Genomic DNA, 57,671 nt, shown 5'->3' on the forward strand with positions numbered 1-57,671 from the left:
AAACTTCCCGGCCGGTCGCTGATACCGGCGGCCAGCTCGCCGCAAAGGCCGTAAAAACCGAATGCTGCGGCCGTGGCCGTCAATCGGTCGACATCCCCGGCCACGGCGCAAAAGGCACCCACCACAGCCGACAAGCCGCAACCCAGACCGGTCACCCGGGTCATCAGGGGCACACCATTGCCGGCCCACAGCGACCGCTCGCCGTCGGTGATCAGATCCTTCTCACCGGAAATGGCCACAACGCAGCCGTGCTGCCGGGCAATGGCCCCGGCCGCATCAACCGCCCCCCCGGACAGGGATAATGAGGAATCCACGCCCTTGGTTTTTACCTTTTCATCGGCCAGGCTGAGCACTTCCGAAGCATTGCCCCGAATAACGGCAACGTCCGCTTCCCGGAGAATTCTCAGGGCCGTACGGGTCCGGTAGGCCGTCGCACCGGAACCGACCGGATCCAGGATTACGGGGATGCCGCGTCCGTTGGCAGCCTGGGCGGCCAGCAGCATGGCCTCGATCCAGGCCTCGGACAAGGTGCCGATATTGATCACCAGGGTATGGGCCAGTCCGGCCATGTCCGCCACCTCCTGGCGGCTGTGAGCCATCACCGGGGATGCGCCCAGGGCAAGCAGGATATTGGCCGTGGGGTTCATGACCACAAAATTGGTGATATTGTGCACCAACGGCGCATCCTGTCTGATCTTACCGAGCAGCGTGATTGTCGTGGATTTCATGTTCATCCGTGCTGCCCTTCATCGGTCTCGGCATCCGCTTCTGCATCCGTTGCTTCGGGCAGTGCCTTGTCCAACTGCTCGGCCACGAATTCCCAGTTGGCCAGATTGTCCAGCACCCCCTGGACAAAATCCGTGCGCCGGTTCTGATAATCCAGGTAATAGGCGTGTTCCCACACATCCACGGTAAACAGCGGGGTCAGGCCGTGCGCCAGCGGGGTATCGGCATTGGCCGTGGCCACCACCGCCAGTTTGTCCCCATCTTTGACCAGCCACACCCAACCGCTGCCGAACTGGTCCTTGGCCGCCGTCAGAAAAACGATTTTGAAATCGTTGAACCCACCAAAGCTGGCATCGATCATCTCCGCCAGACGGCCCTGGGGCACCCCACCGCCCTCCGGCTTCAGGCATTTGAAGAAAAAGGCGTGATTCCAGGCCTGGGCGGCGTTGTTGAAAATGGCTGCTTTAGACGGATCATCGGCGGTCATCTTGATCACCGCCTCGGGGGTCTTGCCGCGAAATGCCCCGCCGCCGGTCAGCGCATTGGCATTTTTCACATACCCGGCATAATGCTTGTCATAATGAAACCCCATGGTCTCGGCACTGATAACAGGCGCAAGGGCGTCCTTTGCATAAGGCAGGGCCGCTTTGGTAAAAATCGATGACCCGCCGTCTTTGCCACACTGCACCAGAAACAGTGCAGCTACCGCGCAAGCCACCAGAACGGTTACGCCAAACACAGATTGTTTGTGGATCAACGCATGCTTTGCCATGGATTTTCTCCTCTTTTAAAAGTTTTCCTGAGTCGTTGGTTTTTTATTTTATATGGTCATTCCTGTTTATCGATCCTGGATCAAATCCGTATAAAAAGGTGTCATCATAACAGGGCGTCAACCCCGCGTTTCATGCCGGCGGCACCGGCCGCAGGCTCTCATACAGGGCAATCCCGGCCGCCGTGGACAGGTTCAAGGATCGAATCTCACCGGTGATGGGAATTCGAAAGCGGGCATCCGGGTAGCGGGAAAGAATATCTTCCGGCAGCCCGCCGGTCTCGGAACCAAAAATCAAAAACATTCGCGGCTGAACCGGCATTTCCCAGAAAATCCGGGACCCTTTTTTGGTAAACAGGGCCACTTCGCCTGCCGACGGATTGAATGCTTTTGCAAACGCCTCAAAACTGTCCCACAGGTCAAGGGAAACCCGATCCCAGTAATCCAGGCCGGCGCGTTTGACCTGGCGGCTGTCCAGGGAAAAGCCCAACGGGCGAATCAAATGCAGCCGGGCACCGGCCCCCAGGCAGGTGCGGCCGATATTACCGGTATTCCAGTGTATTTCTGGGGCCACCAACACCACGTGGCGTTCTTGTCGGTCATGGGAAAATGGATCGCTTGGCATTGGATTCTGTTATCGTCTACTTGGTGTAGCCCCACTCCTTGAGCCGCTTGGCCGCATACTGTGCCTGCTGTCCCTGGTTGACATGTTTCAGATAGGCACTGTATGCCTTGGCCGCATCCTGAATTTTCTGCATGCCCTCCAAAGACATCCCCTGGTAAAACGTCGTATTGGGATCACCGGGCAGGCGCTTCTCGTAAGTGGAAAAATCCTCAAAGGCTTCCTCGTATTGCTCGTTGCTGAACTTTGCAAACCCGCTGATGTGGTATGCCTGGGCTTCCGCCGGATAAACCTGCTTGGCCTTTTCCGCGTAGCGCTGGGCATCTTTGTTTTTCTTTTGCATCAACAAGCACTTGGACATGAGCAGCAAGCCCACATAGTCGTTGGGAGCCTCAGTTAAGGCCTGTTTGAAAAGGCCTTCGGCGTCCGTGTACTTTTCCTGACCCAGGGCCGCCTCGCCCTCCTGCATTTTTTTGACCGCGCCTTGTATTTTTCTCAAACCGGCTGTGTGATCCATGTAACGCTCCCGATGCAGGGGCTGCCCATCGAACTTCTGGTAGTCGTTTTTTGCCTCGGCGACGGCAGTCTTGTATCGTTCCGAGCTCATGGGGTGGGTGGCAAATAGCAGTTCCGTGGCACTGGCCTTGTGCTGGCTCATGCTGTTTAACATATCCATAAGCCCCACCATGCCCTGGGGGCCATAACCGGTGCGGGTCATGTATTCCATCCCCAGATGATCGGCCTGGCGTTCGTTGTCCCGGCTGTAGGACGCCAAAAGGGCCCCGGACCCCAGCTGCCCCAACTGCCCGGCAATATTGCCGGCACTGGACCCCACGGCCACACTGGTCAGGATGGTCAGGCCGCCCACGGCCGCATTGGCCACCTTGGCCTTGGACATACTGGCCGCCGTGTGGCGGGCGTTGACATGGCCCAGTTCGTGTCCAAGCAAAGCCGCCAATTCGGCTTCGTTCTCCAGATCAAGCAAAATCCCCCGCGTACAGGCAATGCTGCCCCCGGGAAAAGCATAGGCATTGACATAGTTGGCATTGACGCAGTGGAAATCATAGGGCATCTGGGGACGATGGGTCTTGGCGGCCATGGCTTTACCGGTGGTCTGGATATAATCCTGCAGCCGTTGATCCTGGACGGTTCCATAATCGGTGGAAAACTGCTGGGGAGAATACTGTTTATCGATGGCAATCTCCTCTTGTTCGTCCATGAGCATAAACTGGGATTTACCCGTCACCGGATTGGTGGCACACCCCAATGCCAGGTTGGTGGCGGCTATGGACGTCATGATCAGAAATTGTCGTCGGCTCAGGCCATTGACGGCTCTTTTGGAAACACGCATATTCACCTCGATATACAGTATTTATGCCCGCTGCCCGCAGTGGGGGCAATACTTGAATGAACTGTCAAAGGTTCGTTTGCAGGCCACGCATACGGTTTCCTCCCCGGATGGAGGCACCACCGGTCCTGCAGCGTCCTCAAAATCATCCACCGGCCGCTGGCAATGCTCACAAAGCAAAAAAGGTTCCCCCCGTTTGACCGGAATCAAAGGAATAAAAAACAGACTCAGATAGTGGTCCACCCGTGTGGCATACGCCTGCGTCAACCCGCATACCGGGCAGCGCTGCGGGTTCTCGTCCAGTCGTCTGGTTTTGGGTTGAATGCCGGCAATCAAAAACATGACAAAATAACTTTTTCTGAACGGTTGTAAGCGTGGACTGTATTGTATAAGAAAACAACACAGAGTCAACCTATAGTGTTTAAGATAATGTTTTTGGCAAGGCCTTAAGGGAGGAAGCTGTATAATCCATATCGCTTTCGACCGATAACACAGCCCAAAAACATTATCTTGAATGCTATACAAACCAAACCTAAGCCAAAACATCCTAAAAAGGAGCAACGGCATGATTATCGATTTTCACGTGCACACCTTTCCAGCTGAAATAAGAGATCACCGGGATCGCTTTTTCGATGACGAGCCCGAATTCAAACTGTTGTACGAATCGCCCAAATCCAAACTGGTGTCCGCCGCCGACATCGTCGCCATGATGGATGAGCAACAGGTGGACATGTCGGTGGTGTTTGGCTTTCCCTGGCGCAACCCCGAGACCTGCAAGCTCAACAATGATTATGTGATCGATGTGGTCAGCCGTTACCCGGATCGCCTGCGGGGCATGTGCTGTGTGGACAGCCTTAATCCCGAGGCCGCCCAGGAGGTCGAACGCTGCCTGGAGGCCGGCCTGTCCGGCGTGGGAGAGCTGGCCTTTTACGGCTGCGGCATCGACGGCGAATGCCAGATGAGCCTGGATCCCATCATGGATCTGTGCCGAGAGCGCGATGTGCCCGTACTGCTGCACACCAATGAGGAGGTCGGCCATCTGTATCCGGGCAAAACCCCCAACACCATGATCCAGATCTACGAAACCGTTTCCCGCTTTCCAGACAACACCATTGTCCTGGCGCACTGGGGGGGCGGCATCTTCTTCTATCATCTGCTGAAAAAAGCCGTTAAAGAGACGCTCAAAAATGTCTATTACGACACCGCGGCCTCACCGTTTCTCTATGACAGCCGCATCTACCAATACGCCAAGGATCTGGTGGGCATCGACAAGGTACTGCTGGGCACGGACTACCCGTTGCTCAAACCAGCCCGCTATTTCAAGGAAATGACCGAGGGGGGACTGGATGAGGCCGACCGGCAGATCGTGTGTGGGGACAATGCCGCCCGTCTGCTCAAACTGAAATAGGCGGTGATAGGGGCGACCGGCCGGTCGCCCCTTAGAGCCTTTTTCATACTAGCTAAATGACCATTGCCCAGCTGTATTTGCAAAACCGTCTTGACCTGAAAAGGAAATCCAATGCCGATCGTTACCATCAAACTGGCCAAAGGCCGCGACCTTGAGACAAAACGCAAACTCGTCGACGCCCTGACCGACGTCGTGGTCAACACCCTGGATGTCAAGCCGGAGTGGGTGACGGTATTGATCGATGAGTTTGACCGGGAAAATTGGTCCACCGCCGGGCAACTGCATAGTGATCGGTTTGGCGATGGGCACGGCAAACAAGGCAGCTCTTGATCAAATTGACTAGTGAACATACATAGTAGCAGGCAAATAGCGCCGCGATATCGAAAAACGGAATGATGCAATGTGCCTTCGTCTTTTAAGAAAAAAAACACCCCAGTGCAGACACCGTTTCATGCGCCGAGATGCTTCATGCCAATGGCATCAAGTGGGCAGGCCTCGATACAGTCCCAGCATCCCATGCACATGTCCTGAAAAACCATCGGGGCTTCAAATGGGCCGTCCAATTGCTTGATCACCTTGTGTTCACACGCCGGCACGGCCGGGCAAAGGCCCTTGTCAGGGTCGCAGGTTTTCGGATCGCATCGTTCATAGTCTATGGTGGCAAATGATTTTTTGGACTGCAGGCTCATGTTTATCCTTTATTTATAGTTTTGACAAATCCACCGTTACCAGATAATCGTATCCTTGTTTTCAATCCAGCTCGCGTTTGTCCTTCACGTTGATTTATCTTGAAACAGGGCCTTGCCCCCATGAAAAAATGGAGACGGACACAAAAAATGACAGCCCTGCAAAGCCATAAGCATCTTGTAATAGCGGCGTTGATGATCGCCTCGGTCGTCCTGGCAATTGTATATCGGGTTTACATGAATCCGGAACAAAAAGAAACGCCCCCAACCTATTCCATCGACCGGTTTATCGCCCCAGATACCTGTGGCGGCTGCCACTCGGATATTTTCGCCCAGTGGGAGCGGTCAACCCACCACCTTTCGCATACGGACACGGTTTATCTGGGTGTTTCGGATTTCCTGCGCGAAAGCCTGAATGATCCGGACGAAATCAAGGAAGCCGAGGCCTGTGTGAAATGCCATACGCCGGTTGGCGTGATTACCGGCTATCCGACCAAGTCTTCAGATGACAGAAGCAAAATCCCGGAGCTTGCCCAAATGGGCATTCAATGCGATTACTGCCACAGCGCCACTGGGGCCCGTAAAATATACAACAACGGCCTTACCGTCGAGCCAGGGCATGGCGAAGACGACCCGGGGGTCAAGAGAGGCCCCTTCAAGGACTCGGAATCGGATTACCACGAAACCGCCTACTCCGCATTCCACACCAATGCAGAAATATGCGGGACGTGCCACAATGTCAAGCATGTGGTCTTCGAAACGGACCTGGAAACCACCTACACCGAATGGAAAAACGGCCCATATTACTCGGATGATCCTAAAAAACGCGTTACCTGCCAGGGCTGTCATATGGTTCAACGGCCCGGTGTGCCGGCAACGGGAAACACCCAAAGACCGGCCAACCCCGGACAGGCCGTCGATGACGGCCCGCAACGGGAGCACATCTTCACGCACTATTTTGTCGGCGCCAATGCCTATCTGCCCATGCTCAATGGTGATGCGGAAAAATCGCAAATGGCCATCGAGCGCCTTGAGAACACGGCAACGCTTGGCATCGACAAGACCCAGCTGGATGATCACAAACTGACCATCGAGGTGAGAAATACCGGCGCCGGCCATTATCTGCCCACGGGCATGACCGAAATGCGCCAGATGTGGCTTGAAATTGTCGTCAAGGATAAAAAAGGAAAGACCGTTTATGCTTCCGGCGTCAGGGATAAAAATAACTATCTGCCGGCGGATACGATCATTTTCAATACCGTATTCGGTGACGGCAAGGGAAATCCTGTGGAAAATATTGCCAAGGCCCGCGAGATTCTCAAGGACAAACGGGTTCCCCCTCGGCAGTCCCTGTTTGAAACCATCCCATTGCCTACGGGAAAGCTAAAAGGCGGCAAGGTCAAGGCAACCCTGTTTTACCGCAGCGCCGCTCAAGCGTTGCTGGACAAGGCCACAGGCAAAGGCAAGCATCAGCTGCCAATTATAAAGATGGCCGAGGTTCAGGCCAGACTTTAGAGCCTGTTTGATAAATCCGTCTAAGGCCCGCTAACGGCGTTGGAACGTGTCTCAAAATGCTCACATATTACATATATGCTCCGCTTTTGAGGCACTTTTCGCCTTGTTATCAGGCCTGATCCAGACTTCTCAAACATGCTCTTAATTTTTTAACGCGAACGGTACGTGTGAGGAAGCGATAAAGAAAAGGCGCTAAATAAGTATCATAGCGCCTTTTGAAACTGAATGTTTTGGAGAAATCGTGGATAATGGCCGGGGGCATGATCGCTTGCGTTTATTGTTTATATCCTTTTAAAGATAACCGACTGGAACCGCCGAACAAAATAGCAATCAACGTATCATTGTCTTTAATCTCCGCCAAGCCACTGTATTGCCCCGCCGCATCGCATTGGGATAAATCTAATTCCAGGCCATAGAGACTGTGTTCAGAATCAAGGATGGAAAAAGTGCCCGAGACTTGACACTCGTCACAAAATGTTCCGGTTAGGCTGCCGAGCTTGTCAATGGAATAAGTACTCTGATCAGAAACATACTCTCCTGATAAAAGTTCAAATGACGAAGACCTGTTATAACGAACACTGTCGAACGCCAGTGTTATATCTCCCGTATTACCATCAGAAGTCGTAAAGGTTGCACTGATCTGATTTTGTTCTGATGCGCTACCAGTAATCTCAATATCTATACCAACACCTTGAATACTTGCCGAGAAGTTATCATCCACATTAGACAAAGAGTAATCCCCTGAATAAAGGTCACTATTTTCGTCAACACCGTAAATTTCGCCATCATTCATAAAAAACATTATTTTTGTGTCGCTCTGTCCATAACTGCCGGACCAAATACCATCAAGACTCACGTTGTTTGTTTCTGGCTCCCCCCCTTCGTCATCGTCTCCCCCGCATGCAAAAAACGTCATCGAAATGATAAGAAACAGAAAAAGCCCTTTCCCAAGAAACCGCCTGCTCATTTTAATCATTTTCCACCTTTCTGAGTCGCCAAATTAACCATCACTGAACAGTTAGCAAAGCCAATGCAATATCAATAAATTGATACACGCCGGCCATCATCCAGAAATCATGAGATCACCATGACCGCCTGAAAGATCATGCTTTTATTTGGTAAGTTTGATTTGCATGAGAAATAGCGACAGACTTTTGCGACCAGAGCAGCAACAATATCAGAAGGAGTACAGGCCAGACAAACGACATAAAACAACAACTCGACTCGAAGCGAATTTCTCTTTTAGAAATCATCGGATTCAACATCCGCCTATTTTCTATTTTGATCATCATGCAAAATTCAGGCGTTAAGCGAGAATCAAAGCCAACCTTCAAGCAGAAAACAAGCCAATTCCAAAAAAAGAAAAGCGGGATGAGACAAATATAATATAAAAATAATTGCCTATACGTTGATAAAAGTCGGCGGGTCTTGACAAGAAGCCATAAATCAGGACAAAATTTTCCCTCCGATTGTGCAACATTTAACACGATGAGAAATAAATGTAACAATTTATCCACATCAAGCACTAGCGTGACTGAAACGTTGAAGGCATCCACCCCCAATTGGGGTGGATGCCGGCGAAGCGATCCTTACTGTTACTTAATCGAAATCAGTTCGACGTCGAAAATGAGTGTCGCATTGGGACCGATTGTCTGTCCCGCACCACGCTCGCCGTAGGCCAGTTCCCCCGGAATGAAGAGTTGCCATTTGGCCCCCGCCTTCATCAGCTGCAATGCCTCGGTCCAACCGGGAATCACACCGTTGACGGAAAAAGTCGCCGGCTGACCGCGCTTGTACGAGCTGTCGAACTCCCGCCCGTCGATCAGGGTACCGCGGTAATTGACGGTAACGGTATCCGTCGGAGTCGGATTTTTGCCCTTACCCTTGGTCAAAATTTTGTACTGCAGGCCGCTGGGCAGGGTAACGACACCATCCTTCTTGGCATTCTCGGCCAGAAACGCCGCACCTTCTTTCGCGTTCTTTTCGCCGATGACTTTCATTTGCGCCTGTTGGGCGGCCATTTGCTCCTGCTGGAATTTTCTTAGGACATCTTGGATTTGCGCTTCGGTCATCAACATCTCATCGCCAGCCATCGCGTCCTTGATCCCCTGAATGAGTATATCCGGGTTGATATCAAGTTGCTGACGGGAAAAATCATTGCCGATTCGGGTACCGATCGAATAACTGATCTTATCCCGGGTGCTTGTCAGATCAATCTTTTTTTCCTCGGCCATGCCGTCAACGGTTATGAGAAATAATACCAAAACGGCACCGATCATCTTTTTCATCAAGGGTTCCTTTCATTCATAAAATTGGATTAAAACCTTACTGTAAAGCCATAATCCTAAAAGAGGCCACAGACTTCTTTTCTACGTATTCGGCAACAGGCAAGCGATGGTTCCGCCCCATCCCAACTGTTTCCTTATTATTGATCAAGGATTGGCAAATTGAGCGAGGGTTCACACAAAAAAGCAAGCCGGCTATCGCTGGGCAGCCGCCATCGGCGAGGCGTTTATCAGATGATCAGCCAGATCCGTTGCTTCTTCGCGCACGGCGCGGTCCAACCGCCGAAGCCAGCGCCGGGGCAGGCTCTGGATGCCGTAAAAAGCCCCGGCGATCATGCCGGCGATGGCGCCGGTGGTGTCGGCATCGCCGCCCTGGTTGACCACGCCGATCAGACAGTCCTCGAAGCTGCTGGTGTTGAAAAAATAATGAAAAACCGTCTGCATGGTGTCCACTACATAGGCGGTGCTGTTTCCCAGGTAAGGACGATAGCGAAACGTGCGGTGGGTCGCCACCAGATTGCCGGCAATGGTTTTCAATGCCTCCCGCGATGCCCCAGTCATGGCCTGCTGGACCATCCGGCCAACGGCGATGCAGGCCGCATCGGAAAGCGGGTGATTGTGAGTCAGACGGGCCTGCTCTACCGCCCAGGTTTCAAGCAGCCGGTCATCTCCCACCGTTCCCAGGGCCACCGGCACCATGCGCATGACGCCGCCGTTGCCGGCATCCCATTCGTTATACGGCACTTCCAGGATGCCTTTGTGCATGAAATCGCCAATCCCACGGGCGCAGGTGGCGCCGATATCCACCGGCCGGCTCTTCATCCAGGCCACAAAATTCTCGGCAATGGCGGTCAGGTTCCATCCCCCTGAATCCCGCATGGCCCGGGCGATACAAAGCGACATTTGGGTATCGTCGGTCACCTGGCCGGGTTTCAAATGCAGCCAACCGCCACCGACAATCTTTTTGAGCGTCCCGTATTTGGCCCGAATTTCCATGGGGGTCATGAACTCCGTGGTGGCGCCCAGGGCATCGCCGAGGGCCACGCCCAGAAAGGCCGCCCTGGCACGCTGCGCGATCTCCGGCCACGGCAACGGGTTCTCATTTTCTTCTTCAGGTAAGATGGAATCGCTCATCCAGTTCCTCAATACAAGCGCAGCACGACATCGTATTCACCACCGATCACCAGCACCTCCTCTTCCCCCTGGAGAATACCGGCATGCAGGAATGCGCCGTCAAAAAAAATCTTGGGAATCGGCACCTGCACTTCGATGACCATGGTACCGAACTCCCATGCTCGCTCGAAATCACGGGTAAAAGAGTTCAGGTTGTTGAGCTGCAACGTGGCGTGGTGTTTGTCCGCCTGCTCGATGATCGTGTGTTCGGCAAAATCGTACACCCCCCGGTAAAGCGTCATATGGGTGCGCTCCGGATCACGGCGCGAAAGCTCATACTGCACGAATTCGTACAAAAGGTCCAGCTGGGAAAAAATGGCGTTGGTACGGGCGGCTGCATTCAATCGGTCACGCATGTAATCCAGGTAGGCGTCGCTCTTGCGGTCCATGATCCGTGTGCGGTGAAAGGTGGGGGGGATGCCAAGGCGGCTTTCCACCCAGCCCTTCATTACCGCACCTTCGACTGAGTTGGAATCGTATAGCCATCCCCGTAGAAAACGCAGGTAACTGTTCTTGAGACTGAGCTGTCCACTGGGGTCTTTTTCCCGCCGCCACTGATGGAGATGAAAGGCCACCTCCATGTAATCCTCGTAGCTCCGGGCACGCTCCGCCCAGGTGTCCAGGCGATCCAGTATGGCGAAAAAGTGATGGTGGGTGGCACGGATTCCCTGGATGGACAGGGGCGTGGGGGCTTCATTGTACGCCCGGGAGGCGATCTCCCATGGCGGCAGGTTGCACATATTGGTTGACGGACGCATGTTAGGCAAACAACCGGGTAATCTCATCCACATCAAACCGGGGCCACGGCACCGACTGCCCATTTTCCAGGGCCTCGATTCCCGCGTCAGCGCTGGTGACCTCACCGATATCGGTAACAGCGATATTTGCCTTGTCCAGGTCGGCCATCAATTGCCGGGCGTGATGCGGACGGCAGCAGATCAACAGGCTGCCTGAACCGATGAGCCCCAGGGGATCGAGTCCCAGGATCTGGGCCATTCGCCGGGTCCGGGGATAGACCGGTATCCGTTCGCAAAGGATACGGATGCCCCTTCCGCCCGCCAGACTAAGTTCCATCAGCGCCGTGGCGATGCCGCCCTCGGTGACGTCGTGCAGTGCGGACACCCCGCCGTTGTCCCAGGCAATGCGGGCCTCGGGCAGGATGCTCAAAAGGGTTTGCAACGTCCGGCAGGCGTCGATCTCTTGTTCATCCATGCCTTTTTCCAGGAGCAGGTCTTTGAACTCCGTGGCAATGATGGCTGTCCCCTCCACGGCGACCCCCTTGGTCAACAGAACCCGGTCCCCGGGTGTCATGCGCTGTTTCTGAATCAGGTCATCGCGGGCAATGGTGCCGGTCAACATCCCGGTCACCACCGGCCGGCAGACCGCATCGGTAATTTCCGTGTGCCCGCCGCACAGGGTGATGTTCTGTGACTGGCAGGCCTCATGCAAATCGACAAAAATCAGCCGCACCTGAGACCTTGAAAAACCGCAGGGCAACAAAATCGTGGCCAGCATCCAGTGGGCCTCGGCACCGGCCGTAGCCAGGTCGTTGGCATTGATCAGGACGGCATAGCGGCCAATGGATTCAGTGGCAAAGGTGATGGGGTCGGTTTTGAGCACCAGCACCGTGTCCCCACCAATGGTCACCGCAGCCGTATCCTCACCCACCGACGGCCCCACAATCACCGAAGGATCGGTAATCCGATAGCGGGCCAACAGTTCAGCCAGGAAATCATTGGGCAGTTTTCCGGCCGGCAGGGGCGCGCCATCGGTAAGGAAAGGCTCCAGTTCCGCAAGCGTTTGGACGACGACGTGGGCCTCCAGATCCTTGGGAGACGGCCTTCCGTTGGTCAGATAAGCGGTCAGGGCGCCGGCCCGGCGGCCCGCCTGAATGTCGAAGAGAAAATCACCCACCATCAGGACGTGGGCCGGATCAACATTCAATCGACTGGCTGCCAGGCGCACCCCCTCCCCCGAAGGCTTGATCTTCACCGGATCTTCACGGGTGACCAGTACATCAATGTCGGCGATGGTGCATTCACTGAAATTTTCCAGGGCCCGCTCAACCGAGGCACGGCTGTTGCGGGTCAGAATCCCAATCGGCAGGCCGAGCTGCCGGATGCGGGCCAGGATCATTTCCGCACCGGTATTGGGCCGGGAGATGGCGGCCCCGGCCATTTCAAAGCGGTCCAGCTCCCGGGCCATATCCGCCCGGCGGACCGGGTCTGTCACCTGGGCCATGAACTCCAGCACAGGCGTATGGTCAGGACAGCCGATCGCCATCTTGATCACCGAGAAATCCAGTGCCCCGGGTTCTGTCAAGGTGCCGTCAAAATCAAACACAACGGCATCAATTCGGTAAGCGCCGACCATCATGGGATCAAGCACCGGATTCAGGAAAGTATTCCATGGAATTCTCTTGAAGCTTATACTTCTGGACCTTGCCGCTGGCGGTCAAAGGGAATTGGTCCACAAAAGCAACCCACTTGGGAATTTTGTAGCGGGCGATCTGGCCCCGACAAAAATCCTTCACGTCTTCGGCGGTGATATCGCTACCGGCCTTGCGGATGATAAAAGCGCCGACCTCTTCACCGTATTTCTGGCTGGGAATCCCCACCACCTGAACATCCGAGATCTCGTCCATGCGGTACAGAAACTCCTCAATCTCACGCGGGTAGATATTCTCGCCGCCGCGGATGATCATATCCTTGTGCCGGCCGGTAATGGCCAGGTAGCCGTCTTCATCCAACACGCCCAGGTCGCCGGAATGCAGCCAACCTTGATCATCAATGGCCTTGGCCGTGGCTTCGGGCATTTTATAGTAGCCCTTCATCACACTGTAGCCCCGGCAGCAGACCTCGCCCTGCTCGCCGGGCGGCAGGAGTTCGCCGGTGTCCGGATTGACAACCTTGACCTCGATCTGAGGCATGGCCCGGCCCACGGTCTCGGTGCGCCGCCGGATGTCGTCATCGGGCAGGGTCTGGGTCATGACCGGAGAATTTTCGGTCAGGCCGTAGCAGATGGTGACTTCGCTCATGTTCAAACGGTCGATGACCTGGCGCATCACCTGCACCGGGCATGGCGAGCCGGCCATGATGCCGGTGCGCAGCGAAGAAAAATCAAATTTGTCGAACAACTTGTGCTCCAGCACGGCAATGAACATGGTGGGCACGCCGTAAAGGGCGGTGCAGTGCTCCTGCTCCACCGAGGCCATGACCTGCACCGGATCGAATTTTTCAAGGATCACCATGGCCGCACCGTGGGTCACGATGGCCAGCACCCCCAGCACACACCCAAAACAGTGAAACAACGGCACCGGCAGGCACACCCGGTCCTTTTCGGTAAAACGCTGATTTTCACCGATCCAGAATCCGTTGTTGCCGATGTTGTAGTGCGACAGCATGACCCCCTTGGGAAATCCGGTGGTGCCGGAGGTGTACTGCATGTTGACCACGTCATGGGGATCGAGCTCGGCCTGGCGGCCCAGGTACTGATCGTCGCTGATCATGGATTCCAGGGCCATAATCTCGGGAATGCTGTACATGCCGCGATGTTTTTCCTGGCCCAGAAAACAGACCCGCTTGAGGTGCGGGAAGCGATCGGTTTGCAGGCGACCGCGCTCCTGGGTCTTGAGCTCCGGCACCAGATCATAAACAGTCTGGATGTAATCGGTATCCTGGTATCCGTCGATGATAAAAAGCGTCTGTGTGTCGGACTGTTCCAACAGGTAGGCCAGCTCAGCGGTTTTATAGTTGGTGTTGACCGTCAGCAAAACCGCACCGATCTTGGCCGTGGCAAACTGCAGGGCCACCCAGTAGGGGATATTGGTGGCCCACACGGCCACTTTTTCGTCTTTTTGAACGCCCAGTGCCATCAACCCCTTGGCCAGCTGGTCGACTACACGCGCAAATTCGTTGTAGGTCAGCCTGAAATCCCGGTCCACATAAACCAATGCATCGCGGTCGCCATGGGCGGCCACGATCCGATCCAGAATCTGCCCCAGCGTCAGGGACTGCAAATGCTCCGTTGCCATGGTGCCTCCTTAACTGGGAATGTACAGCACGGCGTAAATGGATGCCGCCTGGGCCCCCTTGCAGCTCACATAGTGGGGCACGATGGAATTGTAATAAATGCTGTCGCCGGCTTCGAGGACATAGCTTTCCGTGCCATAGGTCACTTCCACCTGGCCGGAATAGACCACGATAAACTCTTCGCCCTCGTGGCTGGACAAGTCCTTGGACTTTTCCGATTCAGGTAACAGCTCCACATAAAACGGCTCCATGTGGCGATCGCTTTTTCCGCTGCCCAGGCTGTAAAATTTCAGGGCCACGGGTTTATCCTTGCCGCGCAACATGCTCAGTTCTTCTTTGCGTTCCTCACGCCGGACCACCAGGGGATCCTTGCTGATCTGATCGTCAAGAAAGGTGCCCAAACGGACGTCCAGGGCCTTTGCGATCTTGAGCAACGGCCCCAGGGACGGATAAACGTCATCTTCAACGACATTGTTGATAAAACCGACATCGAGACCTGTCCGCTCGGAAAGAACGTCCACCGACATCTCCTGCTTTTCCATAAATGTCCGGATACGCTGACCAACTTTTTCTGTTTTCATGGAATTCATTCTCTTTTGTCTTTGCCGTGTCATGGATCATGGAATGCGGCGACCGGCTGTTTTTTTGGTTTGGCCTATGCTAATCTGCCCCAACAAAGCAAACTGTCCCTATAACCCAAACGGCTGTGTAGTCAAAGGATTTTTTGTTTCGGAGGACATGGAATGAATGGCGCTCGAAAAATGGATCGGGTTGAAACGGTGTTTCACCGTATGGCAGACGCGATCTGCCGACGATGGCCGCAGTCTGTTCCCCGAGCTGATCACCTGAACACCTGCCGGATCATCTCCCACCGTGGTGAACACGACAACCAGGCCTGTTTCGAAAACACCCTGGCGGCCTTTGACCAGGCCGCCGCCGCAGGCGTGTGGGGCCTTGAGCTGGACGTCCGCTGGACCCGGGACCTGGTTCCGGTGGTGTTCCACGACGCGGACACCGGGCGCCTTTTCAATGCCCCCATTCAAATCCGCCACCTGACGGCAGATGCGCTTAACGCCCGCTTTCCGCTGATCCCCACCCTGGCCGAAGTGGTGGATCGTTACGGCGGCAGGCAACACCTGATGATCGAAATCAAAACGGAAATCTACCCGCGGCCGGCCACCCAACGCCGGCACATGCAACGGCTGCTGGGACACCTTACAGCGGGCAGGGACTTTCATTTGATGGGGCTTAATCCATCCCTATTCGCTCTGTTTGATTTCCTTCCAGCCAAAGCGTTCATTCCCATTGCCCGTCTTCGCATCGATCGTTTCAGCAGGCTGGCCAGAGCCAAGCAATGGGGAGGAATCGCCGGCCACCATCTTTTTATGTCCCGCAGCCTGATCCATTACCATCATGGGTTGGGCCAAGGGATCGGCACCGGCTTTGCCGATTCCCGCAACTGCCTGTACCGGAGCGTTGCCCGCCGTGTGGATTGGGTTTTTTCCAACCGGGCAGCAGCCATGCAGGCGATTTGCCAGCGGGTCTAAATCAGCGTCCATCAAATGCTAAGTCTCCTTCCAGCGCTGGCCTGCAAATAACCCGGCTCTTCTAATCGATCTTGTTTATCCAGACTAATTTCTTTAATAAAGGCAATGATCGCTGAAGCCAAACTGTCTGCCGCCTCAATGCAGGGTAGATGCCCGGCGCCATCCACGAGCCGAAAGCTCGATTCAGCGATCAGATCGGCCATGGATTGCACCAGGTCAGGCGGTGTGGCAACATCCTCTGAACCACACAGGCAGTCTACGGGCAGTCTCAAACTCTTGGCAGCCACTGTCAGATCGGCGTCTCGCAGTGCCGCACAGGCGCCGATGTATCCCTCGACGGGGGTACGGACCAACATATTGCGCCAACCGGCTACCGCCTCCGGAACGGTATGACGAAAAGATTTGGAAAACCATCGCTCAAGAATGGAATCAGCGACACGTTCAATCCCATATCGCCGAATCTGTTCGATACGCTGGTTCCACATCTCATCCGATCCGATCCTATGGGCCGTGTCACAAAGAACCAACCCACGAACCATACCGGGACGACGCGCCGCGAGTCCCAGCGCGATCATGCCGCCCATTGCAACGCCACAAAATATCGCTCTCTTGATGCGTAGATGGTCAAGAAGGCCGAGCAAATCGTCGATGTGGTTGTCCAAGGTATAGGGAGCCGGGGGCGCATCGGAAAGGCCATGTCCCCTTGTGTCGTAGCAGATGCTCTGAATTCTGCCGCCCAGGTGGCTAAGCACACCATTCCAAATTCTCAGGTCCATCCCTAAAGAGTTGGCGAAAACCACCAGTGGTGCACCGGCATATCCTCTTCGTCGGTAGTGAATGTGCAGTCCGCCGATTAAATCAACCTGCATGACTATATCCTCCGAACGGCATCCGCATTACCCATAAAGACGGCACCGCCAATCCATATTACGTAATTTAAGCTGCGACCGCATAGTAAATAGTGCTTTTTTTCCCCATCCTGATTTTCATGTGCCACAAGAAAAAATGGGCCATCATGCATGTGAGTATATGATGATGCCATCCTGAAAACTTACGAACTTCATAGTGGTCCATGCCCAGTTCGGTATTGGCTTCATCGAAACACTGCTCAATCGCCCAGCGCAGCCCGCTAAGCCAGACGAGGGTTTCCAGGCTCGTGCTCGAGGAGGCATTACTGATAAAAAAACGGTATTGCGGATCGTCCCCAACGGTTCTGCGGATCAGTAACCAAATGGTTTTTTGCGGCCTACCGGCAGCGGACAGGATCACCCGGCGCCGCGTGAACTCGTAGACAACCGGCCCTTTGGCGCCCTCAGACACCTGTCGGCGATACCAAAAATAGTCGTTGATATTTTTGGCCAATTCTTCTACGGCCATGGGGTCACTGTCCTGGCCGACCAGAATGGTCTTGGTCCGGGTTTTGCCACCCCAGCGATACGTTTTACTCAAGGTCATCGGTCGCTTGAGCCAACATTGGGTGTCTTTGGAAACCGCCACAAAATAGGTTTTATCCGGCATCGATTCAACGGTTTCTATGAATTGAGAATTTTCTCCGTATATCGAGTCGGCCAGCACATATTTAAACGGCAGTATATTTTCCTTACGCAGATCGGCAAGCATCTCGGCGGCCAATTGCGGTTTGGATTTATAAACGGTGTCTTCCGGCAGTTTGCATTTTTTACGACGAGCGGAATAATCTTTGGCGAACCACTTTTTAGGGATGAACAGTCGCTTGTCTACCATTGCGTATCCGGATTCGGAAACATAGCCGGCGAAAACGCCCACCTGGCAATTGTCGACCTTTCCAATGCTCCTGCAGTATTGTTTGGCGACGCCGACCGAGTCATGGCCCTTTTTGAGAAAACCGCTTTCATCGAAAATGATGGCCCCATCAGGACTGCCCAGATCGTCATCAACAAAACTACGATACTTAGACCCCATTTTAATGTCAGCCCATGGCGCATCGCTAACAAAGCGTTGTAAGGCCCTGACATTGCCGTTCTCAACGGCCAACGCGATCGGTTCGATAGACTTGCGCGCCAGTGGGCTGAATTGGCCAGCCATATATTTAAAAAAATGATCTCTGGATTCGCTGCGCTGGAAACAATCGGCAAACTGCTCGTGAAAGCCATTGAGTTCAATCATAAAATCTTCGAAATCGCCTTTACTGAGGTCAAATTTAGGAACCGGATAGAGATAGTCGCCACAACGCATGACTGGTAGCATGATCTGCCTCCTTCTTTATTTTTTTGCATAGTATGGCAGACCTAGAGGCTATTTTCAACAAAAAAATAGACTAAGTTTCGTAGTAGGTATTTTTCCCCTCAAATGGATTACGAATTCACGATGGAAATAATCACAGCCCCCAACCGTTTCTCCGTCTCCACACGTCGATGCGCGTCCGCGGCCTGATCAATTGAATAGACCTTGTCCACAACAGGTTTGATTTGCCCCTTTTCAATCATCTTTGTTAAGGTGATCAGTTCTTGCGTTGTTTCTCCGGCAAAGGCAAAAATCGCTTTTTTGTCAGTACACATGGACGTCAACAACGCGCGCAACATATCGGATAGCTTGGGATTTGCCATGAGGTAGCGTCCCTTGGGGTTGAGACTGCGGATACACGCGGTATATGAATATTTGGCAACCATATTAAAAATCACATCATAGGTCCGGCCATATTTGGTAAAGTCTTCTTTGGCATAATCGATGAAATGATCCGCGCCGATATGGCACAACATCTTTTTCTTGTGCAAACCGTCAACAGCCGTCACCTCGGCCCCCAACGCTTTTGCGATCTGGATGCCATAAATGCCAATGCTGCCCCCGGCACCATTGATCAGCACCGTTTCTCCCTTTTGGATGTTTGCGCTTTGCATAAAATGGATCGCATTCAAACCACCCAGCACTGCTGCCGCCGCCGCTTCAAAGCTTGAATGCCGGGGTTTGGGCACAATTGTGGATTCTGCCGGCAGGCACAGGTATTCAGCATGGGCGCCCAGCCTTAGCCCGGCCGCGCCAAAGACTTCATCTCCTTCTTTATAAGAATCCACCCTATTTCCGACCGACTCGACTTCACCTGAAAAATAGCCGCCCAATATCTTTTTCCTCGGCCTTATGATTCCCAGAGCAATTCTCATGGGCAGTCTCAGCCACTTCACTTGAAAATCAAGACTTCGCATCTCACAATCCGCCTTGGTGACCTCCGCCGCATGAATTTTGACCAGGATTTGATCATCATTGGGTATCGGTGTCTCAACCACCTTGACCTGAAGCACTTCCGGGGGGCCGTACTTTTCGTATACAATTGATTTCATAAAAAAGCCTTTGGTCGTATCTTGCCTCCATCGATGTTCAGAAACATTATTTTTCTCTATGATTTTAAGATATGGGCAAGTATTTGATAAGCAATTTTGATACCGTCTGACAGGTAACAATGGTATTGTTATCATATGTTGCCTTGCTTCCGTGCCCCGCGGGGGAGCACCAACTGGGCTTGGACCGACCGGATAGAATGTTCCCACGCTTAAGCGCGTGGGAACCGGCCAACTGGCGCGTCATGGTGAACCAAATCAACAAATTGTTAGCAGCTTGTGTAGGAGTGGAAACAATTCGGTTGATGGTGGCGTCAATAGTCAGCCGTTTGTGACCGGCAAAAACGAGTTGTCACTTGACGAGGGCACAAAAACGCGTAATTTTTGAAGTACAGATACTTCGTTTCCTTTCATCCTGACCCTTGACACCAGTGGTGCACATGAAAACAAACCATAAATTGGGGTTATCAATCATATTATCAGGAGCCATCATGTTTTCTTGCGCTGGAAAGCCACCCGAGAATATCGGCGTTACCAATGGATATCTGGCCCCCTGCCCCGACTCGCCCAATTGTGTCTCTAGCCAGAGCAAGGAGAAAACGCACACCATCGCTCCGCTTGTTTACAATGGTGAGCAGGCTGCCGCCAAGGAGACGTTAAAACAGGTGGTTACGAGCATGGCCGGTGCCCGCCTAATAACGGATACAAAAGATTATCTTTATGCAGAATTCAAATCCAGAATCATGGGATTTGTCGATGATGTGGAATTCTATTTCCCGAACGAATCCATCATCCACGTCCGGTCCGCTTCCCGGATGGGGTATTCCGATCTGGGCGTCAACCGGAAACGCATCGAAACGATCCGGCAGCGTTTTGATGCACTGCGTCCCTGAAAAAATAATACCGGCAAGGTCATAGTTAATAATGAGAGTCCCTTTGGGAGGCCACTCGCCACAGGTCCGCCGTATCAGCTTTTCAAGCCTCGCACCCGCCCATCCACCTTTTCAACATAGGCCTTGATGTCGCATTTACGTTCCAGGCCGCTGGCCGCCATATAACGGACTTTTCCGAAAATGGGCCGCTCGAACCAGGCCCGGTCATGCTTACCGAACACCCAGGCCACCCCGGCATAGGAGTTGGGATCACGGCCGTCGAGGAAGTATTTATTGTTGATGGAAAGGGTGGTGGCAAATGCCTGCTCGGGCGAGCCTGACCACTCCAGGATCTTTTTGCCCCAGTACATGCGCATGTAGTTGTGCATGAACCCGGTATGCTTCATCTCACGCATGGCTGCGTTCCAATAGGGGTCATGGGTCTGGGCAGCTTCGAGCACATCCTGACTGTATTTGTACTCGCGGGGGTCGCCGGCGTGTTCGGCCAGAGTCTTTTGTGCCCACGCCGGCAGGCAGGTATAGCGATCATATTCTTTTTCGTAATAAACGAAATTGACGGCCAGTTCCCGGCGCACGATCAATTCCTCCAGATAGCCGTCCCGATCGCTCGCCTGCCCGCTTTTGGCGTCGCGCACGGCCAGGGCCAGACGAACGGGCGAGATCTGGCCGAAGTGCAGGTAGGGGCTCATGTGAGAAATGTCATCGGTCTGGGGCTGATTGCGGTTGGCATCATAATGATCGAGGTGCTGACCAAGAAAATTCTTGAGCCGCCGGTTGGCCTCGCTGGTGCCGCCCTTGAACAAGCCGGTCACCGGTTCAACCGAGCGATCCAGATCCAGTTTGGACAACACCGTGTCGATGTCGTTCAGGTCCAGGCCGTGGATCTCCATGCCCAGGGATGGTTGTTGTGGTTTCACCGGCCGGGACAGCCGGAGAAAGTCATGGATGTGTTTTTTCACCCGCGGGCGAAAGGTGCGCGCGGCATACTCGGCCTTGGCGGATGCCACAGCCACCGGCACCACTACATCCCCCTCCACCTGAACCACAAGACAGGGCGCTTGTTTGGCCACCCGCCAGCGCCATTGCCGTTGGTAGCGGGTATACCCGACGTCACACACCATCAAGGCCGCCTGCTGTCCAAGCTCAAGCGCCACCCGGTCCGGCGACCCCATCCGCACCACCAACTGGATGCCCATCTTGATCAATCTATCCTTTACATCGACCAGCCCTTCCAGCATAAACCGGTAATGGCGCAGATTCGCCTCGGGATAGGCGTCGGTGAGTCCGAACCCGACGATCACCGGCAGGTGCAGCCGGTTGGCCTCCTGAATCGCGATATCCAGTGCCGGATTGTGCTCGGCCCGTTGGGACTGCTGCATCCAGTAAAGCACATACTCACCGGCAACAATTTCACGGTCGTTGCGTACCTTGATGCGCGGGTTGGTAACAGGCATGGGGTTCTCCTTCAATGTTTCAATCCAACGGTTGTGAAAATGCCGGCCGCAACAATATGCTTGACACGCAGGGCACGATAGGAAAGGCTGCCCCTAACGCTGTATAAGCCGTAGGGCTTCAGAGACAAGGCGCTCATGCCTATTCATCATTGACTGATTTAGTGTCCATCCAGAACCGGATGGGCACTATTTAAAATCATGCCAACGTCTACCGAACCAATTTGGATGTTCAAGTCAGACAGGGAAAATCTGATCCCCCTTTTAATGGTCGCCGTCCTCATCGGCCTGCTGAGCGGGATTCTGGCGGTTGGGTTTCGCTATCTGTTGCTGGTTGCCACCCGTTTATGCTGGCAGAATCCCTTTGATATTGTCGGCGCGGCAACCCATCTGGCGTGGTATGTGGTTATCTTAATTCCAGTATTGGGCGGTTTGGCCATCGGCCCCATCGTTTCCATACTGGCGCCTGAAACCCGGGGCGCCGGCGTGCCCGAAGTCATTCACGCTGTCGCTTCACGGCAAGGGATTATCAAGCACCAAACGACGGTCTATAAAATTCTATCGACGGTGATTTCCATCGGTACCGGAGCCTCTGTGGGCAGGGAAGGCCCCATTGTGCACATCGGCTCATCGGTCGGTTCTTCCATCGCTCAACTGCTCAGGCTTTCCCCTGAATGGCGCACCGTTTTTCTGGCGTGTGGCGCGGCAGCCGGAATTGCCGCCACGTTCAACGCCCCCATGGCAGGCATGCTGTTCGCCGTGGAAATTATCCTTGTCGATTTTGAAATCAGCCATCTGAGCCACATCGCCATTTCAGCGGTAACGGCCACCGTTGTTTCCCACCATTTCTTTGGCAACCTGCCGGCCTTCGACATCCCCGCCTACACACTGGTCAGTTACCGGGAGATTGCCCTTTATGGCCTGCTCGGCATCCTGGCCGGCTTTGTATCCATCGCTTTCATCAAATCCATATCCCATGTCGAAGACGCCTTGAACCGGCTCAAGATCCCCGGCTATGTGCAACCCGCCGTGGGCGGATTGGTGGTGGGGGTGATCGCCCTTTACTGTCCCCATGTGATCGGCGTGGGGTATCAGTCCATCAACCTGATCCTAACCGGAAAAATGGCGATTAATCTCATTGCCATTGTTCTCGTTCTTAAACTGGTGGCCACCTGTTTTTCCGTCGGAGCCGGTTTTTCAGGCGGCATTTTCGCCCCCTCCCTGGTATTGGGCTCCCTGTTGGGCGGCCTGTTCGGCATCGCCGTCAATATCTTGTTCCCGGCGTGGGTTGCGTCCTACCCGGCATACGGGTTGATCGGCATGGGGGCGATCGTCAGTGGCGTCACCATGGCACCCATTACAGCCATTTTTACTATTTTTGAGCTGACCTATAATTTCGAGATTATCCTGCCCTTGATAACGAGTTGCATCGCCAGCCTGATTATTGTCAAGAAATTTTACGGAAATTCGATCTATGAGACCAAATTGCTCAAGAGAGGCATTAAAATTGTCCGTGGCCATGACGTCAACCTCTTGCGATCCATTCCGGTGACCCAATATATGGACCGGGAATACGAAAGCGTCCGGACAGACACAGGTCTGCGGGAATTGATCGTCAAAGCGCAAAAAAGCAGGTATCCTCACTTTGTCGTCTTGAATCACAAAGACGAACTCGTCGGCATGCTATCCATGCGGGATTTGAAAAACTGCCTGTCCGACATGGTTGATTTGTGTGAGATCATCGTGGCCGCAGACATCATGAGCACAGCGGTTTACTGCCTGGCCTCGAACGACACCCTTGAAACCGCCTTCGAAGTGTTTGAGGGAAAACATATCTCGACACTGCCGGTGGTGGATTCAAGGCACAGAAAAAAGGTTCTCGGCATTCTGAAAAAAAGTAATCTGCTGCTGGCCTATAACGAGAAAATTCTGAAGATCCGCATCCTGCAAAATCGGATCAAATAACAGATCCCCCCAAGTCGCCCCTTACGGATTTTTGCCGTTAACCGTTTCGAGCATCCGTCGCTGCGCCAGCCATTTATGAAGATCGGCCATGGTACGGGAGAGCTGGTAACGACCGTCGGCAAAGACCCCGTAATCGCCGCCGCCGGCCATGGCCGAGGCAAAGCGCACCGTGTTGGCGTAAAAGAGCCAGGCATCACTCCACAGGCGTTCGCTGTGCTCGTCAAAGGGATTGCCGCCCTGGTCCAGTCCCTGGGCATAGCCCCGGCGCCAGCCCTCGGTCATCAGTTCGGTGATCGTCCCAATGGCCCGGTTGGTTCGTTCAATGGTATTGGTGTAGCGCCGCCAGTGGCCCTCGACCCAGCCGGTGGCATGGCAGGCCTTGCAGGTAGCCTGCATGGTCTGCGTGTGTTGGGCCTGAATATCCGGTCCAATGAGATCGGCTTTGGCCAGGCCACCCTTGAAATCCGTGGGCAGGGGCAATCCATCGGCGTTGCGGATGGTTGATGTAACCGGCGATTTGGGCTGGGGATGGGCGTAGATCAGGCCGAAAATGCGCCATGCCAGACGGTCTTTCATTTCATGGGTGCGCTGGCTGATAGTCTGACCGTCTTCGGTGACCACCTGGCTGATATGGCAGGTGGCACAGGTGGGCGCCGTGAAATCACGCCCCACGGTCCACGGCACGGTCTTGAAGTCCCAGTCCGCTTTTTTGGAGGTATAGATATTGCCGTGCTTGCTCGAGGTATAGACCTTGTACGCCGGCACATCCGGTCCCACATGACACTCCTGACAGGTATGCGGTTTGCGGGCCACGGCCATGGAGAATTCATGCCGGGTGTGGCAGGCCGAACAGGCCCCCTTGCTGCCATCGGTATTGATCCGGCCCACCCCTTGATTGGGCCAGCCCTCGATCACGGGAAATTCCAGTTCACCGGCATCGGTGTCGCGGATTACCGTGCCACTGACCTTCAGTACCGTACCATGACAATAATAGCAGGCTTCGGCCCGGGTATCAGCATCCACCGGAGCCGTCTTGAGTTGTCCCTTTTCCAGGGATCGATCGGCCAGGATGGCGTTTTCCAACTGGTTGTAGAGTGCATTGTCGGCCAGATTGCCAACCGCATGGGCCATGATATTGCGTGAATACTGGTCGGCCTCGACAGCATGACAGGTGCGGCAGTCATCCGGACTGACCACCACATGGATGTCGGTGCCGTTGTGGTCAACGGTGTCGGCATGTTTGTCGCTGCGCAGGCCGTGGCATTCGGCACATCCCACGGCCACCGTTTGAAGCGCCTGGGGAATGGTCTGGCTGGATACCTTGCGGGACAGGTCATCGGCCTTCAGGGCCGCGGCCGGTGTGATCACGGCATGGCGGCTGGCGCGCCAGTCGGCCACAATCCCCGGATGAAAGACGCCGTGACAATCCAGGCATTCCTGAGTGGCCTCGCTGATGGGGGCCTCCTGACTGAAAACGATAGCCGGCAAAAACAAAAGCAATAAAGCGGACAAGTGGAACCAACGGCAATACACGGCAATCTCCTTTATGATCTTGGATCCTGCCTATCCAAAAAGTGACGGGATGGTTGATTGTTTGAACAGGCTTCGGATCAATTCGGTCGTGGGCTGATCCAATACCGATATTGCCACGCATGATAGCCGAAATGGAAGATTTCGTCCAGCGTGGGAGATACGCATACTTAAGGCTTGTTTTTCATTTTTACTTAATTTAACTAAAAAAATTCAATTTTAATGACACCCCGACCATCATCGGCAACAATTTCACCAGGAGGAAAAATGCCCAAACGCGAGGATATCCACAAAATACTGATTATTGGCTCCGGTCCCATTGTCATCGGCCAGGCCTGCGAATTCGACTACTCGGGCACCCAGGCCTGCAAGGCCCTCAGAGGATTGGGCTACCAGATCGTTCTGGTCAACTCGAATCCGGCCACGATCATGACCGATCCGGGACTGGCCGATGTGACCTATGTGGAACCCCTCAACGCCAAGGTGCTTACCGAAATCATCGCCGCCGAGCGCCCGGATGCCGTACTGCCCAACCTGGGTGGACAGTCGGCCCTGAACCTCACCGCCGAACTGCACCATCAGGGCGTGCTTAAAGAATTCGGCATCCAGGTCATCGGTGTCAGCCTGGAGGCCATCGAACGCGGCGAGGACCGCACGGCGTTCAAGGAGACCATGACCCGCCTGGGAATCGAGATGCCCAAGAGCGAAGCCGTGGAAAGTGTCCAGGAGGCTGAACGGGTGGCCCGGGAACTGGGCTATCCGGTGGTCGTCCGTCCGGCATACACCATGGGTGGCACCGGCGGCGGCCTGGTGTTCAACGTTGAGGAACTACGCATTGTTGCCGCCCGGGGACTTGCGGCCAGTTTGATCGGCCAGGTCCTGATCGAGGAATCGGTCCTGGGATGGGAAGAGCTGGAGCTGGAAGTGGTCCGGGATGCCAAGAATCAGATGATCACGGTGTGTTTCATTGAAAATGTCGACGCCATGGGCGTTCACACGGGCGACAGCTACTGCACGGCGCCCATGCTGACCATTGATCCGGCCCTGCAAAAGCGCCTGCAGGACTATTCCTACGCCATTGTCGAGGCCATCGAGGTGATCGGCGGCACTAACGTTCAATTCGCCCACGACCCGGCCACCGGACGGGTCGTGGTCATTGAAATCAACCCGCGCACCTCGCGCTCATCGGCCCTGGCCTCCAAGGCCACCGGGTTTCCCATTGCCCGGGTCTCCTCCCTGCTGGCCGGCGGGCTGACCATGGACGAAATTCCCTACTGGCGCGACGGCACCCTGGAAAAATACACCCCGTCAGGCGACTATGTGGTGGTGAAATTCCCTCGCTGGGCTTTTGAAAAATTCGAGGGTATCGAGGATCAGCTGGGCACCCAGATGCGGGCCGTGGGCGAAGTCATGAGCATCGGCAAGACCTATAAGGAAGCCTTCCAGAAAGCCATCCGCAGTTTGGAAATCAATCGCTACGGCCTGGGCTTTGCCAACGATTTTCATACATTGCCGCTGGAAACGCTCATGAAAAGGCTCTCCCAGGCCACCAGCGAGCGCCAGTTCATCATGTACGAGGCCTTGCGCAAAGGCGCCGATACCGATGCGCTGCATTCGGCAACGCACATCAAGCCATGGTTTATCGAACAGATGCGCGAACTGGTACAGCTCGAGGAGGAAATTCTTGGGTATCAGGGCAAAACGCTTCCCGACGCATTGCTGGAACGCGCCAAAAAGGACGGCTTTGCCGACCGCTACCTGGCCCGACTGCTGGACGTGCCGGAAACCGCCATCCGCGATCAGCGACGGGCCATGGGAGTGGTGGAAACCTGGGAGCCGGTGCCGGTGAGCGGGGTCGAAAACGCCGCCTATTACTTTTCCACCTACAACGCCCCGGATCAGGTGACGGTCAGCCAGCGGCCCAAAATCATGGTCCTGGGCGGCGGCCCCAACCGCATCGGACAGGGCATCGAGTTCGATTATTGCTGCGTGCATGCGGCCCTGGCCATCCGCGATGCCGGATACGAGTCGATCATGGTCAATTGCAATCCGGAAACCGTGTCCACGGATTATGACACCTCGGACAAGCTTTATTTCGAGCCCCTTACCGTGGAGGATGTACTGAGCATTTACGAGAAGGAAAAGCCCGAGGGCGTGATCGTCCAGTTCGGCGGGCAGACACCGCTCAATATCGCCCGCGAACTGGCCGAGGCCGGTGTTCCCATTCTGGGTACATCGCCGGACACCATTGATCTGGCCGAGGACCGGGACCGCTTCCGCAAGATCATGCAGAATCTTGGCATCCCCCAACCCGAATCAGGCATGGCGGCCAGCCTCGACCAGGCGCGTGAGATCGCCGCGCGCATCGGTTATCCGCTGATGGTCCGCCCGTCCTACGTGTTGGGCGGCCGGGGCATGGAGATCGTTCATGATGATGCCATGCTGGCACGTTATGTCAATGCGGCGGTGGAACTGTCTCCCGAGCGGCCGATCCTGATCGACAAATTCCTGGACAATGCCATCGAAGCCGAAGCCGACGCCATCGCCGATGGGGATGATGCCTTCGTGCCCGCGGTAATGGAACATATCGAGCTGGCCGGCATCCACTCCGGCGACTCGGCCTGTGTGATTCCGCCCATCAGCCTGGCGCCCAAGCATATCGACACCATCCGCGAATATACCCGCCGCATCGCCAAGGCCCTGAATGTGGTCGGCCTGATGAATATGCAGTACGCCATTTACGACAATACCGTTTATGTGCTGGAAGCCAACCCCCGGGCATCGCGCACCGTGCCCATCGTCTCCAAAGTGTGCGGCCTGTCCATGGCCCGCGTGGCCACCCAGGTGGTGCTGGGACAAACGCTCTGTGAACTTGATATCAAAGACCGCCAGGTGCACCATTACGGGGTCAAGGAGGCGGTATTTCCTTTCAACATGTTTCCCGAAGTGGACCCCGTGCTGGGACCGGAAATGCGCTCCACCGGCGAGGTCCTGGGGTTGTCCCATTCGTTCGGCCGGGCGATTTTCAAGGCCCAGGAAGCCACCCAGGCCCCCCTGCCCCTTGACGGGACCGTGCTGTTTACCGTGGCCGACCGGGATAAGAATGCCGCCCTGGAGCCCGTGCGCCGGTTTCGGGAGCTGGGGTTCCGGATCATGGCCACTGAGGGCACGCACCGGTTCTTAAAGGAACGCGGCATCGACACGGTGGCTGTCTCCAAACTCGACCTGGGCCGGCCCAATCTGGTGGATGTGATCAAATGCGGAGACATTCAGCTGCTCGTCAACACCCCCAGCGGGAGCAAAAGCAGCCAGGACAGCTCGAATATCCGCAAGGCCGCCATCAAGTATAAGATTCCGTATATCACCACCACAGCTGCGGCCATTGCCGCGGCCAAGGGCATTGCCGCGCGGCGCCAGGGCGCCCCGAAAGTACGCTCCCTGCAACGCTACCATGCACAGATCGAAAACTCGGAAACCCAGGCCAACGGGTAACAGCGTGTGAAAGAATCGTAACACTGATCATCAAAAAGGGGCGGCAAGGGCATGACGGATCAAGCGGCCGGAAGGAAAAATCGGGCCCGCACGCCAAATTATCATCCGATCAGGTCCATAAACAAAATATTGAAATAATTGTTTTAACCATAGACTTATTTACTATTTAAATTCCTCCTTTTTAATGCTGGCATACGGCTTGCCATCAATGCGTGTACAGGCATAACGCCCGTGTCGGCAAAAAAAGGAGGTAAGGTGATGAAAAAATCGATCCTGATCAATGCAATCGCTGTTATATTCGCCCTGCAATTCATCAGCTGGGCCCCGGCTTTCGCGCAGGATGGCGTTCACTCACAAAATCGCATGCAAAATGATGTATCCGGCAATCTTTTCGCGTTACGATGGGACGAGGTCGGCTACGCGAGAGGCAAGCCGCCTGAAAGAGACAAACGGCATCGACCGGATCATCACAAAAGAGAGCGTGACAGACGCCATCATCACCGGCACCACGAAAAAAGACGTCCTGTACGCCATAAGGTCGTCGGGGTGGCAGTCGAACGGCAGAAACAGGCAGAAAAGCGTGTGGGAACCCGTCGCCCCGATGATCAGCAACAGCCCCGGCCCGACCAGTACAGGGGGCCTGTAAACGAATAATTCCAAATCGTTATTGCTTGTTGGCCCATTTTATCAAACCGCCCCCGAAAGACACCGATTTCAATATGCGCCTTTCGGGGGCGCCTTGTCGACCCACCCGGCACCAATGCCTTTGTGTTGGCATGCTTTTTTTCCGCAATCCTGATCTCCTTTTAGCCTGCCCCCTTTTCTGATTTACCCAATGGATTCAATTTTTGAGTTGGCCCTTGATCCATTACCGGCCATCTGCTATTTCTCTGGCCGCAAATATCCAACGCATCCACAACCGAATTGACCCGACGAGGAACCATGACGACCAGCGACAACATCGATCGCGCTGAAATTTCCCGTTTCTCGGCCATGGCCGACACCTGGTGGGACCGTGACGGTGAATTCAAGGCCCTGCACGACATCAACCCGGTGCGCCTGGCCTATGTGCGTGATCGAAGCGAGCTGGCGGGCAAAGCGGTTCTCGATGTGGGCTGTGGCGGGGGACTGCTCGCCGAGGCGCTGGCCGCCAGCGGCGCGCAGGTCACCGGTATCGACATGGCCGAGGCCTCCCTGGCCGTTGCCCGCGCCCATATGCGAGCAAGCGGGCTGACCGTCAACTACCAACAAAGCACGGCCGAGAATCTGGCTCATCAAATCCCCGATCATTTTAACGTGGTCACCTGCATGGAACTGTTGGAACATGTTCCGCGTCCAGCCTCCATCCTGAATGCCTGTGCCCGTCTGGTCAAACCCGGCGGGGACGTGTTTTTCGCCACGGTCAACCGCACATGGCTTTCACGGCTGCTGGTGATCGGAATGTCCGAATACGTTTTGGGAATAGTCAAAAAAGGGACCCATGAATATCGCAAACTGGTACGGCCAGACGAGCTGAAAAGATGGGGCATGGCGGCGGGACTTGATTTTATCAATCTGTCCGGTCTGCGCTATTTCCCCTTTATCGGCTATGCGTCGCTATGCGATGATACCAGTATGAATTACATGATGCATTTTAAACGAATAGAATAGGTTGAAAGGAGCCCGAATGGCCCTCTGGCGAAATCCCCAGTGGTTTGACGCTAAAAAGCGACAGGAACAAGTGGACGATCACATCCGGTCAACCGGCCGGGCCCGGTTCGGCATCCGCGAGTTCGATGAAGGTAAAAAAGCCGATGCCGTGCGTGTTCATTTCGACCGAGTAGCGCCTAAATACGATTTCATGAACTCATTGCTCAGCTTCGGCATCCAGCATACCTGGAAACGTGCCGCCGTGCGCCTGCTCGGTGTCCGGCCAGGCGACAAGGTGCTGGACGTCTGCGGAGGGACCGGTGATCTGGCCATCCTGGCTGGTCGGCGTACCGGCCCCACCGGCCAGGTGGTCGTCTACGACATCAACCATGCCATGATCCAGGCCGGCCGGCACAAAATCGATCCGTATCCTGATCTGGGCCACATCGGTTATGTTCAGGGGGATGCCGAGCGCATCACCTTTCCCAGCAACAGCTTTGACTGCGTCATGGTGGGCTTCGGGATCCGCAATGTCACCCACCTCAGGCAAGGATTCTCCGAGATGATCCGGGTGCTCAAGCCCGGCGGACGCTTCCTGTGCCTGGAGTTCTCACGGCCCACCAACTCCGTGTTCCGCGGTCTGTACGACTTTTACTCTTTCAACATTATGCCCGCCCTGGGCCAGTTGCTGGCAGGATCGGCCGAGTCCTATGCCTGCCTGCCGGAAACCATCCGCATGTTTCCTTTGCCGGATGAACTGTCCGCGATGCTCACCCGGCTCGGACTGCGTGATGTGCAATGGGAATCCATGACCAACGGGATCAGTGTGGCGCATGTCGGAATCAAACGCAGGGCCGTTGCGGGGCTGTGGCTCCTGGACGACGATGCGGCCCCCGCCAGGGAACACGTCAATTAAAAGAAATGATTGGGAAAGCCGGGCGGAAAGGAATCAATTCCCCCCGGCCCTGACCCCTGTTTTGGGATTTGGCGTTTGGGGGTCTGGGTTAAAAGCCATTCTCCATTCTCAATTTTCCATTATCCATTCTCAATTACCCCATCACCATCCTCACCAGCACCACCGCCAGCAGGCTCAGCGGAAAGTGGCTGGCCTTGTTGAACAGGTCCATGGCATTACGGCGGTCGTTCTGCTCGACCAGTCGCAGGGCCGGCAACAACAGCAACCAGATGCCCAGGCCGGCCACGGCCAGCAGATGAACAGCGCCGAAGGACATGGGGGAGATCCATATGAGCATGAAGGTTAACAGGTAGGCCGCCACCAGGCAGGCCTGGGACAACAGGGCCGCACGCGCCAGCCCGAGCTTCACGGGGATGGTCTTGGCCTTGAAATGCCGGTCTTCTTCGATATCGGTCCAATCATTGGGAATATTCTGGCCGCCGATCTCCCAGAAGAAAATCAGACCCAGCAAAACGATCAAAAACAATACCGACGGATGCGGATTGACAGCAAAGACCGCAGCCACAGCCCCTAAGGATTTGACGATCCCGTTGATCACAGCACGCATCGGTGTCACCCGCCACAGCAGACAGTAAATTGTCTCCAATGCGCCGCCGGCAAGAAAAACATAAAGGCAGATCGGATTGAGCAGCCATGCGCCCAGCATGGCCACCATGGCCCATCCAGCGGCCCATAAAATGCCCTCGGGCAGCGTGAGCACCCCTTTGGCCAGTGGATGCCGCACCAATACCCCGTCTAGAAAATCTTCTCCATCGCTGTATCCGCCGACGCGCACTTTCTCCCGGTCAGTGCGGTAATCGACCAGATCGTTAAGTGCATAAACAGCCGTATAGCCAGCATACACGGTAATCATTCCCAAAACGACAACCACAGGGGGAGGAAAGTGGCCGAGGCACAGCAGCGCGGCCAGCGCCGGTGTAGCAAGATCAATAACGAGATGGGGGGTCCGGGAAAGCGCCAACAGCAGCTTCAGGCGCGGATGGGTTACAAGGCTGTTAAACGTCATGGTTGTCATGTCACCTAATATCACTTCATCATCATAAGGGGGGTTATCATGTCAGGAACTTTTTTGAGATCGGTGCAAATTGTCAGAACTGCACCAATTTGTCAATTTCAAGCTGGCTTCCTGGCAGGGTAACCGCATTTATAATATTCCATGCCGACTCACGTGATAGAAAAAACAGGCCTAACGGCTGATTACTGAAAGCTGACCTTGGGTTTCTTAAACCGCCCTTTTCAGACTCAAAAACAGCGGGCAAATCCGTGCATTCAGAAAAAATAGAAAAGAAATTCCAAATGCGGTTACCCTGGACGTTCCGGCAGGGTAACCGCATAATGTCACCATCTATCGATCTTTTTTTTGCAAAAACAGGCCATGTCTGCAACGTCGGTTCTTCATATGGGATGGTTCAAACTGTTTAAAAAGAAAATGGGTGGGCCATCTGCTCAGGCGTCGTGATCCTCACGGCCAATTAGGAAATTGTGTCATCGGCCATCTAAACCGTTCCCCTCTTATTGGGTCAACCAATGTTCGACCATTGCCTGGCATTCCCACAAGTGCTGCAAAATTCGGCGGTATCGTCAATCACCGACAACCCGCTCGCGGGCCTCTTGCTTGGTTTTGCAGTTGATGCAGTAGTTGGTGACCGGTCTGGCTTTCAAGCGTGCGATACCAATGGGCTCCTCGCATTCCTCACAAATCCCGTAGGTCCCCTCTTCAATGGCGACCAGGGCCTTCTTGATTTTAGCGATCAATCGGCTTTCTCTGTCATGCATTCGAATCCGATCGTTGCGCGAGCGTTCCTCTGTGGCCCGATCCAGCGGATCGGCTTCATTGTTGTATGACTCACCAACCAACTCACCAACGGCAACATCCGCTTTTTCCAGCAACACGTCCAGCTCGCTTTGCAACAAATTCTTAAAAAATTCGAGATCTTTCTTATCCATTGAACCATCCTAGAAAATTATGGGGTTAAAATGATCCAAAATATAACCCGCGTCGGGTGTTCAATATCTTGGAGAAAAGCATATTTTCTATATTTTTCAAATATTTGTCAAAAACCGTACAGCAGTGGGACACAACTTGAAGTAGATATTCTCTCAACGGTGAAGATTCGCTCGTGTGCGGGGAGAAATAATCATCAAATACTAAAGAATCAAGATACAAAGTGCAAACCGTATCAAAAAAAGCAATATGGCGGCTGCCCTATTCTTCAACAATGGCCACCGGTCGACACCACCCGGCCGATGCATTTTTTATTTTTACCGGGAAACATGCCACTTTGAATCCAAACGGCCGGGGCAGTTTGTCTAGGTTGGTCAGCTTTTCCATGTGGCAATACCCTTTTTCAATTCCTGCAAAATGGGCTTCCCAGACCACCGACGGATCACCACTGTCTTGAAAGGCCTTGGCCAGAAACGGCAACGGACGATCCCACGACCAGGCATCGATGCCCACCACGTTAACCCCCCGATCTAGCAGATAGAGGGTTGAGTCACGGGTCATGCCGGCCCCCTTGACCAGATATTCGGCCGTTCCCCAATACGCATCGGCGCCGGTTCGCACCAAGACGATATCCAGCGGTTTGAGACAATAGCCCATCTGGTCTAAGCATTGATCAACATCTTCGGCGCTGATACCGTCACCGTCGGCTTTGGAACTGAAATCCAACACCACCCCATCGCTGAAGCACCATTCCAAGGGGATTTCATCGATGGTCAACGCTTTTTTGCCCTGACTCATTGTCGGATGATAATGCCATGGCGCATCCAGGTGCGTCCCTGAATGGGTGGTCAGGTGCATGAACTCCAAAGACCATCCCAATCCGTCCGGCAACTGTTCGGTCTGCAGTCCCGGGAAAAAGGTCTTCATCTGGTCGGCGCCTGTCAAATGATCCACATAGTCGACACGGGGAATCATCATCTCAGGGTCGCTGGGCAAACCAGGCTCGATGGAAATAGAAAGATCAATATAGGTTGTGGTCATGGCCGGCTCTCTTAGCGGGGTTGGTATCGCATTGTTAATCACTTGTGAGAAAGGTTAAATTGCGCTATGGCCTTTCAAACTTGATGTCGTATTATTTCATATTTTTCGTGGTTCTCCAAAAAGCTCAAGTTGGAGACGAAAAGCTCCTGACAAGGTTGTTTTGTAAAAGTGTTAATTGGTGGATCGGATCTAATTTTAAATAGGAATCGATAGGATACCTTTGCTTAATACTTTAAACTTAACACTTAACACTGGCCCATAGACCAGTTAAATCATGCTACGATGCTGGAACAGATGCCAGTTGGATCTTTCCGCAGAATCTGAGATGACCTCATGCCTGAACTGCCCGAAGTACAAACCATTGTCGACCACCTGAACCAGGCTCATATTGTTGGGCGCGCCATCACCGATTCCCGGGTGTACTGGCCCAAAACAATTGCCGGAATGGACAGCTGCCGGTTTTGTCTGAGGATCAAGGGCTCCAAAATTAGGCAGATCACGCGGCGGGGAAAATATATCGTGTTGGATCTATCCTGCCGGCTGACGATGTTGATCCACCTGCGTATGTCCGGTCGTCTTAACCTATCCGATCCGACAATCGAGCGCAATCCCCACGAGCATGTTATTTTGCAGTTGGATAATACGACAGATCTGCGCTTTCAGGATACAAGAAAATTTGGCCGCATTGTGCTGACTGACACCCCCCAAACAATTTTGGGTCAACTGGGACCGGAACCACTATCCAAACGTTTTACCGGCAAGCAGCTGTTTACCATGTTGCAGGCATGTCGACGACAAATCAAACCCCTGCTTCTGGACCAACACTTTCTGGCCGGATTGGGCAATATCTATGTCGATGAAGCACTCTGGACCGCAGGCATTCACCCGCTATCCATCAGCAGCACCCTCAGTGCCAGGCAATCCGCATCCTTGCACCGTGCCATTCGCCATGTCCTACGAAAGGGGATAAAAAACCTCGGAACGTCTTTAGGCAGGGGGAAGGGTAATTTTTACTCAACCAACAATCGCCCGGGACGCAATGCAGACCAGTTGAACGTATTTCGTCGCACCGGTATGGCCTGCCCCCGCTGCAAAACAGCCATCATGCGCATCATCGTTGCCCAACGCAGCAGCCATATCTGCCCGCATTGCCAGAAACCACTGAATTAAATAAAGAAAAAAGCGATTGCAAGTAGCAACAGAACCAGCCCCACGGCAACCAGTTGTTTGCGTCTTGATGGAGGTATAGCGACCGGTATGACATGGCTGGCGTCTTTTTCTTTGTAATCTCGTATTTCCTTTATCTTTTTCATCTCTTCTACTCTTTCCCGATGCCTGGCATCGGCGTTTCGCCGGTCAAACGGCCCGGTTCTACGTTCATCGGAAAAAAAGGTATGAATCTTACGCCGATCGGGTGTTTTCCTTCTTTCCATTTCACCTCCATCTGTCACTTTCTTGGAAAACTATTATTTTCAATATATTATTGTAAAAACAGGGTTAAGCGTATTGTCAACAGCAAACTATGGATAAGGTGGATAGCGGTTTAGGCTGAAGGCAGAAGGGCGGGTTGCAGACGACCATTCTATGATCTGTGCCAAATGCGGTTGCCATGGCCCCGGCCCACCGAATCTTGACTTTGGCGCAAACATCTCTTATGCCTAGATTTACATCAGAACTGCAGCGGTAGAACAAAAGCATCACTGCGTCTTCCAAAAGCGAGGCCTATGAAAATCGAACGTGTGGTTGTCACCGGACGGGGAACCGTCAATGCCATTGCTGGCAATATACCGGAATTTTATAAGGCGTTACGGACCGGCATTTGTGGTATTGGCCCGGTAACGCTTTTTGATACCAGCGGATATCGCAGTCATACCGGCGGCCAGGTAAGGGGCTTCGATCCAGGGAAAACGCTTCCCCGAAGCGCCTCCCTGAAACGCATGTCGCGATCGGACAGCATGGCCGTGGTGGCAACGCTGGAGGCATTGTCCGATGCGGGCCTTGTGCCAATGCTGGATGATCTTGCCGCCCACACCGGCGTGGTCATGGGCGGGGGAGCCGGCGGCATGCTGGAGTGTGAACCGATTTTTGCCCGTTATCTGGAATCGGGTGCCGACCGGTTGCCGGTTGCCCCGTTTGCCGCGTTTTCCTGCGCCTCGTCGGCAGATCATATTGCCACCCATTTTAAGCTCATGGGGCCCAAAACCACCTTCATGACCGCCTGTTCCTCCGGTGCGACGGCCATTGGCTACGCCTTGGACCTGATCCGTCAGGGTGAGGCAAAAATGATGATCTGCGGTGGCACCGAGCCCCTGTGCCAGATTACCTACGCGGCCTTCAACGCCCTTCAGGCTGTGGATCCCGACTATTGCAAGCCGTTCGATCGTGATCGCCAGGGCATGACCCTGGGTGAAGGCGCGGGCATTCTGATCCTCGAATCCCTGACCCACGCGCGCCGGCGCAAGGCCAGGATTTACGCCGAGGTCCTCGGCTGCGGGATCAGCTGCGATGCCAATCACATGACCGCACCCGACGCCACCGGCGGCGGCGGGGCCAGCGCCATGCACGCCGCCCTGGCCGATGCCGGCATATCTCCGGCCCAAGTGGACTATATCAACGCCCACGGCACCGCCACGCCGGCCAATGACCGGATGGAAATCCAGGCCATCCATACGGTATTCGGCGAGCACGCAACGCACATCCCGGTCAGTTCCACCAAATCCATGATCGGTCATACACTGGGTGCTGCCGGTGCCATCGAAGCCGTCACCAGCGTCCTGGCCATCGAAAAAGGATTTATTCCCCCCACCATCCACCACGACCATCCCGATGAAACCTGTGATCTGGATGTCGTGCCTGATGGCGCAAGGGATGCAACCCTCAACCGTGTTCTTTCCAACTCTTTTGCCTTTGGCGGTAACAACACCTGTCTGGTCGTTGGCCGGTACGTGGAAACGGAGGAAGACCGATGATGAAGCGCGTCGTCATTACCGGCATGGGACTGGTCACGCCCCTTGGGATCGGCCGTAAAACAGTTGCCCAAAACCTGGTTGCCGGCGAGTGTGGCATCAGTCCCATTGAACGCTTTGATACCGCATCGCTGGGCTGTCACCTGGGCGGTGAAGTGCGCGACTTCAGCCCCATGGACTTCATTTCACCAGGAACGTTCAGACGCATGGACCGTCTGTCCCAGATGGTGACCGCCGCTGCCCGAATGGCCGTCGAAGACGCCGGCGTGGACCTGACGGCAGTGGACCGCACTCGCATCGGTATTGTCATGGGTACGGCCTATGGCGCCACGGATGTGGCCACCCAATTCGCAGGCACGCTGTTTACCGAGGGGCCCCGGCGGGTCAACCCCATCCTGGTACCCAACACGGTGATGAACGCGCCGGCCGGCCACGCCGCCATTGAACTGGGCCTGAAAGGGATCAACAGCACGGTCAACCACCGGGAAGCATCGGCGGAAACAGCCCTGGCCTATGCCGCCATGCAGATCCGCTTGGGCCGCGCCGATGTCATCCTGGCCGGTGGTGGGGACACCATCTCGCCCTTTTTCATCACTGTGCTGGAGCGCTTCCGGGCATTATCCCCCCAAGGGGGAGGCGAGGAAATGGCAAGGCCATTCGATCGGAATCGCAATGGTCCGGTGATCGGCGAGGGCGCCGCGTTATTGTGTCTGGAATCCCTGGACTCGGCCCTTGAGCGGGGTGCGAGAATCTATGGCGAAATTGCCGGGTGGGGCATGGCCAGCGCTCCGGCGCCGGTCAATGACTGGCCCGATGATCCGGCCGGAATGATCCTGGCCATGCAAAAGGCCATGACCATGGCAGCGGTCTCACCGGCCGAGATCGATGCGGTCTTTGCCGCGGCCAGCGGCGGGGTTCGCTCCGACCGCCTGGAAGCCCGGGCCCTGGACCATATTTTCGGGCAAGTCGGGCAACCCTCACGACCGGTGGTGACTGCCATCAAAGGCGCCCTGGGTGAAAATTTCGCCTCCGGCGGCATCCGTTCGGCCGCCCTGGCCTTGGCCATGCATGACGGGAGGGTTCCCCCTACCCTGGGATTGGCATCATCCATCCTTACATTGGATGTCGTAACGTCCAAAGCCCGTAAAATGGACGTTTGTTATGGCTTGATCAATGGTTGTGCGTCCAGCGGTACGTTTGTTTCCCTGCTGCTACGCAAAATGTAAGACGACGTTCTCAACCGTCCGATATCAATGCACTACTTGATTCCCCGGGAAATGATGGGTTCCCGTATTCAGGAAGCGCTGTCGTTGTCAGCGAATAGGTATAGACGTCCTTCTCACGAAAACGGGAAAAAGAATCCATGACGGTTTCGGGCACGTGAACATCTCCGGCAATATCTGTCAAAATGGCATACCGGCCGCCATGATCGGTAATCACATCGTAAGGGGGCACGCAAAGATAATTGAAAAGGTCATCCTGAACCTGGGGAAAATCCAGTAACCGGCAGGTCTTGATGGTCCCTGAATCACGACTGGCAAGGTCTTCCATGACCTGGCGGGTGAGACGGGTCCCGGCCGGCAGCAACTGGTTATCCTCAAGATCTGTTACCGCATAGGCCAATCGATAATCCGGCATCCGGCTTTCCTTTTTTGATCCTAACGGCTAACCGCACAGTTTGCAAGCGTCGACGGCTGTCTGGTGTATCAACCTTTTACCCGAGACATGTATTGTCCTGTCTCCGTGTTTACGCGGATGATTTCACCAGCGGTCATATATTCAGGCACCAGCACGGATACCCCGTTGGAGAGCTCTGCCGGCTTGTTCCGGTTGGTGGCCGTCGCCCCTTTAATTGCCGGGGCTGTATCCACGATTTCCAGGTCGATGGTTTGGGGCAGCTCGATGCTTAAGGGGTGACCGTCCCTGAGCAGCACGGTGATGCCCTCCAGGCCATCCACCAGCCACTGGGTCTGGCCTTCAAGCGTCTCTTCGGACAAGGTGTACTGCTCGTAATTTTCACTGTCCATGAAGGTATACAGGTTCTGATCCTGGTAAAGGAAGCTGACCCGGCGCTTGTCCACCTCCATCTCTTCCAGGGTATCGTTGCCTTTGTAGGTTTGGTCCAATTTCTGTCCGGTGATCAGTGAGGCGTAGCGAACCTTGTATAGTGTATTGGCCCCGCGGGCCGACGGGGTGTGGACATCAATCTGCTTGACCTGATATGGATGGTTGTCAATATTGATGATATTCCCTTTTTGAAGGTTACTGGCTTTGGGCACGGTATATCTCCTGTTCCGATCAAGTGAATTCAGGTTAATGATCAATGATCCTTATATCGTTTCTGCGGGTCCAAGGCAATATGTTGAAAGGATAACCGTGAACGACATGCATCTGCTGGAAAGGCTGGAGCAGGACGAGTTAACCCTCACGCAGCAGGATCGGCTGTTCACCCTGATCGCGGCGGTTTTCAATCAGGCCATCGACGTCCGCTCCCCGAAAAAACGGCCACCGGGAAAAGCCGGATTAAAGGCCGAAAAAGGCTATTATCGGTTGCTGTACCTGGAAAGCGAATTTCAGGAAAAAGTCAAAAATCAAGGCACGCCCCATCCTGAGGCAATCGCCTATGACTGGGATTTCATACCGGTTATCTTAAAAAAGCTCAAGGATATCCCCGAGCTTCAGCAAGAAATCAGGCAAGCAATCGAAGGGGCATTGATGGAAGTTGTTGACGCCATGCCTAAAGGTTGACTTAAACGCCATTGGCCAAGGAATCAGGTCATCCCCACCGTTTTCAGCATCGTCCGGGCAACGAATAGCGCTGTTGCCGCCGTCGCGGCGGTGAGCAGGGTGCCCCAGACGATATCCACGATGGTGACGACCAGGGGCCAGGCGTTGAACAGCGCCATGCAGGTCAGATCGAAGGTGCAATAGGCGAAAAAGCCCAGCATCCCCCCAAGCAGTGCGGCATGGCCCATCCGCCAGTCGCCCAGCAGGGCGGGGCCGACCACAAATACCTGGATGCCGGCGATGTAGACCAGGTAAAAGACGACGGCCGCCGGCCAATTGACCTGCTCACGCAGCAGATGGCCCAGGTGCCGGGCGTAAAACCCCTTGGCGACGATCCCCAGCCAGAAAAGATCGATGAGTAAAAACACTACAGCGGTGATGGTGTATACGGCCAAAATGTTGATGGCGTCCATTTTCATCGTTATTCCTTTCTATTCGGATGATCCGGTTTTCATGGCATCATTGCCCTCGCGGGTCAATACCAGCTGCAGATTCCCCAGCACCCGCGCCCTGAACGCGGCCTCACAGCTGCCCAGGTAATAAGCCCATTTACGCTGGAAGGTCCGGTCGAAACCCAGTTGCGTGATCTGTTCCTGGTTGGCCTGAACGTTTTTCTGCCAGCACGCCAGGGTGGTCGCGTAATGGTTGCCGATGTTCTGTGCATGATCGATCATCAGCCGGGAGTGGCGGGTCATGGTCTGGGTGAGAATGGTCAACAAGGGCAACAGGCCCCCTGGGAAAATGTGTTTTTGAATCCAGTCATGGGTCTTGCGGTACTGGTGGTAGCGTTGATCGGGGATGGTAATGGTCTGGACGACGGCAATCCCCGGGGGGTTCAGTAAACGGTCAATTTGTTTGAGTAAGATATGGCGTCAAGCGTATTGCAGTTAACTCTACCACTTCATATCGACGGGTTCAACCTATCAATGGCCACCCAATCCAATGGCATTGCATTCAACGCCCGTGAATACAATATTATCACTAACAACATTTTTGAACCACACGTATCATGCCGAGAAGGAAGTTATCCCATGGCAGAATTGACCGCAAAAACCCGTTGGGCCTACAGTTTGCCGGCATTTGGCCTGGCCGTGATCGGCATACCGGTCTATGTGTATATCCCCAAGTTCTACACGGATGTGGTCGGCGTGGACATTGCCCTGGTCGGCGGGCTGCTGTTTGGCGTGCGGATTTTCGATGCCGTGACCGATCCCGTTGTCGGCATCCTGTCCGACCGCAGTCAATCCCGATTTGGCCGCCGCCGGCCCTACATTCTTGTCGGCGCCGGCCTTCTGGCCACTGCACTGCTCTTTCTGTTCAACCCACCCACGGCGTCGATTCCACTGGCGACCGTGTGGTTCGGCGTATGGATCTACCTGCTGTTCTTTTTCTGGACCCTGGTAACGGTTCCCTACGAGGCCCTGGGGCCGGAAATTACTTTCGATTATGACACCCGGACAACCCTTTTTGCCTGGCGGGACGGTTTCCTCATCGCCGGTACGCTGGTAGCCGCCGCCTCCCCTGCCCTGGTGGAAGCAATTTTCAGTACCGGACCGGATGCGGCCGGGCAGCGCACCCTGTTTTTCTGGATATCGGCCATTTACGCGCCATTGGTGGTGGTTCTGTGCGCCGTGTGCGTCAAGGCCATCGGCGAGAAGACATCGGACAAGTCCGCTTCCACTGCGGATGCCTTTCGGGACTATCGGACGGTATTTGCCAACCGGCCCTTCATGATCCTTCTGGCCGCTTACACAATCGGCGCCATCGGCAACAACCTGCCGGCGACGCTGATCCTGTACTACGTCCAGTATGTCATCGGATCCAGCCGGGCGGATGTGTTTCTGCTGCTTTACTTTGTCACCGGCATCCTCTGTCTGCCCATCTGGGTTCGCCTGTCCGGCCGTTTGGGCAAAAAAGAAGCTTGGATCGCCGCCATGCTGGTCAACACCGGTGCGTTCGTCGGCGTATTTTTCCTGGGGCCGGGAGACGAGCTGGCATACGGGGTCCTGGTCGTGGCCTCCGGCATTGGATTCGGGGCCACCCTGGCTCTGCCCTCGGCCATCCAGGCGGACGTGATCGACTACGACGAGTACCATTCCGGCCGGCGGCGCGAAGGCCAGTACATCGGCCTCTGGTCCATCGCCAAAAAGATGTCCGCCGCCGTAGGGGTGGGGATCGGCCTGGCCGCCCTCGGCGCCACCGGCTACACCCCCAATGCAGAGCAGACCGAGACGGTCCGCCTGACCCTGCGGGTGCTCTACGCCCTGGTGCCATCGGTGTGTAACCTGGCGGCCATCGCCATCGTGGTATTCTACCCGATCAGCGGTGCCGTGCATGGCCGCATCCGACGGGCCATCGAACAAAAACGCGCAGGAAAGCGGGTTGATGATCCGCTCACGCCCGCTTATCCGTAACCATTCAGAGCAGGAGCGTTTCCATGACGGATTCCATCGCCATTTCTTTAACCGGCCTGGTCGCCGTATCGATCATGATGGCCACGGGCTGGGGGATCAGCGTGGTTCGAAAAAACGTCAATATTGTGGACAGTCTCTGGGGACTGGGCTTTGTACTCATCACCCTGATTACGGGGTGGCGCTCGGACGGATACGCAGCGCGGAATTTTCTCGTGATGGGAATGACCGCCGTCTGGGGATTGCGCCTGGCCATATATCTTACCTGGCGAAACTGGGGCCGGCCCGAAGATCATCGCTATGGGGCCTGGCGTAATAAAAGCGGCGATTCTTTCTGGTGGGTGAGCCTTCTCAAGGTCTTCTGGCTGCAGGCAATATTCCTGTGGACCATCTCCCTGGTGCTGCAGAAAGCGCTATTGTCCCCGCTGCCGGACCGGCTCACCCTGCTGGACATCTTGGGCGTGGCCGTGTGGGCGGTAGGCTTTTTTTTCGAAGCGGTGGGCGATTTTCAGCTGGCCCGGTTCAAGGCTGATCCGGCCAACCAGGGCCGGGTCATGGACCAGGGCCTGTGGGCCTTGAGCCGCCATCCCAACTACTTCGGTGAATTTTTGATCTGGTGGGGATTTTTTCTGGTGGCTCTGGCCACACCAAGCGGCTGGTGGACGATGGTGTGCCCGGTCATCGTCTCCCTGGTTCTGCTCAAAATGACCGGTGTGCCCCTCACCGAAGCGGCTCTGAAACAAAGGCGCCCTGACTATCAGGCGTACATTCAGCGAACCAGCGTATTCTTCCCCCGTCCACCGAAAGACAAAAGGAAGGCCCCATGAAACTTCTCATGAGCATGGCGGACCGGGCCTGGCTTCCCGACCCATTGATCCGTCTCGGCATTCGCCGGCTGAACCGCTTGCGGCTCCGTGGTGAAGCCGTGCGCCACGGCGCGGAGCGTATTGCATCCATTAAACACTTTGCCAACAAAATGCGCCACAGCCCGGTGGCCATCCGCCCGGACAAGGCCAACGACCAGCACTACGAACTGCCAGCGGCCTTTTTCAAGCAGGTGCTGGGCACGCACCTGAAATACTCCTGCGCCCTGTGGCTGCCCGGTGTGGACGACTTGAACCGCGCCGAAGCCGACATGCTGGCCCTGACCGCCCGGCACGCGAAACTTGGCGACGGCATGCAGATTCTGGAACTGGGCTGTGGCTGGGGATCGCTGACCTTGTGGATGGCGGTTCATTTTCCCGGAAGCCGCATCGTTGCCGTTTCCAATTCCGCCTCACAGCGACGCTTTATCGAGACCCGATGCCGCGAACAGGGAATCGATAACGTGCAAATAATCACGGCCGACATGAATTGTTTCTCCACGGATCAGCGCTTCGACCGGGTCGTTTCGGTGGAGATGTTCGAACACATGCGCAACTGGGAGGTACTGCTACACCGGATCGGCGGATGGCTGAAAGACGACGGACGGGTGTTCATCCACATCTTTTCCCATAGCCGGTTTGCCTATCCGTTTGAGACCAACGGCGGCGACAACTGGATGGGCCGGCACTTTTTCACCGGCGGGATCATGCCTGCTGATGACCTGATCTTCCGGTTTCGAAAAGACTTGAACGTGGAAGAGCACTGGCGCATCTCCGGCATTCACTACCACAGGACCGCCGAGGCCTGGCTGGCGAATATGGACCACAACCGTAAAACCATCCTACCGTTATTGGCTGATGCCTACGGCAGCGATCAGGCCAGCCTGTGGTTTCAACGCTGGAGAATCTTTTTCATGGCCTGCAGCGAAGTATGGGATCATGACGGTGGCAGGGAGTGGATCGTGTCCCACTATCGGATGAAAAAACCTGCACGCCATTGACATCATGAACCACCATCTATATCCCTGAGCCCGCCGGCAGGTAAAAAACGGAGCGAATTCTTTCCCGACCGTTCCCAATGTCATCGTGGCCTGCAAAAAAAGCATTGTCGACTAAAGGCAGGACGAATCGATCAAGATCAACGGCGATGATTATTGACAGCCCCCCTCCCATTTGCGAACATATTTTATAAACACGGATTCATCAATCATTGCGGTCAGGCACCAATGAACCACCATGAATCTCATTAAACTCTTACAGCGCCAGTCAAAACAGCTGCATCAAGAATGGGCGCAGCGCATCCAGACGGAAGTCGGCGGCCACTACGCCGATCGGCCATTGGAGGAATTGCTGACGTCCACCGCTAAGGCCTGTGAAGCGAATTTTGACGCCATCGTCCACGGAAATTATACCAAACTCGATACATTCATCGAAAAAATTTGTAAGATGCGGTTGGCCGGGGGATTTTCCCTGTCGGAGGTGCAGCGGGCATTCGAAATCTATCGAACGATTCTGACGCCGCTGCTTGTTGGTGCCTTGAAGGGCGATGCGCTGATCACCGCCTTGGGGACCCTCAACAGGTGTCTGGAACATTCCATCAACCAATTCAGCGACTACTACCACAATGCCGATCAAGCGGCCTTGCGCAAGGCCAAAGAAGAAGCCGTGGCCGCCAATCTGGCCAAAGGCAGCTTTCTGGCAACCATGAGCCATGAAATTCGCACCCCCATGAACGGTGTGATCGCTGCGGCCGAACTGGCGCTGGCCGAAAAATTGCCCGGCAAGGCCGTGCGCTATCTCGAAATCATTCACACCTCGGCCTATTCCCTGCTGGGTATCATCAACGACATCCTGGATTTCTCAAAAATTGAGGCGAAAAAACTGGAGCTGGAAGCACGTCCGTTTATGCTGGACGAGATCCTCGATCGGGTGGTGGATGCCTTTCATTCCAAAGTGGCTGAAAAGGGTATCGAATTACTGGCGGATATCGACCCACAAATCCCTGGCGTGCTGATCGGAGATTCCCTGCGCCTGCAGCAGATTCTGACCAACCTGGTCAGCAACGCCGTCAAATTCACCGATAAGGGCGGGGTGATCCTGATACGCATCAGCCTGACGGAGACAACCGCGCCAACCGTATCTCTCAAATTCTCCGTCAAGGATACCGGCATCGGTATCGCGCCGGAGCAGTTACCGCGGCTGTTTAAACCGTTCAGCCAGGCGGACAGTTCAACGACCCGGAAATACGAAGGCACAGGCCTGGGGCTTGCCATCTGCAAACAGCTGGTGAGTCTGATGGGCGGGACGATCTGGGCCGAAAGCACCCTGGGCAAAGGCAGTACCTTCAGTTTTAAAGTCTGCTTCGAGCCATTTGCAGGCACGGCAGCACCCACCTTCGCAACACCGTCGTCACTGGGAAAAATTCGCGTACTGGTGGTGGATGACTGCAAGGACAATCTGATGATTATGAAACGGATGCTGGACAGCTTTGGCTTCCCGGTCAAAACCGTTGACTCGGCCGAAAAGGCCCTGCAACTGCTTCAGACCGACACGGCCGGAAAATCATCCGTCGACCTGATCCTGATGGATTGGAAAATGCCCGGCATGGACGGGTTGGATGCCGCCCGCCGTATCCGCCGCGACCTGAAGCGCGACACCGTTATCCTGCTGATGACCGCTTTCGAGGAAGCCGGTATTCGCGAAGAAGCCGAAAAAACGGGCATCAATGGATTTCTGGCCAAACCGATCTACCCGTCCGAGCTGTTCAATGCGGTGATGAACGCGTTTGGCGAAACGGCCGTGAAAAGCGAAATCGCGCGCAGCCGTTTCACGACCCGAAAATCCATTTACCGGGATCGCCTGCTTGGCTGCCGTGTCCTGCTGGTGGAAGACAATCCCACCAACCGGGAAATCGCAACGGCGGTCCTGCAAACGGCCGGCATCCAGGTAGCCACCGCGACCAATGGCCGTGAGGCGGTTGCTGCGGTTACCGTCGCTAAAGGGAAATTCGATGCGATCCTGATGGATATTCAAATGCCGGAAATGGACGGTTTCGAAGCCACCCGCATCATCCGCAGCACCCCGTCAGTTCAGCAGATTCCCATTATCGCCATGACCGCCCACGCCATGAAGGGCGACGAGGAAAAGTGTCTGGCGGCGGGAATGGATGGGTACGTCTCCAAGCCCATCAATCAGGATCGTCTGTTTCACGCACTCTGGCGTAACATCAAGCGTCTTCCCCGTTCCAGGTCGGTATCAGCGCCCAGATCGACCGGTGTTGAAACCGGTGTCGATGTGTTGCCTGACCGCCTTCCGGGCATTCACGTCCGCGAAACCGTGGCGGCGCTGAGAATGGACCCTGCGACGTTTCTGAAAATCCTGGTCGGCTTTGCCGCCCACAACGCCGACACTGCCGCCACATTGGAAACCCTGCTGGCGAAAAAGGAATACGCGTCCCTGAGCCATCTGGCCCACAGCATCAAGGGCAGCGCGGCCAACATCGGGGCCACAACCCTGTCAAGCAGTGCCCGGAAACTCGAGAAAGCCCTGACCGATCCGGCCGCCTGTGATCAAACCAACATTTCCGTTCTGACCCGGCAGACCATCCGGCGGCTGGCCGAGGTGCGCGGCGGCATCAAAACCCTCACCCCCGCTGCGCCGGAACCCGTTTCCGAAATGCCGGCGGCCGATCCGGCCCAGCGATCGCAAGCGCTGGACCGACTGGCCAGGGCGCTTCAGCTGGCGGACCCCGAGGCCATTGCACCGCGTTTTGCCGTGGCCCGGCCTCACCTGCCGGCGGCGGTGAGGGCCGAGGTGGAATCCCACATCGATGCCTACGATTATGACAAAGCACTCGAGTGCATCCGCAGCGTCATGACCGGCACGCCAGGACCGTCCGTCACCCGTTAATATTCTCAAACAGGCTCTCACGTCGCGACCGATCTACAGGCAATGGGTTTCAGGGGCTTTTTTAAGCCAAAAAATAAAGCTAAGGCCGGTAAGTGCCGATGGTGAAACCTTGAAAATGTTGATCATCGATTTTTTCCAGCAATAGATTCGATGAACGCGTAAGAAGTCGCATTTCAGACGGATTCGTCTGATTTTAACTTTAGCTACGGGGAGCGTTTGATGACAACCGATCATCAAGACAGAACAGCGGTTCACATTTACACCGACCAGTTCATGATCGCCGGTGAAATTGCCATGTATGCCGACAACCGCTTGACCGATTACATCGTCGGGGCCCATTCTTTTATCGCCGTCACCCATGCCGTGGTTCACGACACCAATAACCAGTTGCTTTTTAAAGCTGATTTTCTCAATGTGCAGAAAAGCAAAATCGTCATCATCGTGCCTGCGGCGACGGTAACCCCCGCCTGACCGGCGTAACGGATCAACGAATCGGTATGGATGGAGGGTAAATGGCATTTTTAGATAAAGTGTTTCAGGCCGCTGTCAACGTCAATGCATCTGATATTCATGTGTGCCCGGGTGAACCGTTTATCGTCCGCCGGTACGGACAGCTGGTGAAGATGAAAAGTACGCCGCTGACCATGGACCAAACCCGGCAGCTGATTCTCGAGGTTCTGACAAAAGATCAACAGGATCAGTTGCTGACCGGGCATCAACTTGACTTTGCCATCGACCGTGAACAGGTGGGCCGCTTTCGGGGAAGTGCCATGCGGCATAACCGTGGGTTTAGCGCGGTCTTTCGTCGTATTCCCCCAGATATTCCCGACCTGGAAAGCCTTGGGCTGCCGCCGGTGGCAAAAACGATGCTGGACAATCACCAGGGATTGATATTGGTAACCGGTGCCACGGGCCAGGGAAAATCCACCACGCTGGCGGCGATGATCGATTATCTCAACACCCATCGCGCCCACCACATTCTAACGGTGGAAGACCCCATTGAGTTTGTTCATCCCATTAAAAAGGGCATTGTCAATCAAAGGCAACTGGGAAAAGACACATGGTCGTATGCAAATGCCCTCAAAGCCGCCCTGCGGGAAGACCCCGATGTGATCATGATCGGTGAACTGCGCGACCTGGAAACCATGTCCCTGGCCATTTCAGCCGCGGAAACCGGCCATTTGGTGATCGGTACCCTGGCCACATCCAGCGGGCCCAAAACCGTTGACCGCATCATCGACGCCTTTCCTCCTGAAGAGCAGAATCAAATTCGCGCCATGCTCAGTGAATCGCTCCGGGCGGTAATCACCCAGCGCCTTATCCCCGGTGCTGACAACGAAGGCATGCAAATGGCCGTGGAGGTGCTCGTCGGGACCTTGCCCATGGCCAACCTGATCCGGGATGGAAAAACGTATCAGATTCCATCCATGATGCAGACCGCCAAAAATGTGGGGATGCAGATCATGGATGACGCCATTTTGCAATTGCTCCAGGAAAAGAAGATCAATGCCCGCAGTGCCCAGCGACATGCCAATGATCCCAAGCGGTTCCAGGCCTTTGTGGATAAGGCCGACAAGGAAACAGACTAAACCAAGCGCTTGATAGCACTAGCAACCGGCATAGGGTTTGGGCAGCCGGCAATCAACCTCGAGAAGAGATACCATGGCAACCATCGACACCTATTTTAAGCAAATGAAAGACGAAGGCGCCAGCGATCTGCATCTGGCCATCGGCTTCCCGCCGATGATTCGTAAGGGCGGCGAACTCAGGCCACTGGATTTTCCGGTCATCACGGCTAAAGATAACCGTCAGATTCTTTATGAGATTCTCACCGAAGAGCAACAGCAGGCCATCGATAACAACCTGGATTTCGACATGGCCTACGAGCTTGACGGCGTGGGTCGGTTTCGATGCAACATTTTTTTTCAGCAACGCGGCATCGGAGCGGTATTTCGAATCATTCCCACGACGATACTGACCCTCGAGCAATTGAACCTGCCCGATGCGGTTCGGACCATTGCCGACTACAACAAGGGCCTTGTGTTGGTCACCGGTCCCACCGGCAGCGGCAAATCCACCACCCTGGCGGCCATGATCAACCACATCAACGAGACCCGCAAGGCCCACATTATTACCATTGAAGATCCATTGGAGTTCGTTCACCCCAATAAAAAGTGCATTTTCACCCAGCGTGAAATCGGCACCCATGCCAACAGCTTTGCCGATGCATTGAAAGTGGCCGGTCGGGAGGACCCGGATATCATCCTGGTCGGAGAAATGCGGGATCTGGAAACCATATCGCTGGCGCTGACCTGCGCCGAACTGGGTATTTTGATCTTTGGCACCCTGCACACCAACAGTGCGGCCAAAACCATCGATCGGATCATCAATGCCTTTCCATCCAATCAGCAATCCCAGGCCAGGGCGATGCTCTCCGAATCCTTGAGGGCGGTCATCGCCCAGCAATTGGTCAAAACCATGGACGGCAACGGACGCTGCGCGGCCAACGAAATTCTCATTGGTTCGTCGGCCCTGGCCAGCATGATCCGTGAGGGTAAAATTACCCAGATCGAATCATTGATTCAGACTGGAACCAAGTCGGGCATGCAAACCATGGATCAGCATCTGATGCAACTGGTGCAGGAAGAGAAAATCTCCCGGCAGGCGGCGTATGAAAAGGCCATCAACAAATCACTGTTCCAAACTGCCCAATAACCCCCAGCGTTGCAAACCTGGGAGATAACACTTACGCGGCGATCTGTTTCATGTGCTGCTTGAGCAGTTTCAGGGCCCCGCCGGCATCGGCGGCATAGCCGTCGGCCCCGATCTGCTCGGCAAACGCCCGGTTGACCGGTGCCCCGCCGACGATAATGGCCACCCGATCGCGCAGTCCGCTGTTTTCAACCGCCGCAATGGTTTCCCGCATCATGGGCATGGTGGTGGTCAACAGGGCGGACAGGGCGAGGACGTGGGGATTGTGCGTCCGCACCGCGTCCGCGAATGTCTCCGGCGTAACGTCGACACCCAGATTGATCACCTCGTAACCGCCGCCTTTGAGCATCATGGCCACGAGATTTTTTCCGATGTCATGCAGGTCCCCCTTGACCGTACCGATCACGATGCGTCCCTTGGATTCCGTCTCTTCGGCCGTCAGATAAGGTTTCAGGATGTTGATGCCCGACTCCATGGCCTTGGCGCACATGAGGACTTCGGGGATGAACATCTCGCCATTTTCCATCCGTTCCCCAACCACGTCCATGGCGGCGATCAACCCCTGCTTCAAAATCTCACGGGCCGGTATCCCGCCCTCAATAGCCGATTGAATCAGCGTTTGAAGACGATGGGAGTCGATGGCGATGAGGGCATTGTGAATATCGGTGATTTTAACCATAAGACATCCTCCCCTTGTATGAAACGTCACGCCTCCAAGCCTGACTTATTATCATCCAGAATCAGAAAAATTGGCCATTTTTTGCTATCCGATGGGCAGCGACTCCTTGATCACACGGTAAACACCAGGGCTGAGCTTCTGGATGCGCCCTTTTTTTTCGTATCGGTTGAGGGTGTTGTGGATGACGTTCTGCCCCTGGATGGTCATGGCGGCGGCAATATCCCGCTTTTCGGCCAGATCACTTTGGATGTCCATGAAGGTAAACTCGTCGTAATCGTCCAGAAGGCGGCCGATCTCCCGGGTCCACTGGATGTGGTGCTTTTTGACATTGCCGATTTTGGCCGGAGCCATGGCCGGTTTCTTGGCTCCCGCCCCGCCCGCGGCGGCAATGGCGGCCAGGGCGATGTCGATCAGGCGCAGCTGTTCCTGATGAAAGCGGCGCTGCGTTTCCAGCACCTTGACAATCTCTGGAGCATTGAAATCCATGTCGCTCACCTATATGCGAATAACGGGTTAACAGGACCGTTTCGAAGCATCGTCTGACGCCTCGGTCATCGGTGCAAATCCGCTTCTGAAGGTGTTTTCCACGATGGTGCGGGTGAACATGAACTGGGGCAGATAATCCTCGCCCATGGCTTTGGATCCCACGCCGGACATTTTAAAGCCGCCAAACGGGTGCCGTTTCATCATGGCCCCGGTGGTCCCCCGGTTGATGTAAAGGCTGCCGACCATGAATTCGCGGCAGGCACGCGCAATATTGGCCGGGCTGCGGGAGAAAAGCCCGCCGGTCAGGGCATAGGGCGTGTCGTTGGCAATGGCCAGGGCCTGGCTGAAAGTCTCCACCTTGAAAATGCACACCACCGGCCCGAAGATCTCCTCCTGGGCCAGCCGGCTGCGGGGAGAAATATCGGTAAATACAGTTGGCGGCACAAAATGTCCGGGCCCCTTGCCCGCCCCGCCTTGGGTCAGCAGGGTGCCTTCGGTCTTGCCCAGATCGATATAGGCCTCGATCTTGGCTTTGGCCGCGGCATCGATCACGGCGCCCATATCGCTGCGCGAGTCGTCACCAGGACCGAAGACCATCGTTTCCACAGCATTTTTGAATTTCTCCACAAACCGATCGTAGTTGTCGACCAGAACGATCAGCCGTGACGCGGCCGAGCATTTCTGGCCCATGTAACTGAAAGCGGAATTGACCACCGGCCAGATGGCGGCGTCGATGTCGGCGTCACTGTCGATGATAACGGCATTCTTACCGCCCATCTCGGCGATGACCGATTTTACCAGTGCAGCGCCTTCCGGTGTACGCCCCGAGCGCTCGATGATGTGCAGCCCGACGTCCCGGCTGCCGGTAAATACGGTAAAGGCCACGTCCGGGTGAGCGACCAGCGGGTCGCCGATGGTGTCGCCGGGCCCGGGAATGAAATTGAGCACCCCCGCGGGCAGGCCGGCCTCGGCGAAAATCTCGTAAACCGCCTGTCCGATGGCCGGCGTCTGGGAAGCCGGCTTGTAGACCACGGTATTGCCGGTAACAAGGGCCGCCGACGTCATGCCGATGGAAATGGGCAGGGGAAAATTCCACGGTGCAATCACGGCCCCAACACCGCGGGGGGTATAACACAGCCGGCTGGTCTCGCCGGGCAGGTCCGATGCCATGCGCGGGGCGTCCAGGCGAAGCATTTCACGACCGTAGAATTCTAAAAAATCCACGCTTTCGCAGATGTCGGCCTGGGCCTCGGTCCAGTTCTTGCCACCTTCATAAACCAGCAATGCGGCCAGGGGGTGACGCCGCTTGCGAACCACGGCGGCCGCCTTGAAAAGGCAATCGGCGCGCTTTGCGGCCGGGGTGGCCGACCACCCGGGAAATGTCTTTTTAGCGGCTGCGACCGCCCGCATCACGGCGTTTTCGTCCGCCTGGACCACATCGGCGACAACGCGGTCCGGGGCATTGGGGTCGGTGGATCGACCGGTCGTGTCCCCGTCAACAACCGTTCCGTCGATGACCGGGCGGACCCGCCGCGGAAACGATTCCCGGGCTTCTTCCAGGGCCACGGCAAATTGCGCATGGGTGGGAACATCCCAGGTGACGGGCGGCGCATTGGAAAAGGGCGCCGGATCACCGGCGTTGGTGACGGCCGGCCGATCAGCGGCTGAATCCTCGTTTTCCCGGGCCAAGCGCGCCGGATCGGTCAGCATCGCCTCCCGGTCCATACCGTTGACAAAACTTTGCCTCAGGAAGGATTCGCTGGAGGTGTTCTCCAGCAGACGCCGCACCAGGTAGGCCATGCCAGGCACGATCTCGCCGACCGGTGAGTAGAGTCGCAGGCGCAGGTTGTGCGTTTTCCAGGCTTCGCGCAGGTTCTCGGCCATGCCGTTGAGCATCTGGAATTCCAGTCGATCCTCGGGCACGCCAAGCGCTCTGGCGCATTCGATCACAAAGGCCACGGTGCGAATGTTGTGCGATGCGCATTTGAGCTGGACATAGTCGTGGTTGTCTAAAATCGTACGGGCGCAGCGCTCGTAGCTGGCATCGGTGGCGGCTTTACGGGTGTACACGGGAATCGGCGTATTGTACAAATTGGCCATGACGACCTCCTCGTCCCAGAAGGCCCCCTTGACCAGCCGGATGCCGAAATCCTGCCCGCTTTTGCGCGCCCATGCCAGCAGGTCGGCCAGCAGGCGATCGGCATCCTTCATGTAGGCCTGGTAAGCGATCCCCTTGTGGGGCCAGTCACGAAACGCGGGCTCATCATTGATGCGCTTGAACAACTCCAGGGTAAACCGGCGCGCCGGCAGATGCTCCATGTCCATCATCACGTAGGCGTTCAGGTCCAGGGCCTTGCGGTAGATCGGACGCAACCGCTCCATGGCCCGGTCGATGGCATAGTCCATGGCGCAGCGCTTGGTAAGATACTGGGAGTAAAGGCAGGAGGCCATAATGGAGATGTTCACCTGGGGGGTAACGCCCCAGTCCAGACCGCCAATTTCCCCGGTGCCCAGGGCGGGCCATGTGCTGGCGATCTCATGGTAACGGTTCATCAGATCAAGCTGCTGCGCCAGAAAGTCCTCCTCCTCCCGCCTGGAAGTGACCGCCTCTTTAAGAATTTTCACCGTCCAGGCCACCCCTTCCTTTTCACGCCCTTTGCGCATCACCTGGGCGGCCGTTTCGATGGTCTCACCAGTGATAAATTGCCGCCCCATGGAATTGATGTTGTTCCCGATACTTTTGGCGGCCATTTTGGCGGCCAGCGAATCCGGTTTTACTTTGGACAGCCCCCAGCGCATGCTTTTGGGAAAATCCTGCTCCGGCCTGCAAAAGTACTCCTGGATGTGCCGGGCCACCGCCTCGGGTGCGTTCAAATAGGGGAAGACATCCACGAAACGAAACATCTCCTGTTTGAAGGCCTCGTTTTTCATTGACCAGGCCATGACCTTGCCGGTCCAATAGTCCTTCTTGAACAGGGACGGTTTGGACCTGCCGGCAATGTCGTACAGCCGCATGCCGGTATCACGGACTTTTTGATCCATTTCAGCGGTCATTTTCGTCGACCTCCCTTGTTGACGGTTAAGGATTCACGCGGTTAGCCTCAGACAGGCTCTTATGTCCAATGCCGGCTCATTTCATCTATTGCCTGCATAATCCGGTCGTCCACCGGCGCGGCGGGCTGCTGGGCCATCAAGGCCAACGTTCGCTCGCGCACCCGGGAACCCAGGTCCCGGGCCCCTGTTTCCAGCCAGTTATCGTATCCACTGCGGTCGAAAAGCTGAGAATACCAGACCTCACGGAAGTGCTGCATGGTATGCTCGAGCATCAGATAATTGTCTCCCGGCCCCACTTCATCGATGACATCCAATGCCAGGGCCGCCTCGCTCACATCCAGCCCTTGCATGTACTGACCGACCATGTGCAACACTTCGTTGACCAGCACCATGTGCTCGGGTGAAGCCATGGTGGCATATTCCAAAAGACCGGCGTCATGGACCAGGTTGGCACCGCTGAGGGCCGAGGAAAAACAGGAGAAGACCGCTTCGACTGCCGCCTGCGCATCCGGCAGTTTGGAATCCGAGCAGCCGGCCGTACCGTAAAACGGAATCTGGTAGTGGCGGGCGATCTGGCACTGCGCGGCAACCATCAGGTTCATCTCGGGCGCTCCGAAAGAGAAAATGCTGCTACGCATGTCCATAATGGTGGAAAGGGAGCCCATGACCACGGGACTTCCTGTTTTGGCCAGCTGGATGAGAACCAGGCAGGCAAGGGCTTCCGCATTGCCCTGGGCCACCGCCCCGGCAAAACTCATGGGTGCCGTGCTGCCGGTCTGGATGCCGTTGTACACCACCTGCGGGATATGGTGCTCGGCGCAAAACAGCATCTGGTCGACCACATGGTCCGGCAACACCAGGGGGGAAATGGTGGTGACAAACGATGCCATCGGCGGTGCCGCGGCAAAGTCCGTTGCATCGCTGACAAACACCCGCGCCATTTCATAGATGTCCCGCAAATTGTCGACCGTGTTGCTGGAAACAACCACGGGTTTTTGAGAATAGACCAGAGCCTGCCGGGCCGCATAGCGGTCGGCGACTGAGGATGGGACATCGGCCATGGCCCCGAAGGTCATGCCCCAGGTATAGTTGGGCAGGCTGTCGGAAAGCATGACGATTTTGCGACAATCGTCAAGGGTCAGCTGGCGACGCTGGCCGGACTGCGGATCCAGGTAGTAAACGTCATCGAGGGTAGCACCGAACCAGGACCGGTCATGTTCCAGAATCACGGCCGGCGCTGCACTGCGGTCCCCCAAAACGACGCGTGACGGTGCGTTGACAATGGCCGCGTCGAGCATGTCGCGGGGAATCCGGACCCGGTTCCCGTCCACCTGGGCGCCGCTGTCGGCAAAGATCTTCCTGGCCATGGGATGGGTGACCTTGACCCCGGTGCGCGACAGGATCATGGCGGTGGCTGCGTGCAGTTTCAACACCTGCGCCTGGCTGAGCACCTGGAGCGTGGGCCTGAAGTTCAGCTCTTTTTCCATTTCCCGACCAATCCTTTCCTCATCTGCGGGTTGATCGTTCCCAGATGGACCTGCATGGCTTCGGCGGCATCCTCGGCCGTACCGGCTGCAATGCAGTTCACAATAATGGCCTGTATTTCAAGCAGATTATCGAACTGTTATGAACACATGAACTCCATAACTCAAGACCACAATAACGCCGCCCAAAAAGGCTTGTCAATATTCATTGAATTGTATTCAAATATTTTTTTTCATTTTTTGGCCATCCCCTAAACTGGAGCGAGATGCCTAGTTTGACTGATGCTTTAAGGTTGGGTTTTAAGTGGAAAAGCGAGCGTTTCGGTTACAGCCATGAAGGGAAATTCAGGCGGCTAATGCCCTTCTTTTTCGGGGAACGCCTTTTGGAGCTCGGTATCGACGATGCTCAAATGTCGGAACATTTCCGCCTTGGCCTTTTCGCCATCTCCGGATTCGATGTACATGACCACACGACGGGCCGTGGAAACGGCTTTTTCCACGTTGAACGGCATCGAAATATGGAGGGAATCATCCATGAAACCAATGTGGTGGTGGGCACGGTCGACAAGCAGTTTGACAATTTCGTAAAGGGCGTCGTTGTTGGCGGCGTCGGCCACGGCCATATGGAAATCAAAATCAAGCCTGTAAAACGCTTCGGTATCCGTGAAAGAGGCTTCCATTTGAGCGGTGATACCTTTGAGGCGTGCGATACTGTCGTCATCCGCATCCTTGGCCGCCAGGCGGGCGACTTCACATTCGACAATCTCACGGGCTTTCATCAGATCCGCCAAAGAGACCGCTTCGATGGCCTTGTCGAATCGGGCCCATTTTTGCGGGGCACTTTCCGCAATGTCGGAAACAAAGGTACCTTTTCCCTGGATGACCTTCAGGTATCCCATGACGTTGAGAATCCGCACGGCTTCCCGAACCGTTCCCAATCCGACACTGAACATCTTGGCCAGTTTGCGCTGGGAAGGAAGGCAGGCCCCCCGTGCCAGTTTTCCGTTTTCAATCTGTTCGGCAATCTGTTGAACCAGGGCTTCCGGTGCGGAATGAATCCGGATAGAGTCAAATTTCATCGCCTGCCTGTTCTTTGTAGGTTTCGCAGCCTATTTTTTAGACATGAATTGAGCGCAATAAATCGTATACCGCCAAGGCAGCGCAAGCAACTGTTTTTCAACCATGCGCCCGGCCGTCGGATAAAAAGAGAAACAGGGCATGGCAATCATCACCGGATCACCGAACATCGGATGGGGATTGCCGGAAATGTGCGATCGACTTTTTAATTTAAATGGCCTACCACTGTGTAAAAGCCCCCGATATGCCTAAATAAAGGATCAATCCAATGACTGTCATAACGAAAAGGGTGACTCCCAAGGCCATCCAATCCTGCTCATTCATACTTTCCTCCTTTGTTCAATGGGAACAGTGATAAGAAAGGATCGATAAAGGTCAAGAGGAGTCAACTGTAAAGTGAAATGATACAGTTCCAATGGCAGCGAATCAGTATCAACGGTGATCGGCGAGTGTTCCCACTCGATTAAATTCTAATGACAACAGATTTTCACTGTCAATATCATTTTCATGCGGAAGAGATTTCAACATTCAGGTTTCTCAGACGATTGATCGCTCCAGCCAACGCCAATCTTCGCGGGCGGGCAAAAAAGACAGGCCCGTTTTCATTCTGGGAAAAAATTGACAGCTTCTCATTTTCAATCCGGTTGTCCACCGCATTGGCCAGATCGGATGGCGACAGCAGCTGATCCTTATCAATGATTGTTGAACAGTTCGATCCGTTCCCGAACCCCACGGACAACGGCCACCATCAACGTGAGATACTCCCTAAGATGGCGGGTGAGCAGATAATTTTCCAGTACAAAGGCTCTAGCGGTGGCGCCCATCTCTTTTAAGCGATCCGTGTGCTTGATCAGATAGCGGATGCGCAGGGCGGCGCCTTCGGGAGTACTTACCAGAAAA

Annotated in this window: 54 protein-coding genes (2 of these 54 cut by a window edge); 21 read left to right on the forward strand and 33 right to left on the reverse strand. The window is 55.2% G+C overall.

Translation table 11 applies throughout. From position 1 onward, the window contains the following. From thiM to Dvar_RS39225, 5 genes are all read right to left on the reverse strand, one after another. Positions 1–728, reverse strand: partial view of a hydroxyethylthiazole kinase gene (gene thiM, locus Dvar_RS39205; RefSeq protein ID WP_419658896.1) — the 5' portion only. Its footprint begins 73 nt before the window's first position; the window shows 728 of its 801 coding nt (coding positions 1–728); it begins with the start codon at positions 726–728; its stop codon lies beyond the left edge, outside the window. A 2-nt stretch (positions 729–730) separates the two neighbouring features. Continuing rightward, a complete protein-coding gene (locus tag Dvar_RS39210; protein WP_419658897.1) occupies positions 731–1,498 on the reverse strand; it encodes a superoxide dismutase in 768 nt (255 codons plus the stop codon). A 130-nt stretch (positions 1,499–1,628) separates the two neighbouring features. Next, positions 1,629–2,120 carry a tRNA (cytidine(34)-2'-O)-methyltransferase gene (locus Dvar_RS39215; protein WP_419658898.1) on the reverse strand — a complete coding sequence of 164 codons (492 nt, stop codon included), beginning with the start codon at positions 2,118–2,120 and terminating at the stop codon, positions 1,629–1,631. A gap of 16 nt (positions 2,121–2,136) precedes the next feature. After that, positions 2,137–3,468, reverse strand: a complete 1,332-nt coding sequence (locus Dvar_RS39220) for a M48 family metalloprotease (protein ID WP_419658899.1) — start codon at positions 3,466–3,468, stop codon at positions 2,137–2,139. A gap of 21 nt (positions 3,469–3,489) precedes the next feature. After that, on the reverse strand, positions 3,490–3,807 hold the full coding sequence (locus Dvar_RS39225) for a zinc ribbon domain-containing protein (protein WP_419658900.1): 318 nt from the start codon (positions 3,805–3,807) through the stop codon (positions 3,490–3,492). Positions 3,808–4,030: 223 nt separating this feature from the next. Between Dvar_RS39225 and Dvar_RS39230 the strand changes: the two genes are divergently transcribed. Together Dvar_RS39230 and Dvar_RS39235 are read left to right on the forward strand one after the other, a co-directional pair. Then, on the forward strand, positions 4,031–4,873 hold the full coding sequence (locus Dvar_RS39230) for an amidohydrolase family protein (protein WP_419658901.1): 843 nt from the start codon (positions 4,031–4,033) through the stop codon (positions 4,871–4,873). 111 nt (positions 4,874–4,984) lie between these two features. Further along, entirely contained in the window at positions 4,985–5,203 is a 219-nt protein-coding gene (locus Dvar_RS39235) for a tautomerase family protein (RefSeq protein ID WP_419658902.1), read from the forward strand. A 119-nt stretch (positions 5,204–5,322) separates the two neighbouring features. Here Dvar_RS39235 and Dvar_RS39240 read toward each other — a convergent pair whose 3' ends face one another. After that, positions 5,323–5,562: a 4Fe-4S binding protein gene (locus Dvar_RS39240; RefSeq protein WP_419658903.1), complete on the reverse strand. Its 240-nt coding sequence runs from the start codon at positions 5,560–5,562 to the stop codon at positions 5,323–5,325. A gap of 147 nt (positions 5,563–5,709) precedes the next feature. On the opposite strand from Dvar_RS39240, the gene Dvar_RS39245 reads away from it, so the two are divergent. Beyond that, the gene (locus tag Dvar_RS39245) at positions 5,710–7,074 is read left to right on the forward strand and encodes a multiheme c-type cytochrome (protein WP_419658904.1); all 1,365 of its coding nucleotides are present in this window, start codon (positions 5,710–5,712) and stop codon (positions 7,072–7,074) included. A 274-nt stretch (positions 7,075–7,348) separates the two neighbouring features. On the opposite strand, the gene Dvar_RS39250 is transcribed toward Dvar_RS39245, so the two are convergent. From Dvar_RS39250 to Dvar_RS39280, 7 genes are all read right to left on the reverse strand, one after another. Further along, complete coding sequence (locus tag Dvar_RS39250; RefSeq protein ID WP_419658905.1) at positions 7,349–8,050, reverse strand: hypothetical protein; 702 nt, start codon at positions 8,048–8,050, stop codon at positions 7,349–7,351. Positions 8,051–8,669: 619 nt separating this feature from the next. Continuing rightward, a complete protein-coding gene (locus tag Dvar_RS39255) occupies positions 8,670–9,308 on the reverse strand; it encodes an FKBP-type peptidyl-prolyl cis-trans isomerase (protein ID WP_419664227.1) in 639 nt (212 codons plus the stop codon). A 246-nt stretch (positions 9,309–9,554) separates the two neighbouring features. Continuing rightward, positions 9,555–10,493 (reverse strand): ADP-ribosyl-[dinitrogen reductase] hydrolase, encoded by a 939-nt coding sequence (draG, locus tag Dvar_RS39260; RefSeq protein ID WP_419658906.1) that lies wholly within the window; start codon positions 10,491–10,493, stop codon positions 9,555–9,557. Positions 10,494–10,501: 8 nt separating this feature from the next. Beyond that, complete coding sequence (locus tag Dvar_RS39265; protein WP_419658907.1) at positions 10,502–11,290, reverse strand: NAD(+)--dinitrogen-reductase ADP-D-ribosyltransferase; 789 nt, start codon at positions 11,288–11,290, stop codon at positions 10,502–10,504. 1 nt (position 11,291) lies between these two features. Further along, a complete protein-coding gene (locus tag Dvar_RS39270; protein WP_419658908.1) occupies positions 11,292–12,908 on the reverse strand; it encodes an HAD-IA family hydrolase in 1,617 nt (538 codons plus the stop codon). Positions 12,909–12,912: 4 nt separating this feature from the next. Further along, positions 12,913–14,565, reverse strand: coding sequence for an AMP-binding protein (locus Dvar_RS39275; RefSeq protein ID WP_419658909.1), 1,653 nt, complete (start codon positions 14,563–14,565; stop codon positions 12,913–12,915). A gap of 9 nt (positions 14,566–14,574) precedes the next feature. Continuing rightward, positions 14,575–15,144: a cupin domain-containing protein gene (locus tag Dvar_RS39280; RefSeq protein WP_419658910.1), complete on the reverse strand. Its 570-nt coding sequence runs from the start codon at positions 15,142–15,144 to the stop codon at positions 14,575–14,577. 162 nt (positions 15,145–15,306) lie between these two features. Here Dvar_RS39280 and Dvar_RS39285 point away from each other — a divergent pair, with 162 nt between their 5' ends. Then, positions 15,307–16,110, forward strand: a complete 804-nt coding sequence (locus tag Dvar_RS39285; protein WP_419658911.1) for a glycerophosphodiester phosphodiesterase — start codon at positions 15,307–15,309, stop codon at positions 16,108–16,110. An 11-nt stretch (positions 16,111–16,121) separates the two neighbouring features. Here Dvar_RS39285 and pcaD read toward each other — a convergent pair whose 3' ends face one another. The 3 genes from pcaD to Dvar_RS39300 form a co-directional block, all read right to left on the reverse strand. Continuing rightward, positions 16,122–16,979, reverse strand: coding sequence for a 3-oxoadipate enol-lactonase (pcaD, locus tag Dvar_RS39290; protein WP_419658912.1), 858 nt, complete (start codon positions 16,977–16,979; stop codon positions 16,122–16,124). A gap of 67 nt (positions 16,980–17,046) precedes the next feature. Beyond that, positions 17,047–18,336 (reverse strand): IS701 family transposase, encoded by a 1,290-nt coding sequence (locus tag Dvar_RS39295; protein ID WP_419658913.1) that lies wholly within the window; start codon positions 18,334–18,336, stop codon positions 17,047–17,049. 107 nt (positions 18,337–18,443) lie between these two features. Then, a complete protein-coding gene (locus Dvar_RS39300; RefSeq protein ID WP_419658914.1) occupies positions 18,444–19,424 on the reverse strand; it encodes an NAD(P)-dependent alcohol dehydrogenase in 981 nt (326 codons plus the stop codon). Between the two features lie 488 nt (positions 19,425–19,912). On the opposite strand from Dvar_RS39300, the gene Dvar_RS39305 reads away from it, so the two are divergent. After that, complete coding sequence (locus tag Dvar_RS39305) at positions 19,913–20,314, forward strand: DUF1499 domain-containing protein (protein WP_419658915.1); 402 nt, start codon at positions 19,913–19,915, stop codon at positions 20,312–20,314. 74 nt (positions 20,315–20,388) lie between these two features. Here the strand turns inward: Dvar_RS39305 and Dvar_RS39310 are convergent, their stop codons facing one another. Next, on the reverse strand, positions 20,389–21,768 hold the full coding sequence (locus Dvar_RS39310) for a deoxyribodipyrimidine photo-lyase (protein ID WP_419658916.1): 1,380 nt from the start codon (positions 21,766–21,768) through the stop codon (positions 20,389–20,391). 225 nt (positions 21,769–21,993) lie between these two features. On the opposite strand from Dvar_RS39310, the gene Dvar_RS39315 reads away from it, so the two are divergent. Next, a complete protein-coding gene (locus tag Dvar_RS39315) occupies positions 21,994–23,730 on the forward strand; it encodes a chloride channel protein (protein ID WP_419658917.1) in 1,737 nt (578 codons plus the stop codon). A 21-nt stretch (positions 23,731–23,751) separates the two neighbouring features. Here Dvar_RS39315 and Dvar_RS39320 read toward each other — a convergent pair whose 3' ends face one another. Beyond that, entirely contained in the window at positions 23,752–25,263 is a 1,512-nt protein-coding gene (locus Dvar_RS39320; protein ID WP_419658918.1) for a multiheme c-type cytochrome, read from the reverse strand. A gap of 264 nt (positions 25,264–25,527) precedes the next feature. Here Dvar_RS39320 and carB point away from each other — a divergent pair, with 264 nt between their 5' ends. From carB to ubiE, 4 genes are all read left to right on the forward strand, one after another. After that, positions 25,528–28,752: a carbamoyl-phosphate synthase large subunit gene (gene carB, locus Dvar_RS39325; RefSeq protein ID WP_419658919.1), complete on the forward strand. Its 3,225-nt coding sequence runs from the start codon at positions 25,528–25,530 to the stop codon at positions 28,750–28,752. A gap of 258 nt (positions 28,753–29,010) precedes the next feature. After that, positions 29,011–29,406, forward strand: a complete 396-nt coding sequence (locus tag Dvar_RS39330; RefSeq protein ID WP_419658920.1) for a hypothetical protein — start codon at positions 29,011–29,013, stop codon at positions 29,404–29,406. A gap of 288 nt (positions 29,407–29,694) precedes the next feature. Continuing rightward, positions 29,695–30,402, forward strand: a complete 708-nt coding sequence (ubiG, locus tag Dvar_RS39335) for a bifunctional 2-polyprenyl-6-hydroxyphenol methylase/3-demethylubiquinol 3-O-methyltransferase UbiG (protein ID WP_419658921.1) — start codon at positions 29,695–29,697, stop codon at positions 30,400–30,402. A 16-nt stretch (positions 30,403–30,418) separates the two neighbouring features. Then, on the forward strand, positions 30,419–31,297 hold the full coding sequence (gene ubiE, locus Dvar_RS39340; protein ID WP_419658922.1) for a bifunctional demethylmenaquinone methyltransferase/2-methoxy-6-polyprenyl-1,4-benzoquinol methylase UbiE: 879 nt from the start codon (positions 30,419–30,421) through the stop codon (positions 31,295–31,297). A gap of 133 nt (positions 31,298–31,430) precedes the next feature. Here ubiE and Dvar_RS39345 read toward each other — a convergent pair whose 3' ends face one another. The 3 genes from Dvar_RS39345 to Dvar_RS39355 form a co-directional block, all read right to left on the reverse strand. Then, positions 31,431–32,363, reverse strand: coding sequence for a UbiA family prenyltransferase (locus Dvar_RS39345; protein ID WP_419658923.1), 933 nt, complete (start codon positions 32,361–32,363; stop codon positions 31,431–31,433). Between the two features lie 575 nt (positions 32,364–32,938). Further along, on the reverse strand, positions 32,939–33,304 hold the full coding sequence (gene dksA / locus Dvar_RS39350; protein WP_419658924.1) for an RNA polymerase-binding protein DksA: 366 nt from the start codon (positions 33,302–33,304) through the stop codon (positions 32,939–32,941). 259 nt (positions 33,305–33,563) lie between these two features. Beyond that, positions 33,564–34,343, reverse strand: a complete 780-nt coding sequence (locus Dvar_RS39355) for a cyclase family protein (protein ID WP_419658925.1) — start codon at positions 34,341–34,343, stop codon at positions 33,564–33,566. A gap of 333 nt (positions 34,344–34,676) precedes the next feature. On the opposite strand from Dvar_RS39355, the gene mutM reads away from it, so the two are divergent. Further along, a complete protein-coding gene (gene mutM / locus Dvar_RS39360; RefSeq protein ID WP_419658926.1) occupies positions 34,677–35,513 on the forward strand; it encodes a bifunctional DNA-formamidopyrimidine glycosylase/DNA-(apurinic or apyrimidinic site) lyase in 837 nt (278 codons plus the stop codon). Here the strand turns inward: mutM and Dvar_RS39365 are convergent. Further along, a complete protein-coding gene (locus tag Dvar_RS39365; protein ID WP_419658927.1) occupies positions 35,510–35,776 on the reverse strand; it encodes a hypothetical protein in 267 nt (88 codons plus the stop codon). The genes mutM and Dvar_RS39365 overlap by 4 nt on opposite strands. A 291-nt stretch (positions 35,777–36,067) precedes the next feature. Here Dvar_RS39365 and Dvar_RS39370 point away from each other — a divergent pair, with 291 nt between their 5' ends. Next, positions 36,068–37,312: a beta-ketoacyl-[acyl-carrier-protein] synthase family protein gene (locus Dvar_RS39370; protein ID WP_419658928.1), complete on the forward strand. Its 1,245-nt coding sequence runs from the start codon at positions 36,068–36,070 to the stop codon at positions 37,310–37,312. Beyond that, on the forward strand, positions 37,309–38,535 hold the full coding sequence (locus Dvar_RS39375) for a beta-ketoacyl-[acyl-carrier-protein] synthase family protein (protein WP_419658929.1): 1,227 nt from the start codon (positions 37,309–37,311) through the stop codon (positions 38,533–38,535). Before Dvar_RS39370 ends, Dvar_RS39375 begins: the two co-directional genes overlap by 4 nt. Positions 38,536–38,545: 10 nt before the next feature. Here the strand turns inward: Dvar_RS39375 and Dvar_RS39380 are convergent, their stop codons facing one another. Together Dvar_RS39380 and yeiP are read right to left on the reverse strand one after the other, a co-directional pair. Continuing rightward, positions 38,546–38,947, reverse strand: a complete 402-nt coding sequence (locus Dvar_RS39380) for a hypothetical protein (RefSeq protein WP_419658930.1) — start codon at positions 38,945–38,947, stop codon at positions 38,546–38,548. A 68-nt stretch (positions 38,948–39,015) separates the two neighbouring features. Next, positions 39,016–39,588 (reverse strand): elongation factor P-like protein YeiP, encoded by a 573-nt coding sequence (gene yeiP, locus Dvar_RS39385; RefSeq protein WP_419658931.1) that lies wholly within the window; start codon positions 39,586–39,588, stop codon positions 39,016–39,018. A 97-nt stretch (positions 39,589–39,685) separates the two neighbouring features. Between yeiP and Dvar_RS39390 the strand changes: the two genes are divergently transcribed. Continuing rightward, positions 39,686–40,057: a hypothetical protein gene (locus Dvar_RS39390; RefSeq protein ID WP_419658932.1), complete on the forward strand. Its 372-nt coding sequence runs from the start codon at positions 39,686–39,688 to the stop codon at positions 40,055–40,057. A gap of 23 nt (positions 40,058–40,080) precedes the next feature. Here the strand turns inward: Dvar_RS39390 and Dvar_RS39395 are convergent, their stop codons facing one another. Together Dvar_RS39395 and Dvar_RS39400 are read right to left on the reverse strand one after the other, a co-directional pair. Next, the gene (locus Dvar_RS39395; protein WP_419658933.1) at positions 40,081–40,515 is read right to left on the reverse strand and encodes a DUF2177 family protein; all 435 of its coding nucleotides are present in this window, start codon (positions 40,513–40,515) and stop codon (positions 40,081–40,083) included. A gap of 12 nt (positions 40,516–40,527) precedes the next feature. Beyond that, complete coding sequence (locus tag Dvar_RS39400; protein ID WP_419664228.1) at positions 40,528–40,962, reverse strand: class I SAM-dependent methyltransferase; 435 nt, start codon at positions 40,960–40,962, stop codon at positions 40,528–40,530. Positions 40,963–41,127: 165 nt separating this feature from the next. On the opposite strand from Dvar_RS39400, the gene Dvar_RS39405 reads away from it, so the two are divergent. From Dvar_RS39405 to Dvar_RS39435, 7 genes are all read left to right on the forward strand, one after another. Then, the gene (locus Dvar_RS39405) at positions 41,128–42,510 is read left to right on the forward strand and encodes an MFS transporter (RefSeq protein ID WP_419658934.1); all 1,383 of its coding nucleotides are present in this window, start codon (positions 41,128–41,130) and stop codon (positions 42,508–42,510) included. Positions 42,511–42,533: 23 nt separating this feature from the next. After that, positions 42,534–43,334, forward strand: a complete 801-nt coding sequence (locus tag Dvar_RS39410) for a DUF1295 domain-containing protein (protein ID WP_419658935.1) — start codon at positions 42,534–42,536, stop codon at positions 43,332–43,334. After that, a complete protein-coding gene (locus Dvar_RS39415; protein ID WP_419658936.1) occupies positions 43,331–44,371 on the forward strand; it encodes an SAM-dependent methyltransferase in 1,041 nt (346 codons plus the stop codon). The genes Dvar_RS39410 and Dvar_RS39415 overlap by 4 nt, the downstream gene beginning before the upstream one ends. A gap of 235 nt (positions 44,372–44,606) precedes the next feature. Then, positions 44,607–47,279 carry a response regulator gene (locus Dvar_RS39420; RefSeq protein ID WP_419658937.1) on the forward strand — a complete coding sequence of 891 codons (2,673 nt, stop codon included), beginning with the start codon at positions 44,607–44,609 and terminating at the stop codon, positions 47,277–47,279. 219 nt (positions 47,280–47,498) lie between these two features. Beyond that, complete coding sequence (locus tag Dvar_RS39425; RefSeq protein ID WP_419658938.1) at positions 47,499–47,750, forward strand: hypothetical protein; 252 nt, start codon at positions 47,499–47,501, stop codon at positions 47,748–47,750. Between the two features lie 41 nt (positions 47,751–47,791). Next, entirely contained in the window at positions 47,792–48,868 is a 1,077-nt protein-coding gene (locus tag Dvar_RS39430; protein WP_419658939.1) for a type IV pilus twitching motility protein PilT, read from the forward strand. Between the two features lie 73 nt (positions 48,869–48,941). Next, on the forward strand, positions 48,942–49,994 hold the full coding sequence (locus tag Dvar_RS39435) for a type IV pilus twitching motility protein PilT (RefSeq protein ID WP_419658940.1): 1,053 nt from the start codon (positions 48,942–48,944) through the stop codon (positions 49,992–49,994). 31 nt (positions 49,995–50,025) lie between these two features. On the opposite strand, the gene Dvar_RS39440 is transcribed toward Dvar_RS39435, so the two are convergent. The 7 genes from Dvar_RS39440 to Dvar_RS39470 all read right to left on the reverse strand — a co-directional run. After that, positions 50,026–50,670, reverse strand: a complete 645-nt coding sequence (locus tag Dvar_RS39440) for a cobalamin B12-binding domain-containing protein (protein WP_419658941.1) — start codon at positions 50,668–50,670, stop codon at positions 50,026–50,028. 84 nt (positions 50,671–50,754) lie between these two features. After that, on the reverse strand, positions 50,755–51,156 hold the full coding sequence (locus Dvar_RS39445; RefSeq protein ID WP_419658942.1) for a hypothetical protein: 402 nt from the start codon (positions 51,154–51,156) through the stop codon (positions 50,755–50,757). Between the two features lie 27 nt (positions 51,157–51,183). Beyond that, positions 51,184–54,210 carry a proline dehydrogenase family protein gene (locus Dvar_RS39450; protein WP_419658943.1) on the reverse strand — a complete coding sequence of 1,009 codons (3,027 nt, stop codon included), beginning with the start codon at positions 54,208–54,210 and terminating at the stop codon, positions 51,184–51,186. 59 nt (positions 54,211–54,269) lie between these two features. Beyond that, positions 54,270–55,697, reverse strand: coding sequence for a trimethylamine methyltransferase family protein (locus Dvar_RS39455; RefSeq protein ID WP_419658944.1), 1,428 nt, complete (start codon positions 55,695–55,697; stop codon positions 54,270–54,272). A gap of 350 nt (positions 55,698–56,047) precedes the next feature. Beyond that, positions 56,048–56,773, reverse strand: a complete 726-nt coding sequence (locus Dvar_RS39460; RefSeq protein ID WP_419658945.1) for a FadR/GntR family transcriptional regulator — start codon at positions 56,771–56,773, stop codon at positions 56,048–56,050. Between the two features lie 503 nt (positions 56,774–57,276). After that, positions 57,277–57,504: a hypothetical protein gene (locus Dvar_RS39465; RefSeq protein ID WP_419658946.1), complete on the reverse strand. Its 228-nt coding sequence runs from the start codon at positions 57,502–57,504 to the stop codon at positions 57,277–57,279. Further along, positions 57,464–57,671, reverse strand: the final stretch of a protein-coding gene (locus Dvar_RS39470) for a glycosyltransferase (protein WP_419658947.1). It continues 1,043 nt past the right edge of the window; the window shows 208 of its 1,251 coding nt (coding positions 1,044–1,251); its start codon lies off the right edge, out of view; it ends in the stop codon at positions 57,464–57,466. Before Dvar_RS39470 ends, Dvar_RS39465 begins: the two co-directional genes overlap by 41 nt.

The organism is Desulfosarcina variabilis str. Montpellier, from assembly GCF_048565275.1.
Taxonomy (GTDB): Bacteria; Desulfobacterota; Desulfobacteria; order Desulfobacterales; family Desulfosarcinaceae; genus Desulfosarcina; species Desulfosarcina variabilis.

Coding starts and splice junctions, on each gene's coding strand:
- Dvar_RS39375 (WP_419658929.1), top strand. CDS start 37,309: ATGATGAAGCGCGTCGTCATTACCGGCATGGGACTGGTCACGCCCCTT.
- carB (WP_419658919.1), top strand. CDS start 25,528: ATGCCCAAACGCGAGGATATCCACAAAATACTGATTATTGGCTCCGGT.
- Dvar_RS39255 (WP_419664227.1), bottom strand. CDS start 9,308: ATGGCCGAGGAAAAAAAGATTGATCTGACAAGCACCCGGGATAAGATC.
- Dvar_RS39225 (WP_419658900.1), bottom strand. CDS start 3,807: ATGTTTTTGATTGCCGGCATTCAACCCAAAACCAGACGACTGGACGAG.
- Dvar_RS39415 (WP_419658936.1), top strand. CDS start 43,331: ATGAAACTTCTCATGAGCATGGCGGACCGGGCCTGGCTTCCCGACCCA.
- ubiE (WP_419658922.1), top strand. CDS start 30,419: ATGGCCCTCTGGCGAAATCCCCAGTGGTTTGACGCTAAAAAGCGACAG.
- Dvar_RS39210 (WP_419658897.1), bottom strand. CDS start 1,498: ATGGCAAAGCATGCGTTGATCCACAAACAATCTGTGTTTGGCGTAACC.
- Dvar_RS39380 (WP_419658930.1), bottom strand. CDS start 38,947: ATGCCGGATTATCGATTGGCCTATGCGGTAACAGATCTTGAGGATAAC.
- Dvar_RS39305 (WP_419658915.1), top strand. CDS start 19,913: ATGTTTTCTTGCGCTGGAAAGCCACCCGAGAATATCGGCGTTACCAAT.
- pcaD (WP_419658912.1), bottom strand. CDS start 16,979: ATGCAGGTTGATTTAATCGGCGGACTGCACATTCACTACCGACGAAGA.
- Dvar_RS39370 (WP_419658928.1), top strand. CDS start 36,068: ATGAAAATCGAACGTGTGGTTGTCACCGGACGGGGAACCGTCAATGCC.
- dksA (WP_419658924.1), bottom strand. CDS start 33,304: ATGGATAAGAAAGATCTCGAATTTTTTAAGAATTTGTTGCAAAGCGAG.
- Dvar_RS39300 (WP_419658914.1), bottom strand. CDS start 19,424: ATGAAATCAATTGTATACGAAAAGTACGGCCCCCCGGAAGTGCTTCAG.
- Dvar_RS39460 (WP_419658945.1), bottom strand. CDS start 56,773: ATGAAATTTGACTCTATCCGGATTCATTCCGCACCGGAAGCCCTGGTT.
- Dvar_RS39245 (WP_419658904.1), top strand. CDS start 5,710: ATGACAGCCCTGCAAAGCCATAAGCATCTTGTAATAGCGGCGTTGATG.
- Dvar_RS39315 (WP_419658917.1), top strand. CDS start 21,994: ATGTTCAAGTCAGACAGGGAAAATCTGATCCCCCTTTTAATGGTCGCC.
- Dvar_RS39355 (WP_419658925.1), bottom strand. CDS start 34,343: ATGACCACAACCTATATTGATCTTTCTATTTCCATCGAGCCTGGTTTG.
- Dvar_RS39445 (WP_419658942.1), bottom strand. CDS start 51,156: ATGGATTTCAATGCTCCAGAGATTGTCAAGGTGCTGGAAACGCAGCGC.
- Dvar_RS39220 (WP_419658899.1), bottom strand. CDS start 3,468: ATGCGTGTTTCCAAAAGAGCCGTCAATGGCCTGAGCCGACGACAATTT.
- draG (WP_419658906.1), bottom strand. CDS start 10,493: ATGAGCGATTCCATCTTACCTGAAGAAGAAAATGAGAACCCGTTGCCG.
- Dvar_RS39285 (WP_419658911.1), top strand. CDS start 15,307: ATGAATGGCGCTCGAAAAATGGATCGGGTTGAAACGGTGTTTCACCGT.
- Dvar_RS39275 (WP_419658909.1), bottom strand. CDS start 14,565: ATGGCAACGGAGCATTTGCAGTCCCTGACGCTGGGGCAGATTCTGGAT.
- Dvar_RS39345 (WP_419658923.1), bottom strand. CDS start 32,363: ATGACGTTTAACAGCCTTGTAACCCATCCGCGCCTGAAGCTGCTGTTG.
- Dvar_RS39240 (WP_419658903.1), bottom strand. CDS start 5,562: ATGAGCCTGCAGTCCAAAAAATCATTTGCCACCATAGACTATGAACGA.
- Dvar_RS39295 (WP_419658913.1), bottom strand. CDS start 18,336: ATGCTACCAGTCATGCGTTGTGGCGACTATCTCTATCCGGTTCCTAAA.
- Dvar_RS39270 (WP_419658908.1), bottom strand. CDS start 12,908: ATGATGGTCGGCGCTTACCGAATTGATGCCGTTGTGTTTGATTTTGAC.
- Dvar_RS39365 (WP_419658927.1), bottom strand. CDS start 35,776: ATGGAAAGAAGGAAAACACCCGATCGGCGTAAGATTCATACCTTTTTT.
- Dvar_RS39420 (WP_419658937.1), top strand. CDS start 44,607: ATGAATCTCATTAAACTCTTACAGCGCCAGTCAAAACAGCTGCATCAA.
- ubiG (WP_419658921.1), top strand. CDS start 29,695: ATGACGACCAGCGACAACATCGATCGCGCTGAAATTTCCCGTTTCTCG.
- Dvar_RS39215 (WP_419658898.1), bottom strand. CDS start 2,120: ATGCCAAGCGATCCATTTTCCCATGACCGACAAGAACGCCACGTGGTG.
- Dvar_RS39440 (WP_419658941.1), bottom strand. CDS start 50,670: ATGGTTAAAATCACCGATATTCACAATGCCCTCATCGCCATCGACTCC.
- Dvar_RS39450 (WP_419658943.1), bottom strand. CDS start 54,210: ATGACCGCTGAAATGGATCAAAAAGTCCGTGATACCGGCATGCGGCTG.
- Dvar_RS39435 (WP_419658940.1), top strand. CDS start 48,942: ATGGCAACCATCGACACCTATTTTAAGCAAATGAAAGACGAAGGCGCC.
- Dvar_RS39235 (WP_419658902.1), top strand. CDS start 4,985: ATGCCGATCGTTACCATCAAACTGGCCAAAGGCCGCGACCTTGAGACA.
- Dvar_RS39455 (WP_419658944.1), bottom strand. CDS start 55,697: ATGGAAAAAGAGCTGAACTTCAGGCCCACGCTCCAGGTGCTCAGCCAG.
- mutM (WP_419658926.1), top strand. CDS start 34,677: ATGCCTGAACTGCCCGAAGTACAAACCATTGTCGACCACCTGAACCAG.
- Dvar_RS39430 (WP_419658939.1), top strand. CDS start 47,792: ATGGCATTTTTAGATAAAGTGTTTCAGGCCGCTGTCAACGTCAATGCA.
- Dvar_RS39265 (WP_419658907.1), bottom strand. CDS start 11,290: ATGCGTCCGTCAACCAATATGTGCAACCTGCCGCCATGGGAGATCGCC.
- Dvar_RS39330 (WP_419658920.1), top strand. CDS start 29,011: ATGAAAAAATCGATCCTGATCAATGCAATCGCTGTTATATTCGCCCTG.
- Dvar_RS39425 (WP_419658938.1), top strand. CDS start 47,499: ATGACAACCGATCATCAAGACAGAACAGCGGTTCACATTTACACCGAC.
- Dvar_RS39280 (WP_419658910.1), bottom strand. CDS start 15,144: ATGAAAACAGAAAAAGTTGGTCAGCGTATCCGGACATTTATGGAAAAG.
- Dvar_RS39230 (WP_419658901.1), top strand. CDS start 4,031: ATGATTATCGATTTTCACGTGCACACCTTTCCAGCTGAAATAAGAGAT.
- Dvar_RS39250 (WP_419658905.1), bottom strand. CDS start 8,050: ATGATTAAAATGAGCAGGCGGTTTCTTGGGAAAGGGCTTTTTCTGTTT.
- Dvar_RS39310 (WP_419658916.1), bottom strand. CDS start 21,768: ATGCCTGTTACCAACCCGCGCATCAAGGTACGCAACGACCGTGAAATT.
- Dvar_RS39395 (WP_419658933.1), bottom strand. CDS start 40,515: ATGAAAATGGACGCCATCAACATTTTGGCCGTATACACCATCACCGCT.
- Dvar_RS39410 (WP_419658935.1), top strand. CDS start 42,534: ATGACGGATTCCATCGCCATTTCTTTAACCGGCCTGGTCGCCGTATCG.
- Dvar_RS39405 (WP_419658934.1), top strand. CDS start 41,128: ATGGCAGAATTGACCGCAAAAACCCGTTGGGCCTACAGTTTGCCGGCA.